At 65.3% G+C, this 50,462-nt stretch carries 48 protein-coding genes and 2 pseudogenes (1 of these 50 cut by a window edge); 23 read left to right on the forward strand and 27 right to left on the reverse strand.

Going from position 1 to position 50,462, the window contains the following annotated elements:
• Positions 1-970 carry the 3' portion of an inositol-3-phosphate synthase gene (locus tag MYCSP_RS22750; RefSeq protein ID WP_070911586.1) on the forward strand. It extends 122 nt beyond the left edge of the window, so the window shows 970 of its 1,092 coding nt (coding positions 123-1,092); its start codon lies beyond the left edge, outside the window; it ends in the stop codon at positions 968-970.
• Between the two features lie 80 nt (positions 971-1,050).
• On the opposite strand, the gene MYCSP_RS22755 is transcribed toward MYCSP_RS22750, so the two are convergent.
• Positions 1,051-1,881 (reverse strand): TIGR03619 family F420-dependent LLM class oxidoreductase, encoded by an 831-nt coding sequence (locus MYCSP_RS22755; protein ID WP_209435420.1) that lies wholly within the window; start codon positions 1,879-1,881, stop codon positions 1,051-1,053.
• Positions 1,882-1,984: 103 nt separating this feature from the next.
• Here MYCSP_RS22755 and MYCSP_RS22760 point away from each other — a divergent pair, with 103 nt between their 5' ends.
• Positions 1,985-3,370, forward strand: a complete 1,386-nt coding sequence (locus MYCSP_RS22760) for an amino acid permease (RefSeq protein WP_088415265.1) — start codon at positions 1,985-1,987, stop codon at positions 3,368-3,370.
• Here the strand turns inward: MYCSP_RS22760 and MYCSP_RS22765 are convergent.
• The 9 genes and pseudogenes from MYCSP_RS22765 to pdhA form a co-directional block, all read right to left on the reverse strand.
• Positions 3,360-4,409 (reverse strand): phosphotransferase family protein, encoded by a 1,050-nt coding sequence (locus MYCSP_RS22765; protein WP_088415722.1) that lies wholly within the window; start codon positions 4,407-4,409, stop codon positions 3,360-3,362. The two genes, MYCSP_RS22760 and MYCSP_RS22765, sit on opposite strands and share 11 nt — an antisense overlap.
• A gap of 32 nt (positions 4,410-4,441) precedes the next feature.
• Positions 4,442-5,731: an acyl-CoA dehydrogenase family protein gene (locus MYCSP_RS22770; RefSeq protein WP_162266285.1), complete on the reverse strand. Its 1,290-nt coding sequence runs from the start codon at positions 5,729-5,731 to the stop codon at positions 4,442-4,444.
• Between the two features lies 1 nt (position 5,732).
• Entirely contained in the window at positions 5,733-6,386 is a 654-nt protein-coding gene (locus MYCSP_RS22775; RefSeq protein WP_070911583.1) for a TetR/AcrR family transcriptional regulator, read from the reverse strand.
• Positions 6,383-7,120, reverse strand: coding sequence for an SDR family NAD(P)-dependent oxidoreductase (locus tag MYCSP_RS22780; protein WP_070911582.1), 738 nt, complete (start codon positions 7,118-7,120; stop codon positions 6,383-6,385). The genes MYCSP_RS22775 and MYCSP_RS22780 overlap by 4 nt, the downstream gene beginning before the upstream one ends.
• Positions 7,121-7,198: 78 nt before the next feature.
• The gene (locus MYCSP_RS22785; RefSeq protein WP_088415269.1) at positions 7,199-7,879 is read right to left on the reverse strand and encodes a sensor domain-containing protein; all 681 of its coding nucleotides are present in this window, start codon (positions 7,877-7,879) and stop codon (positions 7,199-7,201) included.
• Positions 7,879-8,049, reverse strand: a pseudogene (locus MYCSP_RS22790) (sensor domain-containing protein); the annotation flags it as partial. The pseudogene MYCSP_RS22790 and the gene MYCSP_RS22785, both read right to left, overlap by 1 nt.
• Positions 8,050-8,056: 7 nt before the next feature.
• Positions 8,057-9,373: a dihydrolipoamide acetyltransferase family protein gene (locus MYCSP_RS22795; protein ID WP_088415271.1), complete on the reverse strand. Its 1,317-nt coding sequence runs from the start codon at positions 9,371-9,373 to the stop codon at positions 8,057-8,059.
• A gap of 16 nt (positions 9,374-9,389) precedes the next feature.
• Complete coding sequence (locus MYCSP_RS22800; RefSeq protein WP_083017277.1) at positions 9,390-10,352, reverse strand: alpha-ketoacid dehydrogenase subunit beta; 963 nt, start codon at positions 10,350-10,352, stop codon at positions 9,390-9,392.
• An 11-nt stretch (positions 10,353-10,363) separates the two neighbouring features.
• Positions 10,364-11,443, reverse strand: a complete 1,080-nt coding sequence (gene pdhA, locus MYCSP_RS22805) for a pyruvate dehydrogenase (acetyl-transferring) E1 component subunit alpha (protein WP_083017239.1) — start codon at positions 11,441-11,443, stop codon at positions 10,364-10,366.
• Positions 11,444-11,606: 163 nt separating this feature from the next.
• Between pdhA and MYCSP_RS22810 the strand changes: the two genes are divergently transcribed.
• Entirely contained in the window at positions 11,607-12,080 is a 474-nt protein-coding gene (locus MYCSP_RS22810) for an Lrp/AsnC family transcriptional regulator (protein WP_070911577.1), read from the forward strand.
• A gap of 3 nt (positions 12,081-12,083) precedes the next feature.
• On the opposite strand, the gene ggh is transcribed toward MYCSP_RS22810, so the two are convergent.
• Complete coding sequence (gene ggh, locus MYCSP_RS22815; protein WP_088415275.1) at positions 12,084-13,424, reverse strand: glucosylglycerate hydrolase; 1,341 nt, start codon at positions 13,422-13,424, stop codon at positions 12,084-12,086.
• 64 nt (positions 13,425-13,488) lie between these two features.
• On the opposite strand from ggh, the gene MYCSP_RS22820 reads away from it, so the two are divergent.
• Positions 13,489-14,154, forward strand: a complete 666-nt coding sequence (locus MYCSP_RS22820) for an SDR family oxidoreductase (RefSeq protein ID WP_083017279.1) — start codon at positions 13,489-13,491, stop codon at positions 14,152-14,154.
• On the opposite strand, the gene leuS is transcribed toward MYCSP_RS22820, so the two are convergent.
• Complete coding sequence (gene leuS, locus MYCSP_RS22825) at positions 14,151-16,997, reverse strand: leucine--tRNA ligase (RefSeq protein ID WP_083017243.1); 2,847 nt, start codon at positions 16,995-16,997, stop codon at positions 14,151-14,153. The two genes, MYCSP_RS22820 and leuS, sit on opposite strands and share 4 nt — an antisense overlap.
• 245 nt (positions 16,998-17,242) lie before the next feature.
• Here leuS and MYCSP_RS22835 point away from each other — a divergent pair, with 245 nt between their 5' ends.
• The 4 genes from MYCSP_RS22835 to MYCSP_RS22850 all read left to right on the forward strand — a co-directional run bounded on the left by MYCSP_RS22835 (position 17,243) and on the right by MYCSP_RS22850 (position 21,045).
• Complete coding sequence (locus MYCSP_RS22835) at positions 17,243-18,244, forward strand: LpqN/LpqT family lipoprotein (RefSeq protein WP_083017246.1); 1,002 nt, start codon at positions 17,243-17,245, stop codon at positions 18,242-18,244.
• Between the two features lie 30 nt (positions 18,245-18,274).
• Positions 18,275-18,637 carry a hypothetical protein gene (locus MYCSP_RS22840; protein ID WP_088415279.1) on the forward strand — a complete coding sequence of 121 codons (363 nt, stop codon included), beginning with the start codon at positions 18,275-18,277 and terminating at the stop codon, positions 18,635-18,637.
• 158 nt (positions 18,638-18,795) lie between these two features.
• Positions 18,796-20,172 carry a hypothetical protein gene (locus tag MYCSP_RS22845; protein ID WP_070911572.1) on the forward strand — a complete coding sequence of 459 codons (1,377 nt, stop codon included), beginning with the start codon at positions 18,796-18,798 and terminating at the stop codon, positions 20,170-20,172.
• Between the two features lie 36 nt (positions 20,173-20,208).
• Positions 20,209-21,045, forward strand: coding sequence for a DUF4393 domain-containing protein (locus MYCSP_RS22850; RefSeq protein WP_088415281.1), 837 nt, complete (start codon positions 20,209-20,211; stop codon positions 21,043-21,045).
• Positions 21,046-21,047: 2 nt separating this feature from the next.
• Here the strand turns inward: MYCSP_RS22850 and MYCSP_RS22855 are convergent, their stop codons facing one another.
• Positions 21,048-21,674 (reverse strand): YqgE/AlgH family protein, encoded by a 627-nt coding sequence (locus MYCSP_RS22855; protein WP_088415283.1) that lies wholly within the window; start codon positions 21,672-21,674, stop codon positions 21,048-21,050.
• Between the two features lie 128 nt (positions 21,675-21,802).
• On the opposite strand from MYCSP_RS22855, the gene MYCSP_RS22860 reads away from it, so the two are divergent.
• The 3 genes from MYCSP_RS22860 to MYCSP_RS22870 are packed head-to-tail and all read left to right on the forward strand — an operon-like array spanning position 21,803 to position 25,108.
• Entirely contained in the window at positions 21,803-23,149 is a 1,347-nt protein-coding gene (locus MYCSP_RS22860; RefSeq protein WP_070911569.1) for an MFS transporter, read from the forward strand.
• Positions 23,133-23,912, forward strand: a complete 780-nt coding sequence (locus MYCSP_RS22865) for a TIGR03084 family metal-binding protein (RefSeq protein WP_070911568.1) — start codon at positions 23,133-23,135, stop codon at positions 23,910-23,912. Before MYCSP_RS22860 ends, MYCSP_RS22865 begins: the two co-directional genes overlap by 17 nt.
• A complete protein-coding gene (locus tag MYCSP_RS22870; protein WP_407661722.1) occupies positions 23,909-25,108 on the forward strand; it encodes a phthiocerol/phthiodiolone dimycocerosyl transferase family protein in 1,200 nt (399 codons plus the stop codon). The genes MYCSP_RS22865 and MYCSP_RS22870 overlap by 4 nt, the downstream gene beginning before the upstream one ends.
• Here MYCSP_RS22870 and MYCSP_RS22875 read toward each other — a convergent pair.
• Complete coding sequence (locus MYCSP_RS22875) at positions 25,076-25,624, reverse strand: pullulanase (protein ID WP_088415285.1); 549 nt, start codon at positions 25,622-25,624, stop codon at positions 25,076-25,078. The two genes, MYCSP_RS22870 and MYCSP_RS22875, sit on opposite strands and share 33 nt — an antisense overlap.
• A 168-nt stretch (positions 25,625-25,792) precedes the next feature.
• On the opposite strand from MYCSP_RS22875, the gene MYCSP_RS22880 reads away from it, so the two are divergent.
• Complete coding sequence (locus tag MYCSP_RS22880) at positions 25,793-26,539, forward strand: sulfite exporter TauE/SafE family protein (protein ID WP_083018460.1); 747 nt, start codon at positions 25,793-25,795, stop codon at positions 26,537-26,539.
• Positions 26,540-26,545: 6 nt separating this feature from the next.
• Here MYCSP_RS22880 and MYCSP_RS22885 read toward each other — a convergent pair whose 3' ends face one another.
• A complete protein-coding gene (locus MYCSP_RS22885) occupies positions 26,546-27,982 on the reverse strand; it encodes a CCA tRNA nucleotidyltransferase (protein ID WP_083018443.1) in 1,437 nt (478 codons plus the stop codon).
• Between the two features lie 63 nt (positions 27,983-28,045).
• Between MYCSP_RS22885 and MYCSP_RS22890 the strand changes: the two genes are divergently transcribed.
• The 8 genes from MYCSP_RS22890 (at position 28,046) to MYCSP_RS22925 (ending at position 39,188) form a co-directional block, all read left to right on the forward strand.
• Positions 28,046-28,885, forward strand: coding sequence for an NUDIX hydrolase (locus tag MYCSP_RS22890; protein WP_088415290.1), 840 nt, complete (start codon positions 28,046-28,048; stop codon positions 28,883-28,885).
• Positions 28,882-31,173 (forward strand): DUF6049 family protein, encoded by a 2,292-nt coding sequence (locus MYCSP_RS22895; RefSeq protein WP_088415292.1) that lies wholly within the window; start codon positions 28,882-28,884, stop codon positions 31,171-31,173. The genes MYCSP_RS22890 and MYCSP_RS22895 overlap by 4 nt, the downstream gene beginning before the upstream one ends.
• On the forward strand, positions 31,161-34,601 hold the full coding sequence (locus tag MYCSP_RS22900) for a murein biosynthesis integral membrane protein MurJ (RefSeq protein ID WP_162266286.1): 3,441 nt from the start codon (positions 31,161-31,163) through the stop codon (positions 34,599-34,601). Before MYCSP_RS22895 ends, MYCSP_RS22900 begins: the two co-directional genes overlap by 13 nt.
• A gap of 244 nt (positions 34,602-34,845) precedes the next feature.
• A complete protein-coding gene (gene sigM, locus MYCSP_RS22905) occupies positions 34,846-35,436 on the forward strand; it encodes an RNA polymerase sigma factor SigM (RefSeq protein WP_407661572.1) in 591 nt (196 codons plus the stop codon).
• An 85-nt stretch (positions 35,437-35,521) separates the two neighbouring features.
• Complete coding sequence (locus tag MYCSP_RS22910) at positions 35,522-36,421, forward strand: hypothetical protein (RefSeq protein WP_083018435.1); 900 nt, start codon at positions 35,522-35,524, stop codon at positions 36,419-36,421.
• A gap of 116 nt (positions 36,422-36,537) precedes the next feature.
• On the forward strand, positions 36,538-37,506 hold the full coding sequence (trxB, locus tag MYCSP_RS22915) for a thioredoxin-disulfide reductase (protein WP_088415294.1): 969 nt from the start codon (positions 36,538-36,540) through the stop codon (positions 37,504-37,506).
• A 29-nt stretch (positions 37,507-37,535) separates the two neighbouring features.
• The gene (gene trxA / locus MYCSP_RS22920; protein ID WP_083018433.1) at positions 37,536-37,865 is read left to right on the forward strand and encodes a thioredoxin; all 330 of its coding nucleotides are present in this window, start codon (positions 37,536-37,538) and stop codon (positions 37,863-37,865) included.
• Between the two features lie 135 nt (positions 37,866-38,000).
• Positions 38,001-39,188 (forward strand): N-acetylmuramoyl-L-alanine amidase, encoded by a 1,188-nt coding sequence (locus MYCSP_RS22925; RefSeq protein WP_083018431.1) that lies wholly within the window; start codon positions 38,001-38,003, stop codon positions 39,186-39,188.
• Here MYCSP_RS22925 and MYCSP_RS22930 read toward each other — a convergent pair.
• Genes MYCSP_RS22930 through MYCSP_RS22940 form a run of 3 tightly spaced genes read right to left on the reverse strand, consistent with a single transcriptional unit; the run spans position 39,185 to position 41,890 of the window.
• Entirely contained in the window at positions 39,185-39,406 is a 222-nt protein-coding gene (locus MYCSP_RS22930) for a ferredoxin (protein WP_088415296.1), read from the reverse strand. The genes MYCSP_RS22925 and MYCSP_RS22930 overlap by 4 nt on opposite strands.
• 1 nt (position 39,407) lies before the next feature.
• Positions 39,408-41,015: a cytochrome P450 gene (locus MYCSP_RS22935; protein ID WP_088415725.1), complete on the reverse strand. Its 1,608-nt coding sequence runs from the start codon at positions 41,013-41,015 to the stop codon at positions 39,408-39,410.
• Between the two features lie 29 nt (positions 41,016-41,044).
• Positions 41,045-41,890, reverse strand: coding sequence for a hypothetical protein (locus tag MYCSP_RS22940; protein ID WP_088415298.1), 846 nt, complete (start codon positions 41,888-41,890; stop codon positions 41,045-41,047).
• 143 nt (positions 41,891-42,033) lie between these two features.
• Between MYCSP_RS22940 and MYCSP_RS22945 the strand changes: the two genes are divergently transcribed.
• Together MYCSP_RS22945 and MYCSP_RS22950 are read left to right on the forward strand one after the other, a co-directional pair.
• Complete coding sequence (locus MYCSP_RS22945; protein ID WP_083018425.1) at positions 42,034-42,675, forward strand: TetR/AcrR family transcriptional regulator; 642 nt, start codon at positions 42,034-42,036, stop codon at positions 42,673-42,675.
• Entirely contained in the window at positions 42,654-43,610 is a 957-nt protein-coding gene (locus MYCSP_RS22950) for an MBL fold metallo-hydrolase (protein ID WP_088415300.1), read from the forward strand. The genes MYCSP_RS22945 and MYCSP_RS22950 overlap by 22 nt, the downstream gene beginning before the upstream one ends.
• Here the strand turns inward: MYCSP_RS22950 and MYCSP_RS22955 are convergent.
• The 9 genes from MYCSP_RS22955 to rpmH form a co-directional block, all read right to left on the reverse strand.
• On the reverse strand, positions 43,607-44,323 hold the full coding sequence (locus tag MYCSP_RS22955; protein WP_070911554.1) for an acetyltransferase: 717 nt from the start codon (positions 44,321-44,323) through the stop codon (positions 43,607-43,609). The genes MYCSP_RS22950 and MYCSP_RS22955 overlap by 4 nt on opposite strands.
• 254 nt (positions 44,324-44,577) lie before the next feature.
• A complete protein-coding gene (locus tag MYCSP_RS22960) occupies positions 44,578-45,570 on the reverse strand; it encodes a ParB/RepB/Spo0J family partition protein (protein WP_088415302.1) in 993 nt (330 codons plus the stop codon).
• A gap of 64 nt (positions 45,571-45,634) precedes the next feature.
• Complete coding sequence (locus tag MYCSP_RS22965) at positions 45,635-46,510, reverse strand: ParA family protein (protein ID WP_162266401.1); 876 nt, start codon at positions 46,508-46,510, stop codon at positions 45,635-45,637.
• A gap of 91 nt (positions 46,511-46,601) precedes the next feature.
• Positions 46,602-47,315: a 16S rRNA (guanine(527)-N(7))-methyltransferase RsmG gene (rsmG, locus tag MYCSP_RS22970; protein WP_162266287.1), complete on the reverse strand. Its 714-nt coding sequence runs from the start codon at positions 47,313-47,315 to the stop codon at positions 46,602-46,604.
• Between the two features lie 47 nt (positions 47,316-47,362).
• Positions 47,363-47,908, reverse strand: a complete 546-nt coding sequence (locus MYCSP_RS22975) for a Jag family protein (RefSeq protein WP_083018418.1) — start codon at positions 47,906-47,908, stop codon at positions 47,363-47,365.
• A 42-nt stretch (positions 47,909-47,950) separates the two neighbouring features.
• The gene (yidC, locus tag MYCSP_RS22980; RefSeq protein ID WP_083018416.1) at positions 47,951-49,039 is read right to left on the reverse strand and encodes a membrane protein insertase YidC; all 1,089 of its coding nucleotides are present in this window, start codon (positions 49,037-49,039) and stop codon (positions 47,951-47,953) included.
• Complete coding sequence (gene yidD / locus MYCSP_RS22985) at positions 49,032-49,316, reverse strand: membrane protein insertion efficiency factor YidD (RefSeq protein ID WP_083018414.1); 285 nt, start codon at positions 49,314-49,316, stop codon at positions 49,032-49,034. Before yidD ends, yidC begins: the two co-directional genes overlap by 8 nt.
• On the reverse strand, positions 49,313-49,696 hold the full coding sequence (gene rnpA, locus MYCSP_RS22990) for a ribonuclease P protein component (RefSeq protein WP_088415304.1): 384 nt from the start codon (positions 49,694-49,696) through the stop codon (positions 49,313-49,315). The genes yidD and rnpA overlap by 4 nt, the downstream gene beginning before the upstream one ends.
• Before the next feature lie 22 nt (positions 49,697-49,718).
• Entirely contained in the window at positions 49,719-49,862 is a 144-nt protein-coding gene (rpmH, locus tag MYCSP_RS22995; protein WP_005072119.1) for a 50S ribosomal protein L34, read from the reverse strand.
• Positions 49,863-49,935: 73 nt separating this feature from the next.
• Here rpmH and MYCSP_RS23000 point away from each other — a divergent pair.
• Positions 49,936-50,340, forward strand: a pseudogene (locus tag MYCSP_RS23000) (hypothetical protein).
• The last annotated feature ends 122 nt before the right edge of the window (positions 50,341-50,462 follow it).

The raw sequence follows: 50,462 nt of genomic DNA on the forward strand, positions 1-50,462 counted from the left end.
AATGCACGTCAAGTTCGGCCCGTACCACGTGCGCGACGTGAAGTTCGTCGCCGCCTTCGACGTGGACGCCAAGAAGGTCGGCTTCGATCTGTCCGAGGCGATCTCGGCATCGGAGAACAACACCATCAAGATCGCCGACGTCCCCCCGACCGACATCATCGTGCAGCGTGGACCGACCCTGGACGGCATCGGCAAGTACTACGCCGACACCATCGAGGTCTCCGACGCCGACCCCGTCGACGTCGTGAAGGTCCTGAAGGACAACAACGTCGACGTGCTGGTCTCCTACCTGCCGGTGGGCTCGGAAGAGGCCGACAAGTTCTACGCCCAGTGCGCCATCGACGCCAAGGTCGCGTTCGTCAACGCGCTGCCCGTGTTCATCGCCTCGGATCCGGTGTGGGCCAAGAAGTTCGAAGATGCCGGTGTGCCCATCGTGGGTGACGACATCAAGAGCCAGGTGGGCGCCACCATCACCCACCGCGTGATGGCCAAGCTGTTCGAGGACCGCGGTGTCACCCTGGACCGCACCTATCAGCTCAACGTCGGCGGAAACATGGACTTCAAGAACATGCTCGAACGTGAGCGCCTGGAGTCCAAGAAGGTCTCCAAGACCCAGGCCGTGACCAGCAACTTGAACGGCTCGCTGGCCGACAAGGTGTACGACAAGAACGTGCACATCGGCCCGTCCGACTACGTCGCATGGCTCGATGACCGCAAGTGGGCGTACGTGCGCCTGGAGGGCCGCGCCTTCGGTGACGTGCCGCTGAACCTCGAGTACAAGCTCGAGGTCTGGGACTCCCCCAACTCGGCCGGCATCATCATCGACGCGGTGCGTGCCGCGAAGATCGCGCTGGACCGCGGTCTCGGTGGCCCGATCCTGCCGGCCTCGGCCTACCTGATGAAGAGCCCGCCCAAGCAGCTCGCCGACGATGTCGCGCGCGCTGAGCTGGAGCAGTTCATCGAGGGCTAGTCACCAAAGCCTTACTCGCCGAGGGCATACCAGGTGCAGACGTTTCACCCGATTCTTCTGCGTACGGTATGCCCTCGGTGCTATTTGAGGCGTTCAGCGATCTGAGCCAGAGCATCCAACGCGGTGGGCACGTCCCGCTCGGCCAACGGATCCAGGTGGAAAAGCACCCGATCCACGCCCGCCTCAAGATAATCCGCGGCCAACCGCTCGTCGGCCGGCACCTCGGTGACGGTGATCCCCAGGTCGGCGCGACCCTGCTGCGCGAACCACGCGCGGACGCTCCGCACATCGGCGGCGGTGGTGCCCGGTGCCAGCGGCAACCAGCCGTCGGCCAGGCGGACCGTCCGCGACAGCGCCGCCTTGCTGGCCCCGCCGACATAGATCGGCACCGGCGAGCCGGGGCGCGGACGCGACTCAATCGGCCCGAAATCGACATGTTGGCCATGGAATTCGGTCACCTGGTGGGTCCAGATGGTCCGCAACGCCGTCAACTGTTCATCGAGCTTCGCACCCCGCGTGGTCGGCTCGGCACCGTGGTTGCGCACCTCGCCCATGTTCCACCCGACGCCGACCCCGAGCACCAGCCGATCATCCGAGAGCGTGGCCAGGGTGGCGACGGCCTTGGCCGTGTGCAGCACATCGCGCTGCGGCAACAGCGCCACTCCCGACCCGACGACGAGCGTGCGCGTCGCGGCCAGCGCGTAGGCGAGCACCACCGGCAGATCGCGGACCAGCGGCAGCCGCGCACGAAAAGCCGGCGGGATCTCTTCCTGTGCCGGGGTATCGGCCGGAAAGTACGAGTGATCGTCGAAGAGCAGCCAGTCGAACCCGCGCTCCTCGACGGCGCGCGCCAGCACATCCGGGGTCACGTATCCGTCGGCAGATGTGGTGGAAATCCCGAATCCGGTCACGAACGTTGCAAACCCCCTGCACGCCCCCGAAATTCCGGGCAACGCGCTGCACGATCTGTCTACGGGGTGCAACATCGACCTACCCGGCTGAAAGAGACACCACATGCCCTCCACGGATGCACCCAGCGAAGGCGGCCTGCAGCACTCGCTGCAGAAACGCCACCTGACGATGATCGCCATAGGCGGCGTGATCGGTGCCGGCCTGTTCGTCGGATCTGGTGCGACCATCCAAGCCGCCGGGCCCGCCGCATTTCTCACCTACGCCGTCACCGGCGTGCTCATCGTGATGGTGATGCGGATGCTCGGCGAGATGGCTGTCGCCAATCCGTCCACGGGTTCCTTCGCCGACTACAGCCGGCGCGCACTCGGCGACTGGGCGGGATTCTCGGTTGGTTGGCTGTACTGGTACTTCTGGGTGATAGTCGTCGGGTTCGAGGCGGTCGCCGGCGGCAAGCTCATTCAGGATTGGCTGCCGCGTGCGCCGCTGTGGTTGGTGGCCCTACTCCTCATGCTCGCGATGACGGCCACCAATCTTTTCTCGGTGCGCTCCTACGGCGAATTCGAATACTGGTTCGCCAGCGTGAAAGTCGCTGCGATCGTGGCATTCCTGATCGCGGGCACCTGTTACGTCTTCGGCCTGTGGCCAAACAAAGACATGGACTTCTCCAATCTCACCAAGACCGGCTTCATGCCGCACGGCCCCGGCGCGATCTTCTCGGCCATCGTCATCGTGATCTTCTCCATGGTGGGCGCCGAGATCGCCACCATCGCCGCCGCCGAATCGAAGGACCCCGCCAAGGCCATCAGCCAGGCCACCAACTCGGTGATCTATCGCGTGGCGATCTTCTTCGTCGGATCGATCTTCTTGATCGCGGTCATCGTGCCCTGGGACAGCCCCGAGCTGGGAACCTCGCCCTATGTCACCGCATTCAAGACGATGGGGGTGCCTGCGGCCGACCACATCATGCGGTTCGTGGTGTTGACGGCCGTGCTGTCCTGTCTGAACTCGGCGATGTACACCGCGTCCCGCATGCTTTTCGTCCTCGCCGGGCGCGGCGAGGCGCCCCGCAGTTGGCTCAAGGTGAACACCCGCGGCGTCCCGGTGCAGGCGATCCTCGCATCCTCGTTCATCGGTTTCGTCTGTGTCATCCTGGCGTACTTCTTCGAGCACACCGTCTTCCTGTTCCTGCTCAACTCCTCGGGCGCAGTAATCCTGTTCGTGTACTTGATGATTACCATTTCGCAGTTCATCCTTCGCCGCCGTACTCCGGACGAGAAACTGATCGTGAAGATGTGGGGCTACCCCTATCTGACGATCCTCACCGCGATCGGGATCGTCGCCATCCTGGTGGCTATGGGATTCCAGGACGGCACCCGCACCCAACTCTGGGCAAGTCTGCTGTCCTGGGGCGTGATCCTGGTTCTCTTCGGGGTGCTGCGGCTGACCAAGCGGGGTCAACCGCAGCCCGAGGAACCCGCTACCCGGTGATCTCGGCGGCGCGCGTGAACAGCTGCAGGGTCAACCCGTGCAGGTAATCTCCCACCGCCACAGGTGCTTTCCCTGCAAAGGCCCGGGCATGGGTGCCTTCCAGGATGATGCCAAGCTTGAAGCAGGCCAGCACCGTGTACCAGTCCATCGCACTCAGGTCCCGGTCCGTGCGCTCGGCGTAGTGCGCGACGAGCTCATCCGGCGTGGGTAGATTCCCGGCCTGAACCAACGCTCCGCCCAGCGAGGCATCGTCGGTCTCCGAGGGCCAGGTGGCAAGCAGCCAACCCAGGTCAAGCAGCGGGTCGCCGATGGTCGACATCTCCCAGTCCACGATGGCGGCGAGCTGCGGGCCGTCGTTGCGGAACATCATGTTGGCCAAGTGGAAGTCGCCGTGCATGATGCCCGGCTTCCACCGCGACGGCCGGTGCTGCTCAAGCCAATCCGCCACCGATTGCAGACCCGGAATGTCGGGACCGGGATACCCCTCGTGCTTGGCGTACGAGTCGAGCTCCTTGAGCCAGCGCGGTACCTGCCGCTCCAGGAAGCCGTCGGGATTGCCATAGCCGTCGAGGCCCAGCGTCTGATAATCGAGTGCGCCGAGGGCGGCGATACCGCTGACGGCCTCCAGGCCCATCTGATGCCGGATCTCTGCGTTGCCTGCGTGCAGCTCGGGCAGACTGACCGAGGCATTGAACCCGTCGACGGGTTCCATCAGGTAGAAGACAGCACCACCCAGCACCGTCTCGTCGGTACAGGCCGCGATGAGCTCCGGCGCTGGAACTCCTTGCCCGCGTAGGGCTCCCAGCAGACGCGCCTCCCGGCGGATCACATTGTTACTGGCCTCGCGCAGGTGCTTGGGGGGACGCCGGAGCACGTACTCGCGTCCACCCCGACGGAACCGCACCATGATGTTCTGGGTCCCGCCGGTGATCGCCGCAACATCGGTGACCTCACCGCCGGGGAGCCCCTGCTCATCCATCCAACGCGAAACGACATCGAAATCAACGCTTTTCGGGTCGACATGCTGCGGTGCCGCCAGCTGAGTTCGATGTTCTTCGCGCGAGTCGCTCATCACAGGTTGCCCACCCGGTGCTCGAGCCGGGCCGCCACATGAGCCCTGGCCTTCTCCGTCAGCGCCGGGATATGGCTCGGCGGGAAGAGCCCCTCGTACGGGGTGTAGTCCTTGAGGACCTCCTTGGCGATGGTGATCTTGTGTACCTCGGTCGGTCCGTCGACCAGACCCATCACCTCCGAGTACAGGAACATCTTGGCCAGCGGCATCTCCTCGGACACCCCCAGCGAGCCGTGCAGGTGCAGCGCACGCTGAGCCACATCGTGCATGACCTTCGGCATGGCGGCCTTGATGGCCGCGATGTCCTTGCGCACCTTGAGGTAATCCTGGTGCTTGTCGATCAACCACGCGGTGCGCAGCACCAACAGACGGAAGGACTCCATCTCGATCCAGCTGTCGGCGATGCGCTCCTGTGTCATCTGTAGTTTGGCGATGGTGCCTCCGCGCGCCTCACGGCTGATGACACGCTCACACATCATGTCGAAGGCCTTGCGCACCTGAGCCACCGTGCGCATGGCGTGGTGTACGCGGCCGCCACCGAGCCGGGTCTGCGCGATCGCGAACGCCGCCCCCTCGGCGCCCAGCATGTTCTCCGCGGGGATGCGCGCATTGGTGAATCGGGTGTAGGCCTCGTCCTCGCTGAACCCGTGCACGGTGATGTTCCTGACGATCTCGACACCCGGGGCGTTCGGGTCGACGATGAACATCGACATCCCCTGATAGGGGCTCACGTCGGGATTGGTGACGGCCATGACGATCCAGAATGCGGCGTGCCGTGCTTCGGAGTTGAACCACTTCTCGCCGTTGAGGATCCACTCGTCGCCGTCGCGTACTGCGGTGGTCTTGAACAGCGTGGGATCCGATCCGCCCTGCGGCTCGGTCATCACGTAGCACGAGCCGATGTCGCCGTCCATCAACGGCTGCAGATACTTGGCCTTCTGTGCCTCGGTGCCGAAGTGCGCGAGAATCTCCGCGTTACCGGTGTCGGGCGCCTGGCATCCGAAGATCGACGGGCCCCAGACCGACCGTCCCAAGATCTCGTTGAGCAGCGCGAGCTTGAGTTGCCCGTACCCCGGGCCGCCAAGTTCCGGTCCCAGGTGGCAGGCCCACAGGCCCCGGCGCTTGACCTCTTCCTTGAGCGGACGCACGTACTCCATGGCTTCGGTGTCCGACTTGTCGTACGGGTTGAGGAATACGTAGTCGAGGGGCTCGACCTCGGTGCGGACGAACTCCTCGGCCCAGTCCAGCAGCTCCTGGTACTCGGGGTCGGTTTCGAAATCCCATGCCATATCAGTCACTTCCTGTCGGTTGGGGTTCAATCGGACTGTTAACCTGGACACCGTCCAAAACCATGTCGGCAATGCGCTTGGCGATCTGTGCCGGGCTCTTGCCCTCGGCGCGGTACCAAACCGCCACCATGTTGAGCATGCCGAGGATTGCGTTGGTCACCACGTGATCGGCCGTGCGGAACACCCCGGCGTCGTGGCCCTCGTCGAGAACACGCTGCCAGCAGCGCTGCAACTCATCGCGCAATCCCTGCAGTTCCGCGGCACGCTCTCCGGTCAATGCGGAGCCGTCACGGACCTGGATGGCGACCTGCTTGCGGTGTTTGACGATGAGGATGACATAGGAGCCGATCAGGGTGCGCAGCCGCTTGGCCGGCGGAGTGTTCATTCCGGCGATATGTACTGCCTCGGTGAGCATCTCGTCGATGTAGCTGCGCAGGATCTCCCAGAGCAGTTCCTCTTTTGACCCGATGTGGTAGTACAACGCTCCGCCGCGCACACCGGCCGCCGTTCCTATCTCGGCCACCCCTGTAGCATGAAATCCTTTGTCTGCAAAGAGCTCTGTGGCAACATCCATGATCCGCCGACGCGTCGCCGCGGCATCCCCATCGGATGCCGGTGGGCGTCCTCGGCGCGGTTTCGCGCTGGCCTCGGTCACGCGATACCACCGTCGAGACGGATCGTGGTTCCCGTGCAGTAGGCCGACGCTTCGCTCGCGAGATACAGTGCCGCGCCGACGATGTCCTCTGGTTCACCGATGCGCCGCAGCGGAATGCTGGGCAGCAGCGCCTCGGCGAAGCCCTCCGGCCATGCCGCGGCGATGTCTGTGTTGAACAGCCCGCACTGAATCGTGTTGGCACGCACGGACGGACCGAACGTGTGGGCCAGGCCAAGTGTCAGATTGCTGAGCCCCGCCTTCGCCGCGGCGTAGGGAATGGCCGTCGCATCGGGGCGCACCGCCTCGATGGAACTGATGTTGATGATCGAACCGCCCTCCCCCGCAGCCATCTTGGTGGCGATCAAGGCGGACAAGCGGAACGGACCCTTCAGGTTGACCCCGATGACCTTGTCGAACAACGCTTCCGATACCTGGTCGACACTGGGGTACAACGGGGACAACCCGGCGTTGTTCACCAACACATCGACGCGGCCGAACTCGCGGTACACGGTCTCGACCAGCTCATCGCACTGCTCCCAGGAGCTGACGTTGCACGCGACCGGAAGCGCACGACGGCCGTGCTCCGCCTCCACCTTGGCGGCCAGCTCATTGCAGGAATCGATCTTGCGACTGGCGATCACCACGTCGGCACCATGGGCGGCGAATGCCTGCACCATCGCCCGTCCCAGACCGCGACTTCCACCGGTGACGACGACGACCTTGTCCTGCAGCATGCACGGCCTCCTGGATTAATGTGGCGATCGCTACATTAAAGATCCGATGCCGCCGGCGCAAGAGGCGGCGGTCGCCGACTAACGGGAGAGCTTGTCCAGCAACAGCGTGAACATCGCCTCGCTCTTGTCGTCCTTGGGATCGAGACGGCAGAACATCACCGAGGCCACGTAATTCGCGCGCTGGCGGGCCACCAGCCGGCACGACCACGGCGAGCCGTCCGTACTGCGAGTCCAGTTCACCTCGTCCTGACCGCTGTGCACAATGCTCAGCGTCCAGCGCTCTTCGATGCTGCCCACCGAGGTCACCCCGTGCACTCCGTCGCATCTGGACATTCGTTGGGCGAACTGTTCGAACTGTTGACTTGCCGAGCTGGCGGTCTCGAAGACGATGAGCGCCGTGCCCACCGTGTGCCGTCGTACCCTTCCGACGGTCTGGGCGTATGCCTGGATACGGGCCGCGCCGAAGCTCAGGTACTGCTGCCGTGTGGCCAACGAATACCCGTACGCACAATCTGACACCGTGTTGGCCGTCGACAACACCGTCTCGAGCGCCGGGATGGTCTTGACGTCCGTAAGGTCCGCTACCGCCCGCACGTCCGATGCCGACAACAGCCGGTCTTCCAGATCGGCCTGTCGAGGCGGCAGTACCGGGTACAGCTTATCCACTGCGGACGGGGCGGCCGCGTCACCCGCGATCGCGTGGGTACAGGAAGTCAGCAGTGCCGCCGTGCTCAGCACGATGATTGGTACCCAGCGCATTATCGCGACTCCGAGAGCTTCTGCCTCAGTCGATCCAGCACATCGCCCGCCTTGTTGTCTGAACCGTGGGTGCAGAACATCGACGATGCCACAAAGTTGGCCCGCTGACGCGCAGCCATGTAACAGGTCCAGCTCGAGTTGATGACACTGCGGCCACACGCCGCCGCATCGACTCCTCTAAACCACCAGGGCCATCCGCGGGTCGGTGAGCATCGCACCCAGATCCGCGAGGAATTTCGACCCCTGCTCGCCGTCCACCAGCCGGTGATCGAACGACAGCGCCAGCGTCGTGACGTCGCGAACCGCGAGCTCGCCGTCCACCACCCACGGGCGCTTGGCGACCGAACCCAGCGCCAAGATCGCGGCCTCACCCGGATTGATGATCGGAGTACCGGCGTCGACGCCGAACACCCCGATGTTGGTCAGGGTGAACGTCCCACCGCTCATGTCGGCAGGGGCGGTCTTGCCCTCCCGCGCTGTTGTCGCCAACTGCGCGAGGGCACCCGCCAGCTCCCGCAACGACATCGTGTTGGCGCTCTTGATGTTCGGCACCACCAGCCCACGCGCGGTGGCGGCTGCCACACCGAGGTGTACGTAGTGCTTCACGACGATCTCGCCGGCCTGCTCGTCCCAGGCGGAGTTGAGCGAGGGATGCGACCGCAGCGTCAACAGCACCATCCGTGCCACCAGGGTGGTCGGCGTGAGTTTGAGGTCGGGATACCTCACCTTCAACTCCGCCAACAGCTCCATCGTCGCGGTCATGTCCACGGTCAGGAATTCGGTGACATGCGGTGCCGTGAAGGCACTGCGCACCATCGCGGCGGCCGTGTGCTTGCGAACGCCCGCGATCGGAATGCGGGTCTCGGCGCCGGCGGGAGCCGCCGCACCGGCGATATCCGATGCCGCGGCGGGGGTGTGGGGTTCGGGCTGCGGCGCCCTCGCGGTGAGGCTGCGCGTGTAGGCCTCCACGTCTTGCCGGGTGATGCTGCCGCCGATCCCCGTGCCACTGATCAGTTCGAGAGTCACGCCGAGCTCGGCGGCCAGCTTACGGACCGACGGTTTCGCCGGGACCCTCTCCGGCGACGGTTGTGTCACCGCAGCCGGTTGAACAGTCTCGGGTTCAGGGGCTTCCGTCTGTTCCACGAGCGCGAGTGCCGCCGCACCGGATGCCGTGCGTCGCCGACGACGGGTGGCGCCGCTGGATTCCGACGGCCCGTAGCCGACAAGGTTGGCGGGCCCGTCCGGTTCGGCGCCGGCCACCTCGATGGAGATCAGCGGTGCCCCCACCGCCAGCGTCGAGTTCTCGGCCGCCTCCAATGCCACCACCGTGCCCTCGTACGGGGACGGCAGCTCGACCATCGCCTTGGCGGTCTCGACGTCGGCGAGCACTTGGTTCAGCTTCACCTCGTCGCCGACCTTCACCTTCCAGGCGATCAGGTCCGCCTCGGTGAGGCCCTCTCCGAGATCGGGGAGCAAAAACTGTTTGACTGCCATGGATTTCGCACCCCTCCTAGGCGGCGATGGCGCGGTCGACGGCGTCCATCACCCGCTCCGCATCGGGCAGGTAGTGATGCTCCACCTTGTTGGCCGGATACGGAAGGGCGAAGCCGCCGACCCGCAGCACCGGCGCCTCCAGGTGATAGAAGCACCGCTCGGTGATGCGCGCCGCGATCTCGGCACCCAGCCCCATGAACACCGACGCCTCGTGAACCACCACCAGCCGCCCGGTCTTACGCACCGACGCCTCCAGGGTGTCGAAGTCGACCGGCGAGAGCGAACGCAGATCCACCACCTCGATCGACATACCCTCCGCGGCAGCCATCTCCGCGGCGGTGGAGGCTACCGCGACCATCGGACCGTATGCGGCGACGGTGACCGCCGTGCCCGGCCGGACGATACGCGCGGACGACAGGGGCAGCGGGTCCACCGTTTCGGTATCGACCTCGCCCTTCTCCCAGTATCGGCGCTTGGGTTCGAAGAAGACCACCGGATCGTCGCAGGCGACGGACTGGCGGATCATGTCGTACGCATCCTGCGGTGAACTGCAGGACACCACTCGCAGACCGGCGGTGTGCGCGAAATACGCCTCCGGTGACTCCGAATGGTGTTCCACCGCACCGATTCCGCCACCGAACGGGATGCGGATGGTCAACGGCATGCCCACCGCACCCTTGGTGCGATAGTGCAACTTGGCCACCTGGCTGACGATCTGGTCGAAGGCCGGGTAGACAAATCCGTCGAACTGGATCTCGCACACCGGCCGGTATCCGCGCATGGCCAAACCGACAGCGGTGCCGATGATTCCGGATTCGGCCAGCGGGGTGTCGATGACGCGGTGGTCGCCGAAATCCTTCTGCAGCCCATCGGTGACCCGGAAGACGCCGCCGAGCTTGCCGACATCCTCTCCCATGACGATCACCTTGTCGTCATCTTCCAGGGCCGCACGCAATCCCGCGTTCAGGGCACCGGACATGGTCATTCTGGTCATGATGCGATCCCTTCATCCTCAAAGCCCGCCAGGTACTCCATGTAGTCGCGCCGTTCCGCCGCGACAAGCGAATGCGGTTCCGCGTAAACGTGATTGAACATGTCTGCCGCAGTCGGTTCGATGGTGCCGAGGCATCCGGCGCGCAGTTCCGCGGCTACCTCGTCTGCCCTGGCCGCGATGCGCTGCTTCTCCGAATCCGGTAAGGCTCCCCGCGCCTGCAGGTACTTCTCGACCCGTGCTAGCGGATCCTTGGCCCGCCACTCGTCCAACTCGGCGGCGTTGCGGTACTTGGTCGGGTCGTCGGAGGTGGTGTGCGGTCCCATCCGGTAGGTGACGGCTTCGATGAGGGTCGGTCCGCTGCCCTCACGGGCACGTCGCAATGCCGCGCGGGTAGCGGCCATCACCGCCAGCACGTCATTGCCGTCGACCTGGATACCCGGGACACCGAATCCGCTCCCGCGCGCGGCCAAGGGCAGATGACTCTGCACCCTGACCGGCTCGCTGATGGCCCACTGGTTGTTCTGGCAGAAGAAGACCACGGGCGCACCGAAGCTCGACGCGAAGGCGAAGGCCTCGGAGACGTCGCCCTGGCTGGTCGCTCCATCGCCGAAGTACGCGATGACGGCGGTGTCCGATCCGTCGAACTTGACTCCCATGGCGTAACCCGTGGCGTGCAGTGACTGTGCACCGACGATGATCGCGGGTGCGGTGATGTTGTGGTCGCGCGGATTCCACCCTGATTGTGTTGAACCACGCCAGAACTGGAGCATCGCGGTGGGCTCGATGCCGCGACAGTAGGCGACGCCGTGCTCGCGGAAACTGGTGAAGGCAAAATCGTCGTGCTTGAGCGCGCGCGCAGAACCGACCTGCGCGGCCTCCTGCCCCAGCAGCGGCGCCCAGAGCGCGAGTTCACCCTGACGCTGTAGGGCCGTGGCCTCGTTGTCGATGCGGCGGACCACCACCATGTCCTCGTACAACGCCCGCAGCTGGCCGTCGTCGACGTCGGCGACCAGCGGCGAGTACGCCGGATTCTCGACCCGATTGCCGTCCGGATCGAGGAGCTGGATGGTTTCCATGCCTACCTCGCTAACGAAGTGATGCATCGCCTGTACGTGACCGTCACCTGTTCGGTGTGTCATGACTCACAGTGCATCAGATAGTCATACTGCGCAACCGATGCGTGTCGGATTGAGCATTCTGCCTGAATTTTGACGTTCAATATGTGCGATACTGCGCGCTATGACCACTCTGGATGCCACCGATGCGAAGTTGTTACTGGCGCTCACGCAAACTCCCCGCGCATCCGGCGTCGAGCTGGCGCAGCGACTGAACCTGTCGCGCAACACCGTGCAGGCGCGGCTCACCCGCTGGGATCAGCACGAGGCGCTGGCCGGAATTGACCACCAGATCGTGCCGCGGGCAATGGGCTATCCGATGACGGCCTACGTCACCGCGCGCATCGACCAGCACCAGTTGGCAGCCATCGGGGTGGCCCTGGCCGACGTACCGGAGGTGGTGCAGGTGCACGGCCTGGCCGGCGCCGACGATCTGATGATCAAGGTGGTGGCCGTCGACAGCGATGACCTGTACCGGATCGCCGGAAACATTCTCGACATCCCCGGCATCACCAGGACGTCGATCGCCATCGCCATGCACGAGTTGGTGGCGTTCCGGATGACGCCGCTGCTGCGCCGGCTCGCCGGGCAAGAGTGAGGACTAACCCAACCAGTCCAGAACCGCTGCGGCCGTCCAGGATTGCTGCATGCTCCCCAGGGGCTCACCGGTGAACGGCTCGTAGTACTCGGCGAAGGAGCCGTCACCGGCCTGCCGTAATCCCTCCTGCCGCAACAGGAATGCGCGCTCGCTCCATCCCCGTCGCTCGAATGCCCAACAGAACAGCCAGGTGAGCACCGGCCAGACCGGTCCCCGCCAGTATTCGCGCGGACGGAAGTCCCTGGAAACCGGCGATGTCGAGGGCACCAGCGCGTACCGCAGATCCGGGTGCCCGCAGAACCGCGGCCCCTCCAGCAGTCTCAGCAGCGCCAGCTCCTGCGGACGCGGCAGCCCACCGGAGAGCAGCGGCGCGAATATGGCCACTGTGTCCGTCGCAACCCACTTACCCGTCTTGACGTCGAAATCCCTTGCTGCACCGGTGCGTTCCTCGGTGGTGTCGATGACACCGCAGCGAAAGCGCGCCGCCCAGTCGTGCAGTTCACGCACATCGGCACGCGGGCGTGCATGCTCCTCACCAATGGTCGCCAGCACCTCGCAGGCCACCGAGAAGATCGCCGACACGAAGACGTCCTCCATGACGAAGCTCATCACGTCCGGCAACCGGGCGTCGTCGTACCCGACCGACTTCATCTCTTCGAGCAACCACAGGTACACGTCGTACTCGGCGTCCTTGGGACGCTGCGACGGATCGGTGACGATCGCGGTGTCTTCGCGTACGTAGGGCGGAAGCTCTCCCGGAACCACGTTGGCGTACGCCGCGTCCCAGCGCGGAGAGTTGTCCATTCCCGATTCCCACCCGTGGTACAGGGTGATTCGGCCGTGCTGGTTCTGATCGCGTGTCTCGGCGAGCCAGCGGTGCCAGCGCATCAGATCCGCCCAACGCCGATCCAGGAACGCCTCGGCTATCCCCCGCGCGCTGCGGCCCCGCCTGCGGGCGTGATCGAGAATGCGTTGCACCGCTATGGCATGCACCGGCGGCTGGGTGATGCCCGAGGTCTGATACCCCGAGGGCGCGTTCGCCGCCAGCTCGGAGGTCTGCCAGCGGGCGGGTCCGGGAAAGTAGCCGTCGACCCCGTTGGCGAAGACGATGTGCGGGATCATCCCGTTGGCCCATTGCGCCGAGAGCAGGGTGTCCAGCTCGGTGACGGCGCGTTCGACGCTCAGCGGCGCCAGCCCCACCGCCACAAAAGCCGCGTCCCAGCTCCACATATGTGGGTACAGCTTGGGCGCCGCGCTGGTCATCGTCCCGCGGTCATTCCCCCTGAGCAGGTATGCCGCACGCGCGGCCAGCTGCGTGGGAGTGAACATCGGGTGCGATGGCATCCGTCCATTGTGCGGCGTGCCTATCGGAAAGTCGCGCTAACGCCGACCGCGTAACGTGGCGCGCATGCCCCTGGCTCTCATCACCGGCGCAAGCGGCGGCCTCGGCACCGCGATCGCGCGTGCACTCGCTCCCACCCACGCGCTCTTGCTGGGCGGCCGCGCCTCGACGCGGCTGCAGCAGCTGGCCGCTGATCTGGGCGCCACCGCCTGGCCGGTAGACCTCGGCGACACGGACGCGACACTGGCGGCCTGCGCAGATATCGGTGAACTCGATGTACTGGTGCACAACGCCGGGGTGTCCTACCCCGCCACGATCGCCGACTCGAACCTGTCCGACTGGCGGAAGACCTTGGACGTCAACGTCTTAGCGCCGGTGGCACTGACCAAGGCCCTTCTTCCGGCGCTGCGCGCTGCACAGGGCGACGTGGTGTTCATCAACTCCGGTGCCGGGATCAACGCGCACCCCGGAATCGGCTCCTACTCGGCCAGCAAGTTCGCGCTGCGCGGATTCGCCGACGTGTTGCGCGCCGAGGAGCCACGGCTGCGCGTCACCTCGGTGCACCCCGGCAGAATCAGCACCCCGATGCAGCAAGAACTCACCGAACATGAAGGGCGCGAATACAACCCGGCCGAGTACATGCGCCCCGAGTCCGTCGCGCAACTGGTCGCCGATGCCGTGAATCTGCCGCGGGACGCGCGCGTACACCAGATCGTGGTGCGGCAGAACTAGACGACCAGGTTCACCATGCGGCCCGGCACCACGATGACCTTCTTCGGGGTGGCACCCGCCAGGAACTCCAGCACCTTCTCCTCGGCCAGGGCCGCGGCCTCGATATCGCCCTTCGGCGCATCGGCGGGCACGATAATCCGGCCGCGTACCTTGCCGTTGACCTGAATCGGGTACTCGACGGTGTCGTCTACCAGCCAGCGCTCGTCGGCCTCCGGGAAGGGGCCGTGTGCCAACGACTCATCGCGACCCAGCTGGCTCCACAGCTCTTCGGCCAGGTGCGGCGCCAGCGGTGCCAACATGAGCACCAATGGCTCCACCGCGGCACGCGGAGCACCCTCCGGGTACTCCTTGGTCAGGTGGTTGGTGTACTCGATCAACTTGGCGGCAGCGGTGTTGTTGCGCAGGGCCGCATAGTCTTCGGATACTCCCGCGATCGTCTTGTGCAACGCCCGCTGGGTGTCCTCACTGGTCAGCTCGTTCTCGGTGACACGGAGCTTGCCGGTCTCCTCGTCGACGACCGCGCGCCAGACGCGCTGCAGGAAGCGGTGGGCGCCGACCACGTCCTTTGTCGCCCAGGGACGCGACAGCTCCAGCGGACCCATCGACATTTCGTACACCCGCAGCGTGTCCGCGCCGTAGTTGTCGCAGATGTCGTCCGGCGAGATCGAGTTCTTGAGACTCTTTCCGATCTTGCCGAACTCCTGCTTCACCTCTGCGCCCTGGTAGAAGAATTTTCCGTTCTCCTCAACCACCTCGGCGGCCGGGACGTACATGCCGCGCGCGTCCGTATAGGCGTGGGCCTGGATATAACCCTGGTTCAGCAGCCGCCGGTACGGCTCGCGGGAGCTGACGTGCCCCAGGTCGTAGAGCACCTTGTGCCAGAACCGCGAGTACAGCAGGTGCAGCACCGCGTGCTCCATGCCACCGACGTACAGGTCGACGCCGCCGGGATCGTCCGGACCGTGTTCGGACGGGCGCGGGCCCAGCCAGTAGGCCTCGTTCTCCTTGTCGCAGAACGCTTCCGAGTTATCCGGGTCGGCGTATCGCAGCTCGTACCACGAGCTGCCAGCCCACTGCGGCATCACGTTGGTGTCACGCGTGTAGTGCTTGAGCCCGTCCCCCAGGTCCAGCTCGACGTTGACCCAGTCGGTGGCCTTCAACAACGGAGGAGACGGCTCCGACGACGCGTCATCGGGATCGAAGGACACCGGCGCGTAGTCCTCAACCTCGGGCAGCTCCACCGGCAACAGATCCTCACCCAGTGTGTGCGGACGCCCGTCCTCGTCGTAAACGATCGGGAAGGGCTCGCCCCAATACCTCTGCCGCGCAAAGAGCCAATCGCGCAGCTTGTATTCGATGCGCGATTCGCCTCTTCCGTCCTGCACCAGCCGACGCGTCACCTCGACCTTGGCGGCGTCGACGTCCAATCCGTCCAGGTAGTCGGAGTTCACCAGCGCGCCGTCACCGGTATAGGCGGCCTCGGTGACATCGCCGCCGGAGATCACTTCCCGCACCGGCAGCCCGAAGGCATTCGCGAAGTCCCAGTCGCGCTGGTCATGGCCCGGTACCGCCATGATGGCACCCGTGCCGTAGCCCGACAGCACGTAGTCCGCGATGAAGATCGGCACCGGGTTTCCGCTCACCGGATTGGTGGCGTAGGCACCGGTGAACACACCCGTCTTTTCCTTGTTCTCTTGACGTTCCAGGTCGCTCTTGGCCGCAATGGAGCGACGGTACTGTGCGACCGCCACCCGCGGAGAGTCCTGGCCGCCGGTCCACCGGGCGTCGGTTCCCTGCGGCCAGACATCCGTGACCAGGGCGTCGACCAGCGGATGCTCCGGCGCCAGCACCATGTAGGTGGCGCCGAAGAGGGTGTCCGGGCGAGTGGTGAACACCTCCACGTCGCCCACTCCCGCGGCGTCGAACAACACCGAGGCGCCCTGCGAACGGCCGATCCAGTTGCGCTGGATGGTCTTGACCTTCTCCGGCCAGTCCAGCACATCCAGGTCGTCGATCAGCCTGTCGGCGTACGCGGTGATCCGCATCATCCACTGCCGCAAGCGCTTACGGAACACCGGAAAGTTGCCACGCTCACTGCGTCCGTCGGCCGTGACCTCTTCATTGGCCAGCACGGTACCCAGGCCCGGGCACCAGTTGACCAACGAATCAGATTGGTAGACAAGGCGATACGTATCAACTAGATCAGCGCGCTGGCCGGCGCCCAGCTCGGCCCACACCCTGCCGTCCGCGGGTGTACGGACACCGGACTCGAATTCGGCGATCAGCTCCGCGATCGGCCGCGCGCGGCCCGCCTGATCGTCGTACCAGGCGTTGTAGATCTGCAGAAAGATCCACTGCGTCCACTTGTAGAAGTCCACGTCCGTGGTGGCGAAACTGCGGCGCGAGTCGTGTCCCAGACCCAGCCGCCCCAGTTGCCGTTTGTAGTTGACGATGTTGGCCTCGGTGCGCACTCGCGGGTGGGTACCGGTCTGCACCGCGTACTGCTCGGCTGGCAGTCCGAACGCGTCGAACCCCAGCGCGTGCAGCACGTTGGCACCGCGCATCCGGTGGAACCGGGCGTAGACGTCCGTGGCGATGTAGCCGAGCGGGTGCCCCACGTGCAGGCCGTCGCCCGAGGGGTACGGGAACATGTCCTGAACGAACATCTTGTCCGTGGGAATCGGGGCGCCGTCCGTCGGTGCGAGCGAGCCCACCGGGTTCGGAACGTGGAACGTTCCACGGTCGGCCCAGGTCTCCTGCCAGCGGCGCTCGATCTGCCCGGCGAGCTGTGCGGTGTAGCGGTGCTCGGGGGTATCGGGGGCGTCCTGCTGGGGTTCGGTCACCGTTCAAGGGTAAAGGTGGCTGGTCAGCGAACAGAAATCGCCGGTTTGGCGACGAGAGTTAATCACTCTGGTCACAATCCGGCCACTTCCGGGGGTGTCCGGGGTGGTTTCTCAGCTGCGCTTATTAACTTCGGGACCGCCACATCCGAGAGCCGCCCGCCGACATCGCCGTCGGTGCGTCCGCGCTCACGGGTGTCGTCCACAACTCATATGACGCATTGGACAGAGCCGGAAGGACAGAGAAGGTGACGACCATACGGTATTCAGTCAGATTCGCGGCGGCAACGGCTTCCGTCGCGGCACTGCTCGCCGGAACTGCCGCCATCGCGGTGGCGGACCCGCAGCCGGTACCCGTGCCCCCGGCACCGGTGGCCACCCCGAACGCTGCCACCTCGGCGCCTCTCCCCCCGGCGACGGCACCCGCCGCTCCCGCCACCCCGAATGCCGCGGCCGCACCCGCCGCCGCGCCCGCCACGTCGACGAATCCTCTGCAGCCGTCGACGCCGATCACCGGAGTGGCACCCGCCACCGACGGCACCTTGGCAGAGTTCTTCGCCTCCAAGAACGTCAAGGTGGAACCGCTGACCAAGAACAGCCACGGCGCGCCGCGCGTCAGCATCCCGATACCCAACAACTGGGCCAACGTCCCGGATCCCAACGTTCCCAACGCGTACCAAGTGATCGTCAGCAAGGCCAACGGCACCGGGCTGTACCAGTCCAACGCGCAGGTCACGATGAGCAAGCTGGTCGGTGAGTTCGACACCAACGAGGCCGTCTCGCACGGTCCCGTCGAGGTCAAGGCGCTGCAGGGCTGGCAGCCGACCGATGCCTCGCTCGTCATGTATCAGGGTTTCCCGTCCTCGATCGTGGAGGGCACCTTCCGGCAGGACGGCGAGACCCTCAACACCTCTCGCCGTGCCGTGATCATCACGCAGGGCAAGGACCGTTTCCTGGTCCAGCTCGCCGTGACGACCACCGTCGGCAACGCCATCGCCGAGGCGCCCGCCACGGACCTGATCGTCAACGGACTGCGCTTCGGAGATGGCGCTCCGGTCACCGCGCCGGTCGCCGACCCCAACGCGCTCGCCGATCCGGACGCCCTGCCCGCCGCGCCCGTCACGCCTGCTCCCGGCGTTCCCGCGCCTGCGGACCCCAACGCGCCGGCTTCGCCGGCACCGGCCGTCCCGGGCCTGCCGCCCTTGCCCACGCTGCCTGCGCTGGTGCCACCGGCGCCGCCCGCGGCATAACCAGCCGCAGACCCCGCTTAAACTGAGTGGGTGTTGATCGCCGCCGTCGTGACCGTCGCCCTCGCCGGGCTGCTGGCCGCGTTGGCGGCGGCGGCATTCCTACGGGCTCCGCACGGTAGCCCCCAACGGATGCTCGCACCCGCCCAGTCCGCGGCCGCGATCATCCTGGCGGCAGGCGCCCTGGCTGCGCTATTCGGCTCCACCGCAATCGGTTTGGTGGGGCTGGTGGTCTGCGGCATCGCCGCCGTGGTGACGGTGGGCGCGGCGGCGTGGCAGGTCGCGCAGTACACCACCGCCGCGCAACAGATGTCGTCCGCGGGCGGCTGCGGCAGTTCCTGCGGGGGATGTCCCAGCGCCGGCCGCGGTGGCTCGTCCGTGTGCGCGCGGCCCTGACGTGTCCAATCTTTAGACACGTCGGTTGCTACCTCATCCGAATGTGAGCGTATTCGCCCACGTCGGCCCCTTTTTTGGTGTGATGTTTCCGGGCACTCGTAGACGGGTGGGATGAGCCTCTTGCGGGAAGACCGTCGGCGGTGGTCAGAAAGGGAGCCGTGAAAGACACCAAGCAGATGGTGAAGTTCATCCTCGTTGGTGTTCTCGCTGTCGCTTCCGGCATCGCCGCATACATCTATCGCGATGACCAACTGGTCGTGGATCTGCTCACCATCCCCTTGTTCACCGGCATCATCGGGTACATCACCAACTGGACCGGCGTGCTGATGCTGTTCGCACCCTTGCGTTTCTACGGCTGGCGTATACCCGGACTACGCACGCTGTATGCGTTCCTACCCCGGCGTGTGCAGGTGATCCCGGCCATCACCTCGGACGGACGCTTCGGGTGGCAGGGCATCGTGCCCTCGCGCGCCGAGAAGATGGCCAGCATCGCCGTCGACAAGAGCCTCGCCAAACTCGGCAGCATCTCGGATTTCTACGAGCAGCTCGAGCCGGACCTCATCGCCAATCACCTTGCTCTGATTGCCAAGTCAGAGATCCGCAGCGTCATCACCAAGATCATGGAGCGCGAGGACCCGCAGCTGTGGCACAACCTGCCGCCGGCCCTGCGGGAGATGATGTTCAAGCGCATCGAAAACCAGCTGCCACAGATCGTCAAGAACATGACCGATCAGATCGGCGAGAACATCGAGCAACTCGTCGATGCCAAGCTGATGATCATCCGGTATCTCACCGCACATCCCAAGCTGCTCAACGACATATTCCGCACCATGGGGCACAAAGAGCTGCAGTTCATGCAGAACTTCGGGTTCTACTTCGGCTATCCGATGGGCTTCGTCCTCGTGGCGATCCTGCACTCCCTTCCTCATCACTGGTGGACGCCGTGGATCGTGCTGCCGCTGGGCGGCGTGATCATCGGGTACATCGTCAACTATCTCGGCATCACCATGATTTTCGAACCGGTCCACCCCAACAAATGGGTGCCGTGGCGTCAGGGCCTTTTCATCAAACGCAAGTCGGAAATCTCAGAGGAGTACGCGCGCACCATCTCCGAGAACGTCATCACGCTGGAGAACATCGGTAACGAGATGCTCAACGGGCCGCGGTCGGACCGCACCCGCCAGATGCTCGCCGATGGCATCCGGCCCGCACTGGAGCAAGCACTCGGCCCCGCGCGCCGCGCGATTCGCGTAGCGGTCGGACGGCGCCAATACGACCAGATCACCGAATCGGTAACCATCGAGGCAACCGGCTTTGCGCCCCTTGCGTTTTCCGATCCGGAGTTCAACAAGCAACGTCAGGGCAAGATCGGCGCCTTCGTCTCGACCCAGATGCACAAGCTCTCGCTGGATGACTTCAACGAATTGCTGCGCTCGGCCGTCAAACAGGACGAATGGTTGCTGTTCGTACACGGCGCCGTCCTGGGCGCGGCCGGCGGCCTGGCCCACCTACTCATCTTCCCGCCAGCGGGCTGACACATGCCCGTAATCGACCTGACAAGATGATGCCCGATGACCGATAACACGCCCGTCCCCGCGCACAACAATCGTGAGCTCCGGCCCGATCGCGTGGTCCAAGGGGTCGCCATGCTGGCCGCGAAAACCTGGTGGCGCGGCGTGAAGTGGTCGGCCGATATCGCCACCACGACGGGCACCAAGATCATCGACGACATCCGGGCGGGGCGCTCTGCCACCGACATCGCCCTCTCGGCGACCGAGCACGTCCTGGGCGCCGTGCGCGACGCGCTGCAGCTGCCCAGTGAGTCTTCCGGCGGAATCACCCTCGCCAAGCCGCAAAGGCCGGCCCCGTCCCGGGTGACCATCGACATCACCGAGTCGGCCACCCCCGACTGCGATGAATTGCGCCGCCGCGGAGCCGAATTGCTGCGGCGTTCGGCCGATGTCACCGACGTCGAGGACACCCATCCCGCCTATGCCCGGATCATCAACCAGCTGGCGCCCGACGAGGCCCGCATCCTGCGGTTCCTGGCCGCGCACGGAGCGCAACCGGTGGTGGACGTGCGCACCAGCCGCCCGTTCGACGTGGGCTCGGAGATGATCGCCGAGGGTTTGTCCATGGTCGCGGAACGATCCGGATGCCGCTACATCGACCGCAACAACGCCTACACCAACAACCTGGTGCGTCTCGGTTTGGTCCGTGCGTCACCGGAATCTGTTGCGGCCGAGCGCTATCAGGTGCTAGAGGTACAGCCCGACGTTGTCGCGGCATGCCGGCGCGCAGGCCGCGCGCACAAGACCGTTCGCCGCAGCATCCACCTGACCCCATTCGGTGAGGACTTCTGCCGTGCCGTCATCCCCACCGATCCGTCGGTGGGCGACGATCTATAGATCTAGTTGCGGCTGACGTCGATGGGGTGCGTCGCCAACAAGGACAACGGCAACGGCTGACGCCGCAGCACCTTGGCCCACAGGTCATCGTGTGCGTCGGTCAGCACATCGGAAGGCAGCGCCGACAACACGATCCAGTCGTCGCGCTCCACCTCGCCCTCCAGCTGACCGATGGTCCACCCCGAGTAGCCGGCGAAAACCCGCACGCCCTCCACCAGCGGCGCGATGTCCTCGGGTTCGGCATCCAGATCGACCATCGCCATACGGCCCGCAACATGGCGCAGACCCTTCACGCCTTCGATGCTGGCCCCGGCCCGCAACGTGGCCAGACACAGCGCCGCGTCCCGCTTGACCGGGCCGCCGATGAACATCGTCTTCGGCTTGCCTACCAGCTTGGCCCACTGCGGCAACACGTTGTAGACCGCGGTCTCGCTGGGCCGGTTCAGCACCACACCCAACGTGCCACCGTCGTTGTGCTCGACGATGAAGATCACGCTGCGCCGAAACGTCGGTTCGAAGAGGTTGGTGTTGGCGACCAACAGGGTGCCCGCCCGCAAACGGTGTGCGGGCGGCGCCATATAACCCTCGCCATATGCCTCGCCCTCTTCGGGCTCGTCCCCGTGCGCCACCTCATCATCATGACACCGTTTGCCGTTTCATGACTTGTGCTCGGCCAACCGCTACACATTTGTAGTGTGGGCGTTAAACGCTCCGTTGAACCCGTAGCCCGATCTCGACACACGAAAGCGACTCACACATGACCGCGCGCCACTCGCCGCTGAGCCTGTGGCGCGCCATCCACGATCTGCCCGACTTCGGGCGGTTGGTGTGGGTACGGCTACTGACGCAGTTCAGCGACGGCCTCTTTCAGGCCGGACTGGCCGGTGCGCTGCTGTTCAACCCCGAGCGTGAGGCCGAACCCTGGGCCATCGCCGGCGCGTTCGCGGTGCTGTTCCTGCCCTACTCGGCAATCGGCCCCTTCGCGGGCGCGCTGCTGGACCGCTGGGACCGCCGTGCCGTCCTGATCTGCGCCAACCTGATCCGGGTATTGCTGGTGGCCCTGGTCGGGATCGAACTGGCCTTCAGCGCCGACGACGTGGTGCTGCTACTCGGCGCGCTGATCGTCAACGGCGTCACCCGATTCGTGACCTCGGGCTTGTCGGCGGCCCTCCCCCATGTGGTGCCGCGCGATCAGGTGGCCACCATGAACTCGGTGGCCACCGCCGTCGGCGCCACCGCCACCTTCGTGGGCGCCAACTTCATGCTGATGCTCCGCGCTGTCTTCGGTGCCGGGGACTTGGGTTCTGCCACAGTCATTTTCCTGGTGATCGTGCCGACAACGGCAGCCGCGTGGGTTGCCTCCGGATTTCCCGGGGACCGACTGGGCCCTGACGACACCGTGCGGGCCATACACGGCTCGGCCTTCTACGCCGTCGCCACCGGATGGCTGCACGGTGCGCGCACCATCGTCAACACGCCGTCGGTGTTCGACGCGCTCATCGGATTGGCCGCCCACCGCATGGTGTTCGGCCTCAACACCTTGCTGGTGCTGGTCCTGGTCCGCAACAACGAGTCGATCTTCGCCGGAATAGGTGCCGCGGCATTGTTCCTGGCGTGCACCGGCATCGGTTCGTTCCTGGGAACGGTGTCCACCCCGGCACTACTGCGGCGGTTCGGCCGCGGACGCACCCTCGGCATGGCGCTCGGAGGTGCGGTCGTCCTGCAGCTGCTCGCCTCGGGCCTATTCATCCCGATTCTGCTGACCGCGGCGTTCGGCCTCGGCATGGCCGGGCAGGTGATCAAGCTGTGCGCCGATGTCGGCATGCAAACAGACGTCGACGACGCCCTGCGCGGACACGTCTTCGCCGTGCAGGACTCGCTGTTCTGGGTCACGTTCACCGGTGCGATGAGTGTGGGTGCCGCCTTCATCACGCATGCGCACTGGCTGGCCTTCTCCGGCGCGGTGATCTACTTGATCGGGTTGATCGTGCACATGACCCGGACCCTCTGGCCCAACCCGCCCAACACTGGATCCCTGCCCACCCAGCCCGACTCTGGATCCCAGCCCGACCCGGAAGGACAAGCCCGTGACCTCGACCGCTGACGCAGTCATCGACGACCTCCGCGCCGAAAGCGATGAACTGGACGCCCTGGTGGCTTCGCTACCCGAGCAGGGCTGGGCCCGGGATACGCCCGCGGCGGGCTGGACTGTCGCTCACCAGATAGCGCATCTGCACTGGACCGATGCGCAGTCCCTGCTGGCAGTCACCGACCCCGGGGGCTTCGCCGAAGAGCTGCCCAAGGCCATGGCCGATCCACTCGGGTTCGTGGACAAGGCGGCCGAAGAAACCGCCCAAATCCCGCCGGCCGACCTACTCATCCGATGGCGCAGCACCCGCAACCAGCTACACGCGGCGCTGCGCGCCGTGCCGGACGGTGTCAAGATTCCCTGGTACGGCCCACCCATGAGCGCGGCGTCCATGGGCACCGCACGTTTGATGGAAACCTGGGCGCACGGTCTCGACGTCGCCGATACGCTCGGCGTGCCGCTCGCTCCTACCGCACGCATCAAATCGATTGCCCACCTTGGTGTTCGAACCCGGGACTTTGCCTTCTCGGTGCATTCGCTGCCGGCTCCCACCGAACCGTTCCGAGTCGAGCTGACCGGCCCCGACGGCGATACCTGGACCTGGGGTCCCGAAGAGGCCGCCCAGCGTGTCACCGGATCGGCCCTGGACTTCTGCTACCTGGTGACCCAACGCCGACCCCGCGCCGAACTCGATCTGCGGGCCAGCGGTGAGGACGCCGAGAGATGGCTCTCGATCGCCCAGGCCTTCGCAGGCCCGCCCGGCGCCGGCCGGGGGTGAATGCTTCGGCATTCAGCCGCGCGCTCTATCCCTCGGAGGCGATGTTCGCGGGTAACCGAAGCACTGTGGCGTACTCGGCGTTCGGCACCGGCACTCTCAAAATTGATGCTCTGACAACAGCTTTCCGCGCGCTGTTGGCGAGCTACCCGGTGCTGTGTGCGCAGGTCGTGCCTGCCGAGCACGGGTACGTGCTGCACCACGCTGCGCGCCCGCCCGCACTACAGATAGGTACATCCACCGCTCTACCCCGGACAGGGTTCACCATCGCCGACCCCGACGCGGTCTGTGCCATCGACGTGGCACAGGCCGGCAACGACTTTCGGTTAACGCTGCTGATCCACCACAGCGTCGCCGACGCGGTCGCCGGGCTGCGCTATCTGGAAGTGTTGTGTGCGTTCTATACCCGCGTGGTCGAGACGGGATCGGTCGGGACCGTCCGCTCGCATCCACTCGCCCTCTCGCTGGAACAGTTCCTTGCCGACCGCGGATACGTCATACCCGAGGCCGGCGCACCCCCGGCGCCGCGCGCAGAGACGGCGGCCGACACGACGGTCGTGGTTCGGCACGGGCGCACCCGGCTCGGGCGCGAGCAGACCACGAAGTTGGTCGACACGGCCCGCGCGGCGTCCCTCACCGTGCACGGACTCGCGTGTGCCGCGATTCTGCTGGCCGCTCATGCGCTTTCACGGTCGCAAGGCCCGGTCACTTTCGGCCTGACATCATCGGTGAACCTACGCACGCGAACAGTCGCACCCATCACCGCGACGCAAGGCACGGTGATCCAAGGAGCCGACACCGCCATTCTGGCTGTAGGACCCGATGATGACCCGCTGCGCCTGGCCTGTGCCGTACTGGAATCTCTGGGCAGTGGCCTCATGGGTCAGACTGTGCACCAAGCATTTCTGCGCCAACCGCGGCTACAGCAACAGCCCACCGAGAACCCACTGATGGTCACGAACTGGGGTCGGATACCTGTGCTGCGTTTGCCCCACAGAGCGCGCATACACGACTTCCGCGCCACCGTCCGCGGTCGGCACATCGGGTTGCGCGCCACGACACTTCCACCGAGCTTCTTCATCACCACCTGTGACGGACGACTCAGCATCGATCATCCCGCCTGGGTTGCCGACGAGTCCGATCCCACCGTCGCGTGGTCGGCGGCCCTAAGACGGGCCTTCGACCACGTTCTCCGTTGACGGCCGCGGCGGTGCGAGCGGGCGAGACGTGTCGGCGATCCCGTCTGCGTTGGCATCGGTGACTTCCACGTCCCAACGCCCGTCGCCGGTGGTATCGGCATACACGGAGACCCCGGAATCGGTGGTGCGGAAGGCCCTTTCGGCATCGCCGTCGTTGTCGATATCGAGCAGCTGATCGGGCTTTCCGTCCCCGTCGATATCGGCTGTGCCACCGGGATGTTCGACCCCGTCTAGCCCGAACCAGCTGATCGATCCGCTTCGTTCCACGTGAAACGCCCACGTGCCCAAGCCATCATCGGTGAAGTATGTCTCGGGCCTGCCATCGTTGTCCACGTCGAGCACGCTGTGGTCCGCAGATCCGTCCCCGTCGGAGTCCCACATCACGTCGTCGAACAATCCGTCGCCGTCGAAATCCAGCCGCACCGCATCGAGCACACCGTCGCCGTCCAGGTCCGCATTGGGCGGTGCATCCCACGCGGTGACGATGCCGTCACCCGCACCGAAGCAGTAGTCCATACCCGATACGAGGCCCCGGCGGCGTCGGCCGTTCCGCCGTTCTGTGGCATGTGGATAACCACGCGGACAGAACGTGCGCTGATATCGGTTCACATACGTAGGAGGGGATCCGCGGCGATTCGGTTCCGCTCCGTAGTCTCTGACCCCGTGGATGCCCCTACCCTCACGTTGCTCCTGGCCGCCGCGTCCGCCGCCGGCTGGGTCGACGCGGTGGTCGGTGGCGGGGGGTTGATCCTCATCCCGGTGCTCCTGCTCGTCTTCCCGGGGATGGCTCCGGCGACCGCGCTGGGGACCAACAAGCTGGCGGCGCTGTCGGGCACCGCATCCGCCGCCATCAGGCTTCTCCCGAAAACCCCGCTGAACTGGCGCGCACTGCTGGGAGCCTTTGTCACTGCGGCAGCCTTCGCCAGTGCGGGTGCCTACACCGCCTCGCGGCTGCCGGTGTCCGTGTTCAAACCCGTGGTTCTGATTCTGCTCGTGACCGTGGGGGTGTTCGTCGCCACCCGACCGCAGTTCGGGACCGCGACAGCCGGGACCATGCGCACCAGGACCGCCACCCTGACGGCGCTGGCGATCGCCGCCGTCCTGATCGCGTTCTACGACGGCATCATGGGCCCGGGTACCGGGACTTTCATGATCATCGCCCTGACCGCCGCGGCGGGGATGACCTTCCTGGAAAGCTCGGCCACCGCCAAGGTGCTCAACTCCGGAACCAACGTCGGGGCGCTCATCGTCTTCGCCTCGCAGGGTCACGTGTTGTGGCTGCTCGGACTGGCACTGGGCGTCGCGAACATCATCGGCGCCCAGATCGGCGCGCATATGGCGCTGGGTCGCGGCGCCGGGTTTGTCCGCGTGGTGCTGCTGGTGGTCGTCGTGGTGATGGTGGGCAAGCTCGGCTACGACATGCTCGGCTGAGCCCGATCAGGAACGCTCCGCCCACCATTGCCGCAGTGCCTCGACCGCCGCGTCGTGATCGAGCGGGCCCCGCTCCAGCCGGAGCTCCTTCAGGAACCGCCACGCCTCCCCCACGATCGGGCCGGCCGGGACTCCCAGCAGCTCCATGATCGCGTTGCCGTCGAGATCGGGCCGTACCCGCGCCAGATCCTCCTTGGCCGCGAGCTCGGCAATGCGTTCCTCGAGCCCATCGTAATTGGCCTGCAACCGCGCCGCGCGCCGCTTGTTGCGGGTCGTGCAGTCCGCACGCACCAGCTTGTGCAGTCGCGGCAACAGCGGACCGGCGTCGGTGACGTAGCGGCGCACGGCGGAATCGGTCCAGGTGCCATCGCCATATCCGTGGAATCGCAGATGCAGGTACACCAGCTGCGACACGTCGTCGACCATCTGCTTGGAGTACTTCAGTGCCCGCATCCGCTTGCGCACCATCTTGGCGCCGACCACCTCGTGGTGGTGAAAGCTCACCCCGCCGCCGTCCTCGTGCCGGCGAGTGGCCGGCTTGCCGATGTCGTGCAGCAGCGCCGCCCAACGCAGCACCAGATCGGGACCCTCGTCTTCGAGATCCACCGCCTGCTCCAACACGGTCAGCGAGTGACGGTAGACGTCCTTGTGCTGATGGTGCTCATCGATGGTCAGCCGCATCTCACCGACCTCCGGCAGCACCACCGCGCCCAGGCCGCTGTCCACCAGCAGGTCGATCCCGGCGACCGGATGTGCGCCCACGATCAGCTTGTCCAGCTCGGCCTGCACCCGCTCGGCGGTGATCCGCCCCAGCTGCCCCGCCATCGCATGCAACGCCTCCAGCACGCGCGGTGCCACCGTGAAGCCGAGTTGCGAGACGAAGCGCGCGGCCCGCAGCATGCGCAGCGGGTCGTCACCGAACGAGATCTCCGGGGCCGACGGGGTATCCAGCACCCCGGTGCGCAGGGCCTCCAGCCCATTCAACGGGTCGCAGAACTCCCCGGGTCCTTCCGGTCCGATCTTGACTGCCATCGCGTTCACCGTGAAGTCCCGGCGCACCAGATCGCCCTCGAGGCTGTCGCCGAACACCACCTCGGGGTTGCGTGACTGCTGGTCATAGCTGTCACTGCGGAAGGTGGTGATCTCCACCCGCTGCCCCTTGCGCGCCACCCCGATGGTGCCGAAGGCGATGCCGGTGTCCCAGATGGCCTCGGCCCATCCCGTGACCAACTCCTGCACCTGCGCCGGGCGGGCATCGGTGGTGAAATCCAGATCGGTGCCCAACTTGCCCAGGGCGGCATCACGAACGCTGCCCCCCACCAAATACAGGGTGAAGCCCGCGGAATCGAAGAGCGCACCCAGCTCCGAGAGCATCTTCTTGTGCCGGTTCAGGGTCACCGCGGCGGTGGCCAACAGCTCGGCGGTCGGTATCGATTCGGGCACGTCGGGACAGCCTACCGGCGCGTATCGCAAGAGCTCTCAGTAGCGGGAACTACTATCACATGGGTGTCTGACTCCTCCGGCGGTTCCCGCACGGGTGGGTCGTCGGACGAGCCCGCCGATGAGCCGCTTGCGCGAAGAGACTCCAGCGGTGGCTCAGCGCGCGGCAGAGGCTCGCGCCGCGGTCGGCGCAACCGAACGCAGGGTCGCGCACAGGGCCGGGCGCAAAGCGCCGGCACTCCGACGGCCTCCCCCGCCGCCGGCGGTCCCCACCCGACAAACGCAGCTAACGGCGCTACCGGCAAAGGACGCGGACGCACAAAGGGCCGAGCCGCCGCAGCGTCCTTGCGGACGGTGCGTGAAACCTCGGCCGGTGGCCTGGTCATCGCAGGAATCGACGGCCCCAAGGACGGTCAGGTGGCCGCCCTCATCGGGCGTACCGATCGGCGCGGCCGCATGCTGTGGTCACTGCCCAAGGGCCACATCGAACAGGGCGAGACCGCCGAGCAGACCGCGATCCGCGAAGTGGCCGAGGAAACCGGTATCCGGGGCAGTGTTCTCGCCGCACTCGGCAGCATCGACTACTGGTTCGTCACCGAGGGCCGGCGCGTACACAAGACCGTGCACCACTACCTGATGCGCTCTCTGGGCGGCGAGCTCTCCGACGACGACGTCGAGGTCACCGAGGTCGCCTGGGTACCGCTCGGCGAGCTGCCCACCCGCCTGGCATACGCCGACGAACGCCGCCTTGCCGAGGTGGCCGGCGATCTGATCGACAAGCTGCACTCCGGCGGACCCGAATCGCTGCCGCCGTTGCCCCCCTCCGCGCCACGACGACGCCCCCAAACGCACTCCAGCACGCATAGGACTCCGGGCCGTCGAACCGGGCGTGGTCCACAGCAATGACCCGACTCACGCATCGCAGCGCGACGCGTGTGGCGGCAGTCCTTGCCGTCCTCGCGCTTGTCCTGCTGGGCGCGCCCTGGTCGACACCGCAGGCCCACGCGTACCGCGACGGTCAGTTCCTCAAGGTCCTCATCGACGAGGTGAGCCCCCAAACCGTCACCACTGTCGACTCGACGGTGACCGTGCGGGGCACCGTGGCCAATGTCGGTGATCGCCCGGTCACCGACGTGGTGGTCCGGCTGGAACGGGCCGACGCGGTTACCGCCAGCGCCGACCTGCGCGCCAATCTGCACGGCCGCCACGATCAGTACCGGCCCGTCGGCGAGTTCGTCACCGTCGCAGGCACCCTGGAACAGGGACAGCAGCGCCCCTTCACGCTCGCCTTCCCGCTGCGCGGAGGTACCGGGCCGAACTGGAACATCGAGACACCCGGGGTCTATCCGGCCCTGGTGAACGTCAACGGCACCCCCGACTACGGCGCCGCCGCCCGGCTCGACGACGCCCGCTTCCTGCTCCCGGTTCTCGGGGTGCCCCCACCCACCGGTGCCGCCTCCGAGCCCGAGATCGCTCCCGACACCTCTCGCCCGGTGGGTCTGACGCTGCTGTGGCCCCTGGCCGATCGTCCGCGGCTGGCCCCCGGCCAGCCCGGTGGACCGACACCCGTACGCCTGCTCGACGACCAACTGGAACGCTCCCTTTCCCCCGGAGGCCGGCTGGACGCCCTGCTGGGCGCCCTGGAATTCGCGACCGACGCCGCCGTCGACCCGAAGGGGGACCTGGGCCGGACGGTCTGCGTAGCGGTCGACCCCGATCTGCTCGTGACGGTCAACGAGATGACCCTGGGCTACCAGGTCCTCGACGACTCCGCCGACCCCGCCGGTCCGGTTCATCCCGGCACCGGGCAGGGACTCGCCCTGGCGTGGCTCGATCGGCTGCGCGCCATGGCACGGCACATGTGCGTTACGCCGCTGCCCTACGCACAGGCCGATCTCGACGCGGTCGCGCAGATGGCCGACGACGGTCTTTCTCACCAAGCCACCACCGGCGCCGCCGATGTGCTCGACCAGATTTTGGGAACCAACAGCCTGCGCGGGGCCACTCTGCTGGGCGATGGCCACCTCTCGAACGCCGGGATCGACCTCCTCACCGCACAGGGGCCAACGGTCGCGGTGTCCCCCTTGCCGTCAGGTCAGGAGACTCTGCCCGATTTCAACCCACGTCGTGTGTCCGACACCGTGGTCGCGGCACCATTCGATCCGTCGGTGGGCGCCGCGCTGAGCGCCATCGGCCGCACACCCGCCACCCCCGACTACGTGCCCTCATCGCTTCGCTTTGCACTACAACATGATTCACGTGTGGCGCGGATGCAGGACGCCCTCGGGGCGATGGCCTGGCAAGCGCTGAACCCGGCACAGACTCCCCGCCAGACGATTCTGCTGCCGGAGACAACCTGGGATCTGTCCGATGGCGAGGCGCGCTCGATCCTGTCCGCCACCTCCACCCTGTTGCATGCCGGACTCGCGATACCGCGACCGCTGCCGACCGTCATCGGTGAGGCCCGGGCCGGCGCCCAGGCCAATCCCGTCGACGCCACGTACGGCGTGGACCCCGCCGGGGCCGTGGACGACTGGGTCTCACAGGGACTGGGCGATGAAATCCGTCGGCTCTGGGGTCTCACGGCGGCACTGACCGTGGATGCCCGCACCGGACTCACCGGTGCGCAGTACACCAATCCGCTGCGCCAGGATGCGCTACGCGCGGTGAGCCAAAGCGTTCCGCAGGATGCACGCGACGACTCCGCGCGGGAACGGCTTGCCGCCATTCGCCGCACGGTCGGCGATCTGTTCAACGCCGTCACCGTCGTCAATCCGGGCGGCTCCTACACACTGGCCACCGAGCACAGCCCGCTACCGCTGGTGCTGCGCAACGAGCTTCCGGTGCCGATCCGGGTAACCCTGCGCGTCGAGACACCCGCTGGCATGAGCGCGACGGATGTTGGCGTACAAGAGATTCCACCCGGATTCCTGCCGGTGAAGGTGCCCGTGGAGGTCAACGTGTCTCAGCGCATGGCGGTGGACGTCACGCTGCACACGCCCGACGGTCTGCCGCTGGGCGACCCGGTGCGCCTTTCGGTGCACTCCAACGCGTACGGCAAGCCCCTGTTCTTCATCACCATCAGCGCCGCTACCGTTCTCTTCGCGCTGACGGGTCGGCGCCTGTGGCACCGGTTCCGCGGCCAACCCGATCGCGCGGATCTAGACCGCGAGGACGAAGCATGGCAGCCGTGAGAGAGCCGCTGGATCCGTTACCCGATCCCGAATCCGACGACACGATCGAGGAACTGTCCGACGCGGCCGTCATCGGGCATTCCGGTTCGATGGCGGTGGCCACCCTGGTCAGCCGGATCACCGGCTTCATCAAACTGCTGCTGATCACCGCGGCACTCGGCGCCGCCTCCGCGAGCGCGTTCTCGACCGCCAACCAACTGCCCAACATCATCGCCGCGTTGGTCCTGGAGGCCACCTTCACCGCCATCTTCATCCCGGTGCTCACCCGCGCAGAACGCGAAGATGCCGACGGCGGTGAGGCATTCATCCGCAAGCTGTTGACGATCGTCACGACCCTGCTATTGCTCACCACGGTGCTGTCGGTGCTGTCCGCACCCCTGCTGGCCGCACTGATGCTCGGCGGTGACCCGAAGGTCAGCACGTCGCTGACGACCGCGCTGGCGTATTTGCTTCTCCCACAGATCTTCTTCTACGGGCTGTCTTCGGTGTTCATGGCAACCCTCAACACCCGCAATGTGTTCGGTCCGCCCGCCTGGGCACCGGTGTGGAACAACATCGTCGCGATCGTCACCCTGATCCTGTACTGGCTGATGCCCGGGGAGCTGACCCTCAACCCCACGCGGATGAGCGATCCCAAGCTCCTCGTGTTGGGTATCGGCACCACGCTCGGCGTCGTGACCCAGGCCCTGGTGCTGGTTCCCGCGATCCGCCGTCAGCACATCCCGATGCGCCCGTTGTGGGGCATCGACGACCGGCTCAAACAGTTCGGCGGGATGGCCGCCGCCATGTTCGCGTATGTGGCCATCAGCCAATTCGGGTATGTCATCGCGAACCGTATCGCCGCCGGCGCCGCCGATTCCGGCCCGATCATCTACAACCAGACGTGGCTGATCTTGCAGCTGCCGTACGGCGTGGTCGGCGTGACCATCCTGACCGCCATCATGCCGCGGCTGAGCCGCAACGCCGCCGCAGAGGACACCCGGGCGGTGCTCGGCGATATGTCTCTGGGAACCCGCCTGACGATGACTGTCCTGATCCCGGTGGTGGCGGTGATGACCGTCGGCGGGCCCGCGATGGGTCCGGCCCTCTTCGCCTACGGGAATTTCGGCCTCGCGTCCGCTCATTACCTGGGGCTCTCGATCTCGCTGTCCTCATTCACGCTCATCCCCTATGCCCTTGTGCTGCTGCAACTTCGGGTGTTCTATGCCCGCCAGGAGGCCTGGACCCCCACCTGGATCGTCATCGCGATCACCGCGGTGAAGATCATCGGCTCGGTCATCGCGCCTCACCTCACCGACGACCCCAACCTGGTCGCCGGCTATCTCGGCACCGCCAACGGCCTCGGCTGGGTCGCGGGCGCCGTCTGCGGGTACCTGCTGTTGCGTAGGAGCCTGGGGCGCGCGTGCGGACCACTCGTCGGTCCGGAGGTGGCCCGCACGGTTCTGGTCACGCTCGCCGCCTCGGCGACCGCGGCCGCCGTCGGTCTCGGCATCGACCGCGGTCTCGGCCTGGACCTACTCACCGTTCGCGGCGGCGGGCCGGGCTCGATTCTGCGCCTGGCCATTCTCGGCATCGTCATGCTCGGCGTGACCTTCGCGCTCACTGTCGCGGTCAAGCTGCCCGAGGCGCTGAGCGTCGTTTCCATGCTGCAGCGTCGTCTGGGCGGTCGACTCGGAGTCGGCGTCCAAGATCACGCTTCGGTCATGGGCAACTCCGCCGCGCCTTCCCTGCCGTACCCTGATTCGGGTGATCGAGTCGTCGGCAGCAGTGCGGCCGACTCGACAACCGCAAACAAACCAGCGCACGGGGGCGGTGCTGATACGAGAAAGGGCAGGGCTGTGACCGACACCCCGGGGTCATCGACTCGGCCTGTTTCCACCCAGTCCCCGTCCACGGGCCCTGTTCCCACCTCGGTGATGCCCGGTGCCCGCATCGCCGACGGCCGCTATCGCCTGCTGACTTCGCACGGTGGCCCGGACGGGTTGCAGTTCTGGCAGGCCACCGATATCGAACTGAACCGGCCGGTGGCCCTGACGATCATCGACGGCACCGTGTTCAGCTCCGATCAGGTGCAGGACATCCTGTCGAATACCCTGCGGCTCAGCAAGATTGAATCTCCGGGCCTGGCGCGGGTGTTGGATGCGGTACGCGAGGGAAGCGGCGGCATCGTCGTTGCACAGTGGGTTCGTGGCGGTTCGCTGCGCGAGGTCGCAGACACCGAGCCGTCTGCCGTCGGCGCCAGTCGAGCCGTCCGATCCCTTGCCGAGGCCGCCGACGCGGCATTCGAGGCCGGATCGGCACTGAGCATCGACCACCCGGACCGCGTGCGTATCAGCATCGACGGGGACGCGGTACTCGCGTTCCCGGCCACGCTGTCCTCGGCCAGCGCCGATGAGGACGTTCACGGCCTCGGTGCCGCCCTGTACGCACTGACCACGCGCCGTTGGCCGCTGGCAGAAACGGGTCAACCGAGCGGGTTGGCTGCCGCCAATCGTGCTCCGGACGGCCGGCCTGTCGAGGCCCGCGTCATCGTGCCGACGGTGCCCACCGAGATCTCCGATGTCGCCTCGCGCGCGCTGAGCGATGACCCCGGTTCGGCGGCCGAACTGCTCGACGGTCTGGAATCGGCCATCGCGAGCGTCGATCACACCACCATGCTCGAGCCTGCCGCAGCGGCACCTACGCAGGCGCTGGGTATCGGCCGCCGCCAGGGTTTCGGGGAGCCGTCGGAGTCCACCGAGGACGATGACGAGGATTACGAGGACCTCGACGACGAGGATCCCGAGGAGGCGGCCCGTCACCGCAAGATCTTCCTGATCGGGCTCGGCGTGGTCGGTGTCCTGGTCATCTCGCTATGCGTCGCGCTGGGCGTCTGGGTGACGCGGATCTTCGGGGACGTGGGCCCCCTGGACAAGATCAACATCGGCATCGGGCTACCCACCCAGTCCTCGGACGGCGGCGCCGTCACACCCGGTAGCCCCGCCAAGATCGTGCAAGCGACGGTGTTTCCCCCGGGCCCTGACGCCGATCAACCGGGCAAGGCGGGTCTGGCGATCGACGGCAACTCCTCCACGTCATGGACCACCGACACCTACACCGACGCCGACCCCTTCCCCGTGCTCTTCAAGCCCGGCGTCGGTCTGCTGCTCGATCTACAGTCGGCGAGCGCCCTGAGCAGCGTCACGATCGAATCGCACAGTGTCGGAACGCAGGTGCAGATTCGTTCCGCCGACTCCTCCACGCCGGCCTCCTTCAACGACACCAAGGAGATCTCGGCTACCACCACTCTGAAGTCCGGCAAAACCACGATTCCCATCACCAGCAGCTCTCAGGTCTCTCATGTGCTGGTGTGGATCAACAAGCTGGGCTCCACCAACGGCGATCACCACGCGGAGATCGGCGAAATCACCGTGTCGACTGCTTCCTAGCTGGGCGATCGTCTGACAGTCGAGTAGTTATCGAACGCCTTTCGGTATTCGATCCGCGAATCCCGGTCTATATTTTTCGTGGTAGTTGAAACCCGATGGCAACCTGCAATTAGGTCGTTGAACTGCGGTTCATGTTGTTCAGTTACGAGAATCACTGTTACAGATAATTGAAAGTTGTATAACAGTTTGCTGTGGGCCGATCGTGTGGTCGACGGCGCCCCCTATTTTTGATTACTGTGCGCGTGTGGGCATGGTTCAGGGGGTTCTCACCACTCCTCAACACTCGGACGCCGAGCTGTTGGCTGCCCACGTCGCCGGCGATCCCTCGGCCTTCGAACAGCTGTTCCGCCGTCACCATCGCAGGCTCTACCGACTCGCCCGCGCCACCAGCCGCACCCCCGAGGATGCCGCCGATGCGCTGCAGGAGGCGATGCTGTCGGCGCACCGCGGAGCTGCCAACTTCCGCAATGACGCCGCGGTCACCAGCTGGCTGTACCGCATCGTCGTGAACGCCTGCCTGGATCGGCTACGCCGCAACAAAGCACACAGCCCGATCGAGCTCGAAGAGGACCTGTACACCGTTGAGGACCCCTCGACCAACGTCGACACCTCAATCGTCATCCAGAAGGCCCTGCTGCGGCTGCCCGCAGAACAGCGTGCGGCGGTCATCGCAGTCGATATGCAGGGATATTCGGTCGCCGATGCCGCTGAGCTGCTCGGTGTACCCGAAGGCACGGTGAAAAGTCGTTGTGCGCGTGCTCGCGCACGTCTGGCCGTCGCCCTGCACTATCTCGACAAGGCCGGCTCCGTCGAACCGGAAACCATCGACTACTAGCCGTGTGCCACCGTGTCACGATCCGCCTACAAATTGGGCAACGATCGTGGCGGTCGGTAGCTGGATATGGGAACAATGAACACAAATGGTCAGCAACCAGCCGGGTGGCTCCGATGGCGAAGGTAACCTCGACAAGGTGAACCTCGCCGAGGTACCGCTGTCACTAGAGGTCTTGGCCGACCTGCACGCCGGCGTCTACGACGCCGGTGATGCCGACGTACTTCGGCAACGGGCAGAGCACGATCCAGATGCACGCCAGGCGCTGGCCGCCCTCGGCCGTGTGCGCACCGACCTGGTGGCGTGGATGGAAAGTCCCGCACCCGATGTACCGGAGTCCGTCGTCGCCGACATCGTTGCCGCATTACGCACCGAGTCCGCCAAGTCCACGTTGCCCGCGGTAGCTGCGAATGCCCCTCGCCCCGCTGACGCCGGCCTCAACCTGGTCACCGGGCCCGTTCCACTGGATCATCGCCGGCATCCGGCGGCAAAGCGTCGCTGGCTCGCCTACTCCGGCGCGGGCTTGGCCGCCGCCGCCTGCGTCGCCGTTGCCGTCACCCTGGTCGCACAGAACAATCACCGCGCCTCCCAGACCACCACCGCTGTGGCCGGACCCTCGTTGTCTCAGCAGATCGCACCCAAGACGGCCGCTCCGGTGGCACCAGAACTGCCCGCACAAAGCGCTTTGGGGCAGTCTCCCTTCCCGATATCCGGGAGTGAGATCACCGCACTGGTCGGTCGCACACCCGCGTTCGGGGACCTACAGGATGCCGCGCGCCGCGCGTCCTGCCTCACCGGACTTGGCTTCTCGGCCTCCACCCCCGTACTGGGTGCACAGACTCTCGATGTCGACGGTCCCGCCGTGCTGATGGTCCTGCCTGCCGAACGCCCCGGCGAGCTACTGGCCGTGGCCGTGCGCCCGGGATGCAGCCAGTCCGACCCCCAGCGTGTGGCGCAGACCCGAATCGGCGCCGCACCCGGCCGGTAGGGCCTACTACCTCGCACCGCCCGCCCCGGTGCGGAACATCCCGCTCTAGGCTGTTGTTTCATCACTCGCACGGCCCTGTTGGATCAGGGAATCAGATCGGATCAGAAGGGAACCGCATGTCCGCGACCACTCCAGAATCGGATGTCCACGAGCTCATCATCATCGGCTCCGGACCCGCTGGGTACACCGCGGCGGTCTACGCGGCCCGCGCTCAGCTGAAACCGATCGTGTTCGAGGGCACCCAGTTCGGCGGCGCCTTGATGACCACCACTGAGGTCGAGAACTACCCCGGCTTCCGCGAGGGCATCATGGGACCGGACCTCATGGAGCAGATGCGCGAACAGGCCATTCGCTTCGGCGCCGATCTGCGGACCGAGGACGTCGATGAGGTGTCCCTGCAGGGCCCTGTGAAGTCCGTGACCGTCGGTGACGAGGTTTACCACGCACGGGCCGTCATCCTGGCCATGGGCGCCGCACCGCGGTACCTCGGTGTTCCCGGCGAGGACACCCTGCTCGGCCGGGGAGTGAGTTCCTGTGCCACCTGCGACGGCTTCTTCTTCAAGGACCAAGACATCGCCGTCATCGGCGGCGGAGACTCCGCCATGGAAGAAGCGACATTCCTCACACGCTTTGCCCGCAGTGTGACGCTCATCCACCGCCGCGAAGAATTCCGCGCCTCCAAGATCATGCTGGAGCGCGCCTATGCAGACCCCAAGATCAAGGTCCTGACCAACACCAAGATCGTCGGGGTCGAGGGCACCGACTCGGTGACCGGACTGAAGCTGGAGGACACCGCGACCGGCGAGTCCTCCCAACTCCCGGTCACCGGGATGTTCGTCGCCGTCGGCCATGACCCCCGTAGCGAACTTGTGCGCGATGTCGTCGACGTCGACCCCGACGGGTACGTACTGGTTCGCGACCGCAGCACCTACACCTCGTTGGAGGGTGTCTTCGCCGCAGGCGACCTCGTGGACCGCACCTACCGCCAAGCCGTCACTGCCGCCGGAAGTGGTTGTGCCGCAGCCATTGACGCCGAGCGATGGCTTGCGGAAACGGCCCATTCCCAGACTCTCGTCGAGGCCTAGCCTCACCCTCACTGATCAAAAGGAGAACCATGAGCGACCACGCGACCGTTACCGTCACCGACGACTCGTTCCAGGACGACGTCGTCTCCAGCAACAAGCCGGTGCTGGTGGATTTCTGGGCGACCTGGTGTGGACCCTGCAAGATGGTGGCCCCCGTACTCGAGGAAATCGCCAAGGATCACGGCGACGCCCTGACCATCGCCAAGCTCGACGTGGACGCCAACCCGGAGACCGCGCGCGCGTTTCAGGTGACCTCGATCCCCACCATGATCCTGTTCCAGAATGGTGAGGCAACCAAGCGCATCGTCGGTGCCAAGAGCAAGTCGGCGTTGCTGCGTGAACTGGACGGAGTGGTCTAACCGGCCCAACACCGGTCGGTTGGCCATGCCGGGAGTTTCGCCCATCGCCTAGGCATCTGAGACAATATTGCCGTCCCGACGACGGGCAGCCGCTGTCCGATGGGTGGCAGTGCGGTTTCTTGCGAAAGGCGGAGTATGACGACAGGCGCGTCGAACATTCGCCACGGCGATCGAGGCCCAGCCGTCACCGAGGTGCGCGAGGTACTGGCCGCACTCGGCTTCCTCGAGGACCCCGATGAGGTCTTGGCGACCGGTCGGCATGTGCTGGTGGATCACTTCGACGCGACGCTCGACGACGCCGTACGGGCGTTCCAACAGCGCCGTGGCCTGCTCGTCGACGGCATTGTGGGGCCCGCCACCTATCGCACCCTCAAAGAGGCCTCCTACCGGCTCGGGGCGCGCACGCTTTACCACCAGTTCTCCGCACCGATGTACGGCGACGATGTGGCCACCCTGCAGAAGCGTCTCCAAGATCTGGGGTTCTACACCGGTCTGGTCGACGGCAACTTCGGGCTGCAGACCTACAACTCGCTCATGTCGTACCAGCGGGAGTACGGGCTGACCGCCGATGGCATTTGCGGACCGGAAACGCTGCGCTCCTTCCAGTTGCTGGGCCGTCATGTCACCGGCGGATCCGCGCACGCGATCCGTGAGACCGAACACGTCCGCAACGCCGGCCCGCAGCTGTCGGGCAAGCGGATCGTGATCGACCCCGGTCTGGGGGGCTCCGACCGCGGTGTCATCGTGCCGGGCCGGGAGGGCCCCACCAGCGAATCAGACATCTTGTGGGACTTGGCAAGTCGACTCGAAGGACGGATGACCGCCATCGGGATGGACACCTACATCTCGCGCGCCATCCAGAACAACCCCACCGATATCGAGCGCGCCACCTACGCCAACAACGTCGGTGCCGATCTGATGATCAGTCTGCGCTTCGACTCGCAGCCCACTGTGGCGGCCAGTGGGGTCGCGTCCTACCACTTCGGCAACCTGCACGGCTCGGTATCCACCATCGGACACATGCTGGCCGACTTCATTCAGCGAGAAGTGACGGCGCGCACCGGGTTACGTGACTGCCGAGCTCACGGCCGCACCTGGGACCTGCTGCGTTTGACCCGGATGCCCACCGTGCAGGTCGACATCGGCTACATCACCTCGCCGAACGATGTCTCCGTGCTCAGCGCCGCCCATTACCGCGATGTGGTGGCCGAATCGATTCTGGCCGCGGTCAAGCGTGTGTACCTGCTCGGCAAGAACGATCGGCCCACGGGCACATTCACTTTCGACGAGCTGCTGGCGCACGAATTGTCCGCCGGAAGCTAGCTCAGGCGCCGGACCTCGATAGCTGCGGCCGGACAGACGTGTGCCGCCTCGGCCGCTCCCCGCGCCTGCTCCGGCGATAGCCTCTCCGTCTGCAGTGACACGGCGGTGCCGTCGGCATCCTCTCCGAACAGATCCGGATGTTGCGTCACGCAATACCTGGATCCCATACACAGGTCCTGATCGACAACCACGGTCACACCGCTGTCCGGAGCGTTCACGTCACGCCGTCGTCAGCACGACAGGCAGGCCGCCGTCGAGGGTCACCGAGAAATTGAAGTGATGCTTAGGTTCCCAGCCCTCGGGTAATGCCAAGCGGTACCGCTGGAAGATGATCGCCAGTAAGAACTGCGCGTTCATGTATGCCATGCCCGTGCCCAGGCAGTGGTGCCTGCCCGATCCAAATGGCATGAAGGCCAACCGTGGACGGTCTTTGGCCGCTGCCTCATCCATAAAGCGGTTCGGATCATACAAATCGGGGGCCGTCCACCACCGCGGATCGCGATGGATGGAGTACAGCGAGGGTCCCACGATGGTGTACTGCGGGATGAAGTATCCGCCTATCACGTCATCTTCCATGGCGAACCGGGGATTGAGCGGATGCCCCTGTAGCCTTTGCCCCTCGTCGAAACATGCCTTGGCCCAAGCCAATTTGGGCAAGTCGTCCGGCGTCGGCACCGCACCGTTCAAAGAGTCCACCTCGGCGCACAGGCGCCCGAGATGTTCGGGGTGTGCAAGCAGCAGGGCGAGCGTCCATGAAAGCGATGCCACCACCGTCTCGTAGCCGCCCGCCATGAGGATCATCAACTCCATGCTGAGATCTCGCTCCGACAGCGGGCTTCCGTCGTCGTAGGTGGCCTCCAACAGCAGACTCAACAAGTCGGGCGTCTCGATCGGATTATTCCGGCGGTCCTTGATCAGCCGCCGGGTCAACCGCCACAGCCTCCACATGGACCGTGGCGCGGACTCCCGTCCGGGTAGGGGGAAAAGATTCGGCAGTGGGCTCATCAACGTCACCGATGCCATCATGGACATGAAAGTCCTTAGATCGACGTCTGTTTCGTGGATCTCCCGCTCGGTGATGGAAGACGAGAACATCGCGCGGAGAAAGGCGGGCAGGGTCACCTGTGCGATGGCATGCTGCAGGTCTACCCGCCGACCGCTGCCGGCCCAGCGCTCCCATCCGTCGACTCGCCGCACAAACTCGTCCGCGATGACCTCCGCCACCCGTGCCAGGTGCCGCCGGCCGAACATCGGCATCAGCATCCGGCGCCGCTGCCGGAACTTGTCCCCCTCCAGCATCGGAATTGCCGCGCCAATCAAGCCCATCGCCGCCTGGCCCGGCCCGATCATGCTGTATCGGCCCACCGGATCGTCCATAACCTGGCTGGCATAGTCCGGGTGATTCACCACCACGATGCTGCCGCCGAGCGGGAAAGGCACCCGATACACATCGCCGAATTCCCTGGCACAGCGCCGAAAGAACTCGAACGGTTCACGACGCATTTCCGGCACGCTGCCCAGGATGGGGTGACCGACGGGCCCGGGCGGGCTGAGCGCCGGACTCCCCACACCCCTGGCCATGCTGGACACCATCGGAATCCCTCCGCGGGTAATCCACCACGGGTCCTGCCGCACAGATTCGAATCTTCTTTGAGTCCTGGCTATTTCGTTGACCTCACGTACCGTCGGATTCATCGGCAGCGGCCCCCACCTCCCCGCCAGCTCGCGAGGCAGCCCCTCAGCTGCGGGACCTCGGGTTTGAGTCGGCGTCGGGGCGCCGATCGGGCACACTCCGGCCGTGACCTCGGACAACGGTGCTTGCGTCATGTTGATGCCCTCCTTTCCCGCGAGCCCGGTCACGCGGCGGGAACAGGCTGTCGGGCGGCCGCGGTGCGAACCGGACCCAGCACCTTGGCCCCCACCTCATCGCGATACCGCTGGCACGTAGGCGAATACGCGACAATCACCACGGCAAGCAAGTTGAGGCCCGTGGAGAGGGCCGCCAGCCCCCACGACGGCAACGGTGCCAACCCCAGGTGAATCGCGAAATAGTTCGGCAGCGTGCAGACGATGGTGTACGCGAGATATGCTCCAGGCGCAACGAACGGGATTATGGCCCAACGGTATCCGCGCATATGCGGCCGGATCACCACAAGTACCCAGGCGATCATGACCAGAAATCCGCCATTTTGCACGAGGCTGGGCAGAGGCACCCCGAAGACGAGCGCGTTGTTGCTGTAATACCTCATGAGACCGAAGTGACTGTTGACCATCTCGCCGATGCACTCCGCGATACCGAACACCAATGCAAAGGCAATGAGCGTCCAAGCCGCCCAACCCTTTTTGATCATTTCATACACGACCAGCGCTGTCGGCGCGGTACCAACCCACACCAGAGGGACGAAGATCGGCAGCGGCCGGTCGGCAATCGTGACGTAGGGCAAGGCGTTGGTCATGTAGGTGGTCGCACCGATGACATCGAGCCAGGGCTCGACGAAATACGGCAGGATCGTCACCCCGCTGAACAGGATCAGCCAGTACATCAGCGCGTCTTCATGCTTGCGCACCGTCATCCATCCCACCCAGATGAGTGAAATCGCAAGACACACAACAAGTACCGCGACCACTATCCAGGCCCACCAAGGTTCGCCGTAGATGACCGGTGGCGGTCCCCACTGCGCCCCTGCGCCCAACCGTGTCATCACCCGTGTCCTTTCGTCATCGCCATGCAGCTCATTCGGACACTAATGTCTGGTTTGAGAATAAGTCAATCATTTCAAGACAAATGATTCCGCCGAACGACGGGTGTCGTGGCGGATCCGTGCCGTCGACTATCCTCAGCCGCATGGAGGATCCCTCGGGACCACCGATCCGAATGGCGGATCGGCAGCGCGCTCGGCGCAGTGAGCTCGTCAAGGAAGAGGTCGTCGAGGCCGCGCTCGCCGAGTTCTCCGAGCGCGGCTATCACCAGACCTCGATCGCGCACATTGCCGAACGGCTCGGCACGGGCCACTCGATGTTCTACCGATACTTCACGAACAAGCGCGACATCCTGGAACACGTGGTCCAGCACGCCACGCAACGAACCATCGAAACGCTCAGCCACACGTTGCCGGGCCGCATCACGTCACTGGACGAATTCCACGATTTCGCGGTGAATCTCGGCCTCGCCTACATCGAGCTGGTAGTCGCTGACCCGCGGCTTTCCCGTCTGCTGCTGCAGCAGGGAGCTGCGGTCGATGCGGAGATGACCGCACAGTTCTGTGGCGTATTCGACGCCGGCGCTTCGGTTCTCGCGGGTCTATTGCGCGACGGGATCGAATCCGGTTACGTCCGTGCCGATATCGATGTCGAGGCCGTGGCGGATTCGGTGGCCGGCATTCCACTGGGCATCCTCGCCCGCTACGGACACGAGCCCGATCAGGACATCCTGGCCTCGAGGGTGCGGGCCACCGCCGCTCTCGTATGCCGGGGAATCGCTCCCTGACGGGAATACCCGCCCTCAACTCCGCGTTTTCCGCCGCTGTGAAGACTTTCACCGTCGGCGATGCGACCATTACTCAGCTCACCGAACGGGATGTGTGGCCCATCGCGCCACGTCACTGGTATCCAGACCTCACCGACCAACAGCTCGCATTCGTTCGCGAGACATACGCACCCGCCGCCGTCTCCGCAGACGGTGCGGAGCTGATCTTCGCGATCCACAACTACGTCATCGAACTCGGCGGCACGGTGATCGTGGTCGACACCTGCTCGGGCAATCACAAGAACAGGCCGCTCTTTCCCGACCTGCACATGCTCGATACCGATTACCTCGCACATCTCCATCAGGCTGGACACGCTCCCGGCGACGTCGACATCGTCATCAACACCCACCTGCATCTGGACCACTGCGGGTGGAACACCCAGCTGACGCGCGGACAGTGGCAACCCACCTTTGCCAACGCTACCTATCTCTTCCATGCCACGGAGCTCGAATACATTCAGGCCCAATGGGAATCGGCGCCCGCAGAACAATGGGCGGACAACGGCGGTTGGGTCTACCAGGACAGCATCCTGCCGGTCCTGGAACACGCCTCGCACGACGTCGTCGAGTCCGGGCAGCTGCTTCACGGCAATGGCTCCACCCAGGTCAGCGTCCTGGGCGCCGCGGGCCACACTCCCGGACACCTCGCCATCGAAGTGCGCTCTCCGGATGCCGGGGTGATCATCGCCGGTGACACATTGCACCACCCCATGCAGGCGCAATTCCCCGAACTACCGTTCTACGCCGACGCCGACGCATCGACAGCCGCCGTGACGCGACAATCACTGCTCGGGCGCTGCGCCGATGAAGGGCTCAAACTTCTCGCTGCCCATTTCCCACCACACCTGCCGCTCGGTGTCCGTCGCGACGGCGCTGGGTTTCGGTGGGTGGACTAGAACGCGGCGCCGACCACAGGTCCCGCCCCAGCCGGTTGCGGAATCTGCACCGATTCCAGCAGGCGTTCCAACGCGGCCTCAACCTCAGCCTTCCAGCCGAGTCCGCTGTCGAGCTCCAATCGCAGCCGGGGAAAATGCTGGTGCGGAGCCACCACCGTGAAGCCCACATCCTTCAAGAAGTCCACGTCGATCATGCACTGCTCGATCGTGCACTCTCCCAACACATCTGCCGCCTCCGAATGCCTCGCGAGCGATCCCTCGCACATCTCCAACGCCTCGCTGGTGCGGCCGAACGCCTCCAGTGCGCGTACACCGCGGCGTATCAGTTCTGCAACCACGCTGGCGATGATGCTGTGCGGCAGGCCATCTGACTCATGCCCCGGCTCGACGCCGAGCGATGTCAACAAAATCGCGTCGGCGCTCACCGGCCCCGTCGGGAGGAGTCGAGCACGCGGCACCACCCCGGGCGGGGCATACAACGCATATCCCGCAGTGGTCGGTCGAGACTGTGGGCCGGTGACCGCGACCTGACCGCATGATCCCCACTCCAGCATGACCATCGACAGCCACGCTTCCTTCTCGAACTCGGGGTCCGACAGGTGCTGCTGATCTCCGACGGTAGCGGGGTCCACCTCCCAGAAGACACACCGCCGGGCGTGCTTGGGCAGCTGCTCGAAGCCATCGAGCCGCAAAGGAACGATCCGAGCCGACACTGGTTTTGTACGCCTCCACGTCCGGTCAACATGGTGCGCGGCACGCCTCATGCGTCCGGCAACCCCTCCAGGATATGCGAAATTTCTGGATTGGCACCCGACAGCGCTGCCGTGATCCTCTGAAACCACCACCACAGCCCACACCCCACCCGCAACTGCCCGGCGGAGTCGAAATCCGTTAGTTACCAACTACTTTCATGAACGAGCCGGATTCTCCCGGGTTTCACGTCACAGTGACGTTTCTCCCCCGTGGGTCAGGACGTTGCTTCGCCAGACATCAGATCGACAATTCGCTGCAAATCGTCGACCGAACCGAACTCCACGACAATTTTGCCCTTACGCTTACCCAGGCTCACGGTGACGCGGGTATCGAAGGTTCCCGACAACCGCTCGGCGACATCCTGCAGACCCGGCATCTGGATCGGCTTGCGGCGCGGCGCCGGTTTCGGAGCATCACTACGGTTGGCAAGTGTCACCGCCTCCTCGGCGGCCCGCACCGACATTCCCTCCGCCACGATCCGGGCGGCCAACTCTTCCTGCGCCTCGGCGCCACCCTCCAGAGCGAGCAATGCACGGGCATGTCCGGCCGACAGCACGCCCGCCGCGACCCGCCGCTGCACCGCGATCGGGAGCCGCAGCAGTCGGATCATGTTCGAGATCACCGGTCGCGACCTACCGATGCGCGCGGCGAGTTCCTCGTGAGTCACCTCGAACTCCTCGAGAAGCTGCTGATACGCAGCTGCCTCTTCCAAGGGATTCAGCTGCGCCCGATGGATGTTCTCGAGCAGAGCATCGCGAAGCAGATTGTCATCCGCCGTCTCCCGCACAATCGCCGGGATGGTGTCCAGGCCGGCCTCTTGGGTTGCCCTCCAACGCCGCTCCCCCATGACGAGTTGATAGGAGGTGCCGTCGCCGTCTTCGGCAGTGCGTACCACGATCGGTTGCATCACGCCGAACTCACGAATGGAGTGAACCAACTCGGCGAGGGCCTCCTCGTCGAACACCTGGCGTGGCTGCTTGGGGTTGGGCTTGATGGCGGCTACCGGGATCTCGCGGTACACCGCACCGATGTCGTCCGTCGACTCCGCCGGAGCCACGGGACCGCCACCGATGACCACATCGGCGGCTGCGTCGCCGAGCCGCGGGCCTGCCGGCGTGGCCGATCCATCCACCGGTGCCGTCGGAATGAGAGATGCCAGGCCCCGGCCGAGGCCGCCCTTACGCCGTGATGATGGCGACTGACTCATCGGTTACTTCTCCCTTTTCGCATCGGCTCCGCACAAGTGATCATCTTTCCGTAGCGGCTCCCGCTCATTGCGGATCACTCGCCGACGGGCTAGGCCGTTGCGCCAGTTCGCGTGCGGCGTCCAGGTAGCTCAAGGCGCCACGTGAACCCGGGTCGTATTCGAGAACACTGGTCCCGTATCCGGGTGCTTCGGAGACCTTGACGCTACGCGGGATAACCGAGCCCAACACCTTCGGACCGAAGTGGCTACGCACTTCATCGGCGACCTGATCCGCGAGCTTCGTCCTACCGTCGTACATGGTCAGCAGAATCGTCGACACATGCAGCGCGGGATTCAAATGAGCCTGGACCAGTTCGATGTTGCGCAGCAGCTGACCCACACCCTCCAGCGCGTAGTACTCGCACTGGATCGGGATCAGCACCTCGTTGGCCGCTACGAGCGCGTTGACTGTCAACAGGCCAAGCGACGGCGGGCAGTCGATGAAGACGAAGTCGAAGGCGTCTGCAGCTAGTCCGGCGATCGCCGTACGGAGCCGTCCCTCACGGGCCACCATCGAGACCAGTTCGATCTCGGCGCCCGCAAGATCGATCGTCGCGGGGACGCAGAAGAGATGCTCGCTCTGCGGGCTGGACTGAATCGCGTCCTGGATGGGGATCTCCCCGAGAAGGACCTCGTACGAAGACGGGGTACCGGCCCGGTGGTCGGCGCCCAACGCGGTGCTTGCATTGCCCTGTGGATCCAGATCGATCACCAAAACATTTAGGCCCTGTAGCGCCATGGCCGCGGCGAGGTTGACCGCCGTGGTGGTCTTCCCGACACCGCCCTTCTGGTTGGCGATCGTCAGCATCCGTCGATGCGCCGGCTTCGGCAGTCGGACAGATCCCTGCTTCAGCTGAGTCGCGCGCTGTGCGGCGGCGCCGATAGGAGTCTCTGATTCCACGAACTCCGTGGGCGATCGGTGGCCGTCACTCGCTGCGCCGGTTTCACGTGAAACATCGTCGCTACTCACTGTCGTCTCCTTGATCGGATGCTCATCGATTCCGCTTCCGCGAACCGCCGCGGGAGCTTCCCCGTTGCCGGTCTCCGTCGCATTCTTTCCGCCGCGCGACCACCACCGTGGTGGGCGAATCGAGGTACCGCGTGCCACACTGCACCACCCTCACATCATCGGCGCCGAGCGGACCCAGCGCACTGCCGTACTGCTGTACTTCTTCGTCTGCACGATCACCTTTGATCGCCAACATCCGTCCGCCGATTCGGGTCAACGGAAGAGACCAGCGCGTGATTTTGTCCAGGGCCGCCACGGCCCGGGACGTCACCGCGTCCGCTCCGCCAACCTGGGCGATGACGCCTGGCTCCTCGGCCCGGCCCCTCACCACCGACACATTGGTCAGTCTCAACTGTTCGATCATTTCACGGAGAAAGTCGGTGCGCCGCAGCATCGGCTCGACCAGAACGATATCGACATCCGGGCGCGCGATGCCGACCGGAATTCCCGGCAGCCCCGCCCCGCTGCCGACGTCGATCACGCGCTCGCCGGTCTCTAATAGCTCGCCGAGAACCGCGCTGTTGAGAATGTGACGCTCCCACAATCGGTCGGTCTCGCGCGGTCCGATCAGACCCCGCTCCACACCGATCGTGGCGAGCGCTTCGACGTACTCGACCGCCAGCGGAAGGCGCACACCGAACACCTCGGCGGCGGCCTCCGGCACCGGGAGGGTCTCACCGTGTTTCACGTGAAACATTCCTCCCGGAGCGCGGCCACAGAATTACATGGATGAGATTTGTGCTGTCAGTCGTGCAGGACGACCACGCGGCGCGACGGCTCCACGCCCTCGCTCTCGCTGTGCACACCGTCGATGGCTGCGACGGCGTCGTGCACGATCTTGCGCTCGAACGGGGTCATCGGCGCGAGTTCCTCACGCTCTCCCGACTCCAGCACCTGCTTGGCGATCTTGGTGCCCAACGCCGCGAGCTCATCGCGACGGCGCCCTCGCCAGTTGGCGATGTCCAGCATCAGGCGGCTGCGCTCACCGGATTTCTGCTGAACCGCCAGCCGGGTCAACTCCTGCAACGCATCGAGCACCTCGCCCTTGCGGCCGACGAGCTTCGACAGATCGCTACCGCCATCGATGCTGACGATCGCGCGGTCTCCCTCGACATCCAGATCGATATCGCCGTCGAAGTCCAGGAGGTCTAGGAGCTCCTCCAAGTAGTCGCCGGCGATCTCTCCCTCGGCAACCAGACGCTCCTCGAGGTCGGCCGTGCGCGGCTGGGCCTCCGGTGCGGCATCGGCCTCTGCCGTGGTCTCTTCGGCTTGAGTATCCAGATCGGTCATCGTTCTTCTCCCTCTGTCACGCCCGTACAGAATCGCGGGCGGTTAGCGCTTGCGACGGCGATCGGGCCGCGCACCCGGCTTTGGGGTACGGCTCGTCGCGCCTGATCCATTTGTAGAGTTCGGGGAAGCCTGTCCCCCGGTGTTCTCGTCAGTACCGCCGGACTCGGACAGTTCGGTGCTGCTGTCTGTGTCCTCTGATTGTTTGGCCGCCGGGTTTTTTCCACCCCGCGTGGGCTTGGCCCCCGGCTTCGGGGCGTTCGCCGCCCGCCGCTCCAGATCGGCTTGCTTCTTCTCTTCTTCTTCTTTGGCGATTCGATTGAAGACGTAGTGCTGCTGCCCGAACGTCCAGATGTTGTTGGAGACCCAGTAGAGGATGATCGCGATCGGCAGGAACGGCCCGCCGACGACCACACCGAGCGGGAACACGTACAGCGCCAGCCGGTTCATGATCTGGGTCTGCGGGTTGGCTTGAGCCTCCGGGCTCTGCCGCGCGATCGAGGCTCGGCTGTTGAAGTAGGTCGCGATGCCCGCGATGACCATCAAGGGAATGGAGACGCCGGCGACCGCCCACCTATTGAATTCCGTGAACGCGTCCAGACCCGTCGTCTGAATCATGGTCGCGCCCAGGGGTGCACCGAACAGGTTGGCGTCCAGGAAATTGGCCACGTCGTGAGCGCTGAAGACGTAGTTGCCCGTGGCGCGGTTGGCCTCCACCGACATATGGACCTGGCCGAAGCCACCGGTGGTCCGGTTAAACGAACGCAGTACGTGGAACAGGCCAAGGAACACCGGGATCTGAGCCAACATCGGCAGACACCCCAGGATCGGGTTGAAGCCGTGCTCGCGCTGCAGCTTCTGCATCTCCAACGCCATGCGCTGACGGTCGTTCTTATACTTCTTCTGCAGGGCCTTGATCTGTGGCTGCAATTCCTGCATCTGCCGGGTGGTCCGGATCTGTCGCACGAACGGCTTGTACAGAATCGCGCGCAGCGTGAACACCAGGAACATCACCGACAGCGCCCACGCGAAAAAGTTCGTGGGCCCCAACAGGTACGCGAATAGCTTGTACCAAACCCACATGATCGCCGAGACCGGGTAGTAGATGAACCCGAGACTGAACCAATCAAACATCCGCTGTGCTCCTCTGCACGCATGCGTGCGCTACGTCCCCGTGCTTCGTACGGCGTTCGGGAATCGGATCCCACCCACCGTGATGCCACGGTCCACATTTCAATAGGCGAATCGTGGCCAACCACCCGCCGCGGATCAGTCCGTGCACGCTCAACGCCTCAACCGCGTACTGACTGCAGGTCGGCATGAAACGGCAACTGGGCAGCCGCATCGGCGAGATCCACGTCTGATACAGACGAATCAGGAAAATCGCGGCGCGCGCAGGACGGCTCCTCATCGCTGCCGCTCGGGTGCTGGTTCCTGCCGTCGTGCCGATCGCTCGATTCCCTCGCGCAATTGCTGCCGCAGGCTTGCCGACAAGGCAGTGCCACTACTGGGCAGCGCCCGAATGACCATGCGGTCTACCGGCTCAAGTCTGGGAAGTAGCTCTGCGGCGGCATGGCGGAGCCGACGCGATACCCGGTGGCGTACTACCGCCCCGCCGACCGACTTTCCGACGATAAGACCAACCTTCGGGCCCTCGACCTGCTCACAAGCAGTGCTCAAGCAGCCACGTTGCAGGTGAATCACCAAGTCCGCGTGGGTAGTTCGCACTCCACGCTTGACGGTCTGTCGGAATTCGGATGATTTGGTCATCCGGTGTCGAGTCGGTAACACCGACTACTACCCGCGCCCGAAACTAGGCGGTCAGTTCCCGGCGACCCTTGCGACGCCGGCCGGCAATGATCGCGCGACCAGCGCGTGTACGCATGCGCAACCGAAAACCGTGGGTGCGCGCGCGACGCCGATTGTTTGGCTGGAAGGTCCGCTTGCCCTTTGCCACCGCTACTACTCCTTCATGTCAGTCACGTTCTCAGCCGCCATCGCCCACGACGTGTGTTCACGGCGCATGCGATGTGCTGAGACGCAGCAGTCCTTGGTACTTCTCACTCGCCACCGGCGCGGTACCTACGGAATCTTGGGTTTCATCCCTGATGACGTGCGGGTCGCGGCCGTGCCGCCAACGTTCGGGCGACTGTTTGAGGGTACTGACCTGCTCGGCGCCGGTCAAACTGATCACAGACGTCACACGCGTATCCCCTCTGCACAACAGTCCGTCACCTTCGGCGAAAGTTGTCACCGATGTGTCCGGATCGGTTGGCGGGCCGCTACAAAAACTGTTAGCTTCTGCGAATGCCGTTTCCACCGGGCGCATGCATCGGAACCACCCACACTGGCCGATGCCGATCGCGGTCGGACACCGACTAGCCGGTCCCCCGGAACAGGTGATCCGACGCGGTCTCCTGGTATACGCACACTGACCACCATGGGGGTGGTCTGCTTTGTTGTCCACAGGTGTGGATAACCGTGTGGAAACCCACGACCGATCGTTGAAAAGGGGCTAGTGTCGACGTGACCCCTCCAGCAAGAGAGATGCTCGCCG

It is taken from the genome of Mycobacteroides saopaulense, assembly GCF_001456355.1.
Lineage (GTDB): Bacteria > Actinomycetota > Actinomycetes > Mycobacteriales > Mycobacteriaceae > Mycobacterium > Mycobacterium saopaulense.

Excerpts from the sequence above, each read along its gene's own strand:
- MYCSP_RS22770 (WP_162266285.1), bottom strand. The coding sequence starts at position 5,731 with ATGGCATGGGATTTCGAAACCGACCCCGAGTACCAGGAGCTGCTGGAC.
- MYCSP_RS22860 (WP_070911569.1), top strand. The coding sequence starts at position 21,803 with ATGACCGCGCGCCACTCGCCGCTGAGCCTGTGGCGCGCCATCCACGAT.
- MYCSP_RS22850 (WP_088415281.1), top strand. The coding sequence starts at position 20,209 with ATGACCGATAACACGCCCGTCCCCGCGCACAACAATCGTGAGCTCCGG.
- MYCSP_RS22925 (WP_083018431.1), top strand. The coding sequence starts at position 38,001 with ATGACGACAGGCGCGTCGAACATTCGCCACGGCGATCGAGGCCCAGCC.
- MYCSP_RS22875 (WP_088415285.1), bottom strand. The coding sequence starts at position 25,624 with ATGGACTACTGCTTCGGTGCGGGTGACGGCATCGTCACCGCGTGGGAT.
- trxB (WP_088415294.1), top strand. The coding sequence starts at position 36,538 with ATGTCCGCGACCACTCCAGAATCGGATGTCCACGAGCTCATCATCATC.
- MYCSP_RS22780 (WP_070911582.1), bottom strand. The coding sequence starts at position 7,120 with ATGCTGCAGGACAAGGTCGTCGTCGTCACCGGTGGAAGTCGCGGTCTG.
- rsmG (WP_162266287.1), bottom strand. The coding sequence starts at position 47,315 with ATGTTTCACGTGAAACACGGTGAGACCCTCCCGGTGCCGGAGGCCGCC.
- MYCSP_RS22975 (WP_083018418.1), bottom strand. The coding sequence starts at position 47,908 with ATGACCGATCTGGATACTCAAGCCGAAGAGACCACGGCAGAGGCCGAT.
- MYCSP_RS22800 (WP_083017277.1), bottom strand. The coding sequence starts at position 10,352 with ATGTCCGGTGCCCTGAACGCGGGATTGCGTGCGGCCCTGGAAGATGAC.
- MYCSP_RS22950 (WP_088415300.1), top strand. The coding sequence starts at position 42,654 with ATGCCGGGGAATCGCTCCCTGACGGGAATACCCGCCCTCAACTCCGCG.
- MYCSP_RS22940 (WP_088415298.1), bottom strand. The coding sequence starts at position 41,890 with ATGACACGGTTGGGCGCAGGGGCGCAGTGGGGACCGCCACCGGTCATC.
- MYCSP_RS22820 (WP_083017279.1), top strand. The coding sequence starts at position 13,489 with ATGCCCCTGGCTCTCATCACCGGCGCAAGCGGCGGCCTCGGCACCGCG.
- MYCSP_RS22810 (WP_070911577.1), top strand. The coding sequence starts at position 11,607 with ATGACCACTCTGGATGCCACCGATGCGAAGTTGTTACTGGCGCTCACG.
- MYCSP_RS22900 (WP_162266286.1), top strand. The coding sequence starts at position 31,161 with ATGGCAGCCGTGAGAGAGCCGCTGGATCCGTTACCCGATCCCGAATCC.
- pdhA (WP_083017239.1), bottom strand. The coding sequence starts at position 11,443 with ATGGAAACCATCCAGCTCCTCGATCCGGACGGCAATCGGGTCGAGAAT.
- MYCSP_RS22760 (WP_088415265.1), top strand. The coding sequence starts at position 1,985 with ATGCCCTCCACGGATGCACCCAGCGAAGGCGGCCTGCAGCACTCGCTG.
- trxA (WP_083018433.1), top strand. The coding sequence starts at position 37,536 with ATGAGCGACCACGCGACCGTTACCGTCACCGACGACTCGTTCCAGGAC.
- MYCSP_RS22895 (WP_088415292.1), top strand. The coding sequence starts at position 28,882 with ATGACCCGACTCACGCATCGCAGCGCGACGCGTGTGGCGGCAGTCCTT.
- MYCSP_RS22960 (WP_088415302.1), bottom strand. The coding sequence starts at position 45,570 with ATGAGTCAGTCGCCATCATCACGGCGTAAGGGCGGCCTCGGCCGGGGC.
- MYCSP_RS22945 (WP_083018425.1), top strand. The coding sequence starts at position 42,034 with ATGGAGGATCCCTCGGGACCACCGATCCGAATGGCGGATCGGCAGCGC.
- MYCSP_RS22935 (WP_088415725.1), bottom strand. The coding sequence starts at position 41,015 with ATGACGCAAGCACCGTTGTCCGAGGTCACGGCCGGAGTGTGCCCGATC.
- MYCSP_RS22785 (WP_088415269.1), bottom strand. The coding sequence starts at position 7,879 with ATGCGCTGGGTACCAATCATCGTGCTGAGCACGGCGGCACTGCTGACT.
- yidC (WP_083018416.1), bottom strand. The coding sequence starts at position 49,039 with ATGTTTGATTGGTTCAGTCTCGGGTTCATCTACTACCCGGTCTCGGCG.
- ggh (WP_088415275.1), bottom strand. The coding sequence starts at position 13,424 with ATGCCATCGCACCCGATGTTCACTCCCACGCAGCTGGCCGCGCGTGCG.
- yidD (WP_083018414.1), bottom strand. The coding sequence starts at position 49,316 with ATGAGGAGCCGTCCTGCGCGCGCCGCGATTTTCCTGATTCGTCTGTAT.
- MYCSP_RS22910 (WP_083018435.1), top strand. The coding sequence starts at position 35,522 with ATGGTCAGCAACCAGCCGGGTGGCTCCGATGGCGAAGGTAACCTCGAC.
- MYCSP_RS22795 (WP_088415271.1), bottom strand. The coding sequence starts at position 9,373 with ATGGCAGTCAAACAGTTTTTGCTCCCCGATCTCGGAGAGGGCCTCACC.